Here is a 56,189-nt window from a genome sequence, read left to right on the forward strand (position 1 = left end):
CGGTAGTTGATGCGGTTGACGTAGGCACGCTTGCCCGGGTCGACCACGAACATGATGTCAACGGTGTGGTCCTGGTCGTTCGGCTGCGGCACGCCGTTGACGTTGGCGAAGGTGTAGCCCTCGTTACCCAGACGACGGGTGATCAGCTCGGACGTGGTGGTCATCACCTTGCGCGAGAATACCTGGCCCGGCTGCACCAGCAGCAGCGACTTGACCTGGTCTTCCGGCACCTTGAGATCACCGGAGAGCTTCACGTCGCGGACGGTGTATTTCTCGCCTTCGTTGACGTTGACGGTGATGTAGACATGCTTCTTGTCCGGGGTGATCGACACCTGGGTAGAGGCGATGTCCATGTTGATGTAGCCGCGGTCCAGGTAGTAGGAACGCAGGCGCTCCAGGTCACCGGAGAGTTTCTCGCGGGCGTACTTGTCGTCGTTCTTGAAGAATGACAGCCAGTTGGTGGTCTTCAGTTCGAACAGCTGCGACAGCTCTTCATCGTCGAACACGGTGTTGCCGACGATGTTGATGTGCTGGATGGCCGCGACCGTGCCTTCGTTGATCTTGATCTTCAGCGCGACGCGGTTGCGCGGCTGCGGCACCACTTCGGCGTCGACTTCGGCCGAGTAGCGGCCCTGGGCCACGTACTGGCGCTGCAGCTCGTTACGCACGCCTTCAAGGGTGGCACGCTGGAAGATTTCGCCTTCGGCCAGGCCCGATTGCTTCAGGCCCTTCATCAGGTCTTCGGTGCTGATCGCCTTGTTGCCTTCGATCTCGATGCTCGACACCGACGGGCGCTCGACCACGTTGATGATCAGGACATTGCCGTCGCGGTTCAGCTGGATGTCCTGGAAGAAGCCGGTCTTGAACAGCGAGCGGGTCGATTCCACCAGGCGGCGGTCATCGGCCTGGTCGCCGACGTTGAGCGGCAAGGCACCGAAGACGCTGCCGGCGGATACCCGCTGCAGGCCGTTGACACGAATATCGGAGATGGTGAAGGACTCGGCGTGAACTTCAGCGATCATCAGTGCGGAGAGGACCGCAGTTAGCAGCAGACGTTTCATGAAGTCCTTTTATTCCAACTGGCAATAAACAACCTGCCGCGAAGTGGCGGCAGGTTCGCAATGCGAAGCTTTTATAGTCGACCCAGATCGTTGATCAGGGCGAGCAACATCACCCCTACGACCAAACTGATACCGATCTGGACCCCCCAACCTTGCACCCGATCGGACAGCGGACGACCGCGCGCCCACTCGACCAGGTAAAACAGCAAATGCCCCCCATCCAGTACGGGAATGGGCAGCAGGTTAAGAACCCCCAGGCTTATGCTCAGGTAGGCCAGGAAATTCAGGAAATCCCCCACGCCGGACTGGGCTGAAGCGCCCGCCACTTTAGCAATGGTTATCGGTCCGCTCAAGTTTTTTACCGAGAGCTCCCCGAACAGCATTTTCTTCAGCGATTCGAGGGTCAGCACACTCATGTTCCAGGTGCGCGACAGGCCCTCGCCCACGGCCTCCAGCGGGCCGTAGCTGACTTCGCGGAGCATGCTGGCTGGCCATTCGCCGCCTTTCACGCCCGCACCCAGGTAGCCGCCCGAGGCCTTGCCCTCACCCTTGCGGGCCAGGGTTACCGGCACTTCCAGGGCCGCACCGTCACGCTCGACGCGCAGCATGACCTTGACTTCGGGGCGAGCGCGCACGCTGTCGACCAGCTGCTGCCAGTCCTTGAGCGCCACACCATCGAGGGCCAGCAGGCGGTCGCCGGTTTTCAGGCCAGCCGCCGCGGCCGGGCCCTTGCCATCGATCTCGGCCAGCACCGGCTCAAGCGCCGGGCGCCAAGGGCGCAGCCCAAGGGACTGGATCGGGTCCGGCTCGTCGGCGCCCTTGAGCCAGCTGTCGAGCTTGATCTGCAGCTGGCGCTCGGCGCTGGCACCTTCATCACGCACGCCAACCTGCAGCGTGCCGCTCTCGCCCAGGCGCCGAACCAGTTGCAGGTTGACCGCCGACCAACCGCTGGTCGGTTTGCCATCGACCGAGACAATTTCCTGGCCCGCCATCAGCCCGGCGGAAGCCGCCAGGCTGTCCGGCTCGACAGCCCCGATCACCGGGCGAATCTGCTGGGTGCCCAGCATCGCCAGGATCCAGAAGAACACGATGGCTAGGAGGAAGTTGGCAATGGGGCCGGCTGCCACGATGGCGATTCGCTGGCGCACCGATTTGCGATTGAACGACTGCTCCACCAGCGCCGGCGGCACTTCGCCTTCGCGCTCGTCGAGCATCTTCACGTAGCCGCCCAATGGGATCGCCGCCACCACGAACTCGGTGCCCTGGCGGTCATGCCAGCGCAGCAGTGGCGTGCCAAAACCCACTGAAAAACGCAGTACCTTCACGCCACAGCGGCGAGCGACCCAGAAGTGGCCGAATTCGTGGAACGTGACCAGTACACCCAGGGCCACCAGGGTGCCGATAATCATGTAGAGCGCAGTCATGTCTATCTCCGAATGACGTTCAGCCAAACCCTGGGCAGGGTGTCAGCGGCCGTGGCGGCGAAGCCACTCGCGGGCCAGTTCGCGGGCGCGCTGGTCGGCGGCGAACACCGCATCCAGCGAGGGCAGCGGCACCACAGGTTCCTGGTCGAGCACCTGTTCGATCATACCCGCGATCTCCGGGAAGCGGATACGCCGCTCGAGAAATGCCTCGACCGCCACCTCGTTGGCAGCGTTGAGCACCGCCGGGGCACTGTTGCCCGCCTCGGCGGCCTGGCGTGCCAGGCGCAGGCACGGGAAGCGCTGCTCGTCGGGCGCCTGGAAGTCCAGGCGGGCGATGGCGAACAGATCGAGCGGGGCGACCCCCGAATCGATCCGTTCGGGCCAGGCCAGGGCGTTGGCGATGGGGGTGCGCATGTCCGGGTTGCCCAACTGGGCCAGCACCGAACCGTCGACGTAATCGACCAGCGAATGGATCACGCTCTGCGGGTGCACCACCACTTCGACCTTGGCCGGCGCCGCATCGAACAGCCAGCAGGCCTCGATCAGCTCCAGGCCCTTGTTCATCATGCTTGCCGAGTCCACCGAGATCTTGCGGCCCATGGACCAGTTCGGGTGTGCACAGGCCTGCTCGGGCGTGACATCGGCCAGTGCCGCCTGCGGCGTTTCACGGAACGGCCCGCCCGAGGCGGTCAGCAGGATGCGGCGCACCCCCACCTGGCTCAGGCCACGACCGTAATCGCCCGGCAGGCACTGGAAGATCGCGTTGTGCTCGCTGTCGATCGGCAGCAGCACCGCGCCGCTCTGGCGCACGGCGTCCATGAACAGCGCGCCGGACATCACCAGCGCTTCCTTGTTGGCCAGCAGCACCTTCTTGCCGGCCTGCACGGCCGCCAGGGTCGGGCGCAAGCCCGCGGCGCCGACGATGGCGGCCATCACGGCATCCACCTCGGGCGCCGCGGCGACTTCACAGAGGCCCGCCTCCCCTTCCAGCACTTGGGTGGCGCAAGCGGCCGCCGCAAGGCCTTCACGCAGGCGCAAAGCCGCCTCGGCGCTGGGCACCACGGCAAAGGCAGGACGATGCCGCAGGCACAGGGCCAGCAGCTCGTCGACACGCGAATAACCGCTCAGGGCGAACACCTGGTAGCGTTCGGGGTGACGCGCAATGACATCCAGGGTGCTCAGGCCGATCGAACCGGTCGCCCCGAGTACGGTAATGCGCTGCAGTGCACTCACATCACACCCCATTCGGCCGCCCACAACAGCACCGCGAACAGCGGGATGGCCGCCGTCAGGCTGTCGATGCGGTCGAGCACGCCGCCGTGGCCCGGCAGCAGGTTGCTGCTGTCCTTGATCCCGGAGCGGCGCTTGAACATGCTCTCGGTCAGGTCACCGACCACCGACGCCATGACCACCAGCGCAGCGCCCAGCAGCCCCAGCAGGATCTGCCCGACACCCCAGTCACGGCTGATGCCGACCACCAGGGTAATCACCAGGCTGACCGCAAGGCCGCCATACACGCCTTCCCAGCTCTTGCCCGGGCTGACCAGCGGCGCCAGCTTGCGCTTGCCGAAGGCCCGGCCGGAGAAATAGGCACCGATATCGGCGGCCCATACCAGCACCATGACCGACAGGATCAACCAGTTGCCCAGCTGCCAGTGCTTGAGCAGGATCAGCCCTTGCCAGGCCGGCAGCAGGATCAGCAAGCCGATCAGCAGGCGGCAGGCGGCGCTGGCCCAGAGTTCGCTGCTGCGCGGGTAGGTGAGTACCAGCCAGGTCGCCAGCCCCCACCAGATCACCGACGCACCGAGCACCCAGGGCGCCAGGTCAGGCATCAGATAGAGCAGCATCAGCGCCCCGGCGACCACGGCGGCGTAGGCGATGCGCAGCGGCTGGGCCATCAAGCCGGCCAAACGCGCCCACTCCCAGGCACCGAGGGTCACCACGAAGCCGATGAACAGGGCGAAATCCCCACCTTCGAGCAGGAAAAATCCACCCAGCGCGATCGGCAGCAGGATCAGCGCGGTAATGATGCGTTGTTTAAGCATTAAGCACGAGCTCCAGCCTCGACCTGCTCGCTGGTCTTACCAAAGCGGCGCTGGCGCGAAGCGAAATCGGCCAGGGCAGTGCGCATGGCCTCGTGTTTGAAGTCCGGCCAATACAGGTCGGAGAAGTACAGTTCGGCGTACGCCAGCTGCCACAGCAGGAAGTTGCTGATGCGGTGCTCGCCACCGGTGCGGATGCACAGGTCGGGCAGCGGCAGCTCACCCGTGGCAAGGCAGGTCTGCAGCAGGCCCGGGGTGATGTCGTCCGGGCGCAGATGGCCGGCCTGGACCTCACGCGCCAGACGCTGGGCAGCCTGGGCAATGTCCCACTGGCCACCATAATTGGCGGCGATCTGCAGGATGAAGCGATTATTGCCCGCGGTCAGCGCTTCGGCTTCGCGCATGGCGGCCTGCAGCTCTGGGTGGAAGCGCGAACGGTCACCGATGATGCGCAGGCTGATGTTGTTCTCGTTGAGGCGCTTGGCCTCACGGCGCAGCGCCTTGAAGAACAGGTCCATAAGGGCACTGACTTCGTCCGCCGGTCGCTGCCAGTTCTCACTGGAGAACGCAAAAAGCGTGAGCACCTCGACTTTTGCGTCGGCGCACACTTCGATCACGGCGCGCACCGCATCGACACCCGCTTTATGCCCGGCAACGCCGGGCATAAAGCGCTTCTTCGCCCAGCGATTATTCCCATCCATGATGATTGCCACGTGACGCGGCACCACGGAGGGCACAGTCTGCTTGGTCTTTTCCATGAAGGCGTCCTGACCCTTAGATGGCCATCAGGTCCTTTTCTTTTTCTTCGGTGGCCTTGGCGATCTTCGCCTCGAAATCCTTGATCAGCTTGTCGATGTCGGCACTGGCACGACGCTCTTCGTCTTCACTGATTTCCTTGTCCTTGGACAGCTTCTTCAGGTCACCCAGGGCGTCACGACGAATGTTGCGCACGGCAACGCGCGCATCTTCGGCCGCGGCGCGAGCCTGCTTGGTGAAGCCCTTGCGGGTTTCTTCGGTCAGCGGGGGCATATTGACCAGCAGCAACTCACCCAGGTTGGTCGGATTGAGATTCAAGCCGGCGCTGCCGATGGCCTTGTCGATGGCGCCCAGCATGTTGCGCTCGAAAGGCACGACTTGCAGGGTCTGGTTATCCTTGACGGTCACGTTGGCGACGCTGGTCAGCGGGGTGTCGGAGCCATAATAAGGCACCAGCACGCTGCCCAGGACGCTCGGATGCGCCTTGCCGGTGCGGATTTGGCCAAATGCGTGGATCAGCGAGTCCAGCGACTTTTGCATGCGGGCCTGGGCGTCTTTCTTGATTTCGTTGATCATTTTTGAACTTCCTCGATCAGAGTTCCTTCCGCGCCGCCATGCACGATGTTCAGCAGGGCGCCGGGTTTGTTCATGTTGAAGACGCGCAGCGGCATCTTGTGGTCGCGGCACAGACAGATTGCCGTCAGGTCCATCACGCCCAGCTTGCGATCCAGCACTTCATCGTAGGTAAGATGATCGAACTTCTCGGCATGCGGGTCCTTGAATGGATCTGCAGTGTATACACCATCGACCTTGGTTGCCTTCAATACCACGTCGGCATCGATTTCGATGGCGCGCAGGCAAGCGGCGGAGTCGGTGGTGAAGAACGGGTTGCCGGTACCGGCAGCGAAGATAACGACTTCCTTGGCGTTCAGGTGACGCATGGCTTTGCGGCGATCGTAGTGATCGGTCACGCCCACCATGGAAATGGCCGACATGACGATGGCGGTAATGTTTGCCCGCTCCAGCGCGTCGCGCATGGCCAGGCCATTCATTACGGTTGCCAGCATGCCCATGTGGTCGCCGGTGACGCGGTCCATGCCGGCTGCACTGAGCGCCGCGCCACGGAACAGGTTACCACCACCAATGACCAAGCCTACCTGGACGCCGATGCCGACCAGCTGGCCGACTTCCAGCGCCATGCGATCCAGGACCTTGGGGTCGATCCCGAACTCTTCCGAGCCCATCAGGGCCTCGCCGCTAAGTTTGAGTAGAATGCGTTTATAGCGAGCCTGATGACCACTGCCCTGCTGAGCCATTGCGAATCTCTCCTGCGGCGTTTGTAAAAAATTCTGGCGGGCTGCTTGAGCCTGCATGTAACTCTAACGTGACGCAGCAACTGCGTCAGCGAGCGACGGTCTCGTAAACCGCTCCCGCTTTGACAAAGAGGCTGCGCGCGTGAGCGGGCAGCCTCTTTGGGGCGACAGACGGGGCTGTCTTACTGCTTGGCAGCAGCTACCTGAGCGGCAACTTCAGCAGCGAAGTCGTCGACTGGCTTCTCGATGCCTTCGCCAACCTTGAAGTAGGTGAAGGAAACGATTTCAGCACCGGCTTTCTTGGCCAGTTCGCCAACTTTGACTTCCGGGTTCATCACGAAAGCTTGCTCTTTCAGCGACGCTTCGGCTTTGAACTTGGTGATACGACCGTTGATCATGTTCTCAACGATGTTTTCCGGCTTGCCGGCGATCTTGTCGGCGTTCAGCTGCAGGAAGACGTTCTTCTCGCGCTCGATGGCCTCGGCGGAGATTTCCGACGCGTCCAGGAACTCTGGGTTCGAAGCTGCAACGTGCATGGCGATGTTCTTGGCCAGGTCGACGTCGCCGCCTTTCAGAACCACGACAGCACCGATCTTGTTGCCGTGCAGGTAGGCGCCGACAACGTCGCCTTCAACGCGCGCCAGGCGACGGATGTTGACGTTTTCGCCGCACTTGGCAACCAGGGCTTCACGAGCCGCTTCACGCGAAGCGATCAGCGGAGCTGCGTCGGTCAGCTTCTGGGCGAAGGCTTCTTCGAGGCTTTCGGCGACGAAGTTCTTGAAGTCGTCTTGCAGGGCCAGGAAGTCGGTCTGCGAGTTCACTTCCAGCAGGACGGCGGATTTACCGTCGGCCTTGACCGCGATAGCGCCTTCAGCAGCGACGTTGCCAGCCTTTTTGGCGGCCTTGATGGCGCCCGAGGCACGCATGTCGTCAATGGCTTTCTCGATGTCGCCGCCGGCCTTTTCCAGGGCCTTCTTGCAATCCATCATGCCTTCGCCGGTACGCTCGCGCAGTTCTTTCACCAGCGCTGCAGTAATTGCTGCCATTTCAAAATCCTCTTGGAAAGTTTTTCAACCATTCCACCCGCTCGTCACGGGCGTTCAATTCTGCAAATCCGCTGTTTCTGATTCAGCCGGCCCATGATGCGGGGCGCATGCTGACAGCAGGATTTCAAGGTGGCAAAAAGGGGGCAAAGCCCCCTTTTCGCGTGCCAAGTAGACGCTAGCGCCTATTACTCAGCAGCTGGTGCAGCCGCTTCTTCAGCGTAGACTTCGGTGCCGCCGGCAACATTGTTGCGGCCGCGGATGACGGCGTCAGCCATCGAAGTCATGTACAGCTCGATAGCGCGAATGGCGTCATCGTTACCTGGGATAACGAAGTCAACGCCTTCTGGGCTGCTGTTGGTATCGACAACGCCGATGACCGGGATGCCCAGCTTGTTGGCTTCGGTGATGGCAATGCGCTCGTGGTCAACGTCGATCACGAACAGGGCATCAGGCAGGCCGCCCATGTCCTTGATACCACCCAGGCTGCGGTCCAGTTTTTCCAGATCGCGGGAACGCATCAGGGCTTCTTTCTTGGTCAGCTTGGCGAAGGTGCCATCGTCGGCCTGGGTTTCCAGGTCGCGCAGACGCTTGATCGAAGCACGGATGGTCTTGTAGTTGGTCAGCATGCCGCCCAACCAACGGTGGTCAACGTATGGCGAACCGCAACGAGCAGCTTGCTCGGCGACGATCTTGCCGGCGGAACGCTTGGTGCCGACGAACAGGATCTTGTTCTTGCCCTGGGCCAGGCGCTCAACGAACGACAGAGCGTCGTTGAACATCGGCAGGGTTTTTTCCAGGTTGATGATGTGGATCTTGTTACGCGCGCCGAAAATGAACTTGCCCATTTTCGGGTTCCAGTAACGGGTCTGGTGGCCGAAGTGCACACCGGCCTTCAGCATATCGCGCATATTGACTTGGGACATGATAGTTCCTTGATAAGTCGGGTTGGGCCTCCACGTATCCCAATGACCAACCCATGCAGCCGAACCGCAGTTCGAAGTTGCCGGGCACCCAGGTCATCGTGTCGACACGTGTGTGGGTTTAAGGCTGACGGGGTCGTCCCCGAAAGCGGCGCATTTTATACCACAGACCGCGGGCGAACGGAACCCGGATAAAGGCACGTCCGTCAGCGGTTTTTGCAGCACCCCGCCAAACAGGCCAGAATGCCCTCTATAGACAGCAGCATGGCCGCCTTTATCCCGACAGAATGCCGCCCTGCTCTGTTAGAATCCGGCCTTTCCCGTTTGTTCGCGCCGTGCACGGCGCCGTAGAGAGCCTGTAATGACCGTCACCATCAAGACCGCAGAAGACATCGAGAAGATGCGCATCGCCGGCCGCCTGGCCGCCGAAGTGCTGGAGATGATCGAAGAACACGTCAAGCCCGGTGTCACCACCGAGGAGCTCGACCGCATCTGCCACGACTACATCGTCAACGTCCAGCAGGCGATCCCGGCCCCGCTCAACTACAAGGGCTACCCCAAGTCGATCTGCACCTCGATCAACCATGTGGTCTGCCACGGCATCCCCAATGACAAGCCGCTCAAGGATGGCGACACGCTCAACATCGACATCACCGTGATCAAGGACGGCTACCACGGCGACACCAGCCGCATGTTCCACGTTGGCAGCGTGCCGGTATGGGCCGAGCGCCTGTCCAAGGTCACCCAGGAGTGCATGTACAAGGCCATCGAGCTGGTCAAGCCGGGCTGCCGCCTGGGCGACATCGGCGAAGTGATCCAGAAGCATGCCGAAAAGAACGGCTTCTCGGTGGTGCGCGAGTTCTGCGGCCACGGCATCGGCAAGGTGTTCCATGAAGAGCCGCAGATCCTCCACTACGGCAAGGCCGGCACCGGCATGGAGCTCAAGGAAGGCATGACCTTCACCATCGAGCCGATGATCAACCAGGGCAAGGCCGACACCAAGGTGCTGGGCGACGGCTGGACCGCCATCACCAAGGACCGCAAGCTCTCCGCCCAGTGGGAACACACCCTGGTGGTGACCGCGACCGGCTACGAGATCTTCACCCTGCGCAAGGACGACACCATCCCGCGCACCTCGGCCTGATTGCGCCAAGGGCTACCCCTACGACAGGAACGCGACGCGATGCCCCAGGTGGATCCCGAGCTGTTCGACCGCGGCCAGTTCCAGGCGGAACTGGCCCTCAAGGCGAGCCCCATCGCCGCCTTCAAGAAAGCCATCCGCCAGGCCGGCGAGGTGCTCGACAAGCGTTTTCGCGAAGGCCGCGAAATCCGCCGCCTGATCGAGGACCGCGCGTGGCTCGTCGACAACATCCTGCAACAGGCCTGGAAGCAGTTCGACTGGGGCGACCCTAGCGGTATCGCCCTGATCGCCGTGGGCGGCTACGGGCGCGGCGAACTGCACCCGCACTCGGACATCGACCTGCTGATCCTGCTGGGGGCCGCCGAGCATGAACAGTACCGCGATGCCATCGAGCGCTTTCTCACCCTGCTGTGGGACATCGGCCTGGAAGTCGGCCAGAGCGTGCGCACCGTCGATGAATGCGCCGAACAGGCGCGCGCCGACCTGACGGTCATCACCAACCTGATGGAAAGCCGCACCATCGCCGGCCCCGAGGCGTTGCGCCAGCGCATGCTGGACGTCACCAGCACCGCGCACATGTGGCCGAGCAAGGAATTCTTCCTGGCCAAGCGTGCCGAGCTCAAGGCCCGCCATCACAAGTACAACGACACCGAATACAACCTCGAACCCAACGTCAAGGGCTCGCCCGGCGGCCTGCGCGACATCCAGACGGTGCTTTGGGTGGCCCGCCGCCAGTACGGCACGCTGAACCTGCATGCACTGGCCGGCGAAGGGTTTCTGCTGGAAAGCGAAAACGAGCTGCTGGCCTCCTCCCAGGACTTCTTGTGGAAGGTGCGCTACGCCCTGCACATGCTGGCCGGGCGCGCCGAAGACCGCCTTTTGTTCGACCACCAGCGCAGCATCGCCGCGCTGCTCGGCTACAGCGACGAGAACCCCAAGCGCGCCATCGAGCAGTTCATGCAGCAGTACTACCGGGTGGTGATGAGCATCAGCCAGCTGTGCGACCTGATCATCCAGCACTTCGAGGAAGTCATCCTCGCCGATGACGACAGCGGCACCACCCAGCCGCTCAATGCCCGCTTCCGCCTGCACGACGGCTACATCGAAGCGGTCAGGCCCAACGTGTTCAAGCGCACCCCGTTCGCCATGCTGGAGATCTTCGTGCTGATGGCCCAGCACCCGGAGATCAAGGGCGTGCGCGCCGACACCGTGCGCCTGCTGCGCGAGCACCGGCACCTGATCGACGACACCTTCCGCAACGACATTCGCAACACCAGCCTGTTCATCGAGCTGTTCAAGTGCGAAATCGGCATCCACCGCAACCTGCGGCGGATGAACCGCTACGGCATCCTCGGGCGCTACCTGCCGGAGTTCGGCCTGATCGTCGGGCAGATGCAGCATGACCTGTTCCACATCTATACGGTCGATGCGCACACCCTCAACCTCATCAAGCACCTGCGCAAGCTGCAGTACACGCCGGTGTCCGAGAAATTCCCGCTGGCCAGCAAGCTCATGGGCCGCCTGCCCAAGCCCGAGCTGATCTACCTGGCCGGGCTGTACCACGACATCGGCAAGGGCCGCCAGGGCGACCACTCCGAGCTTGGCGCAGTGGATGCGCAGAAGTTCTGCGAACGCCACCAGTTGCCAGCCTGGGACAGCCGGCTGATCGTCTGGCTGGTGCAGAACCACCTGGTGATGTCGACCACCGCCCAGCGCAAGGACCTGTCCGACCCGCAGGTGATCAACGATTTCGCCCTGCACGTGGGCGACGAAACGCGCCTGGACTACCTGTATGTGCTGACCGTGGCCGACATCAACGCCACCAACCCCAGCCTGTGGAATTCCTGGCGCGCCAGCCTGCTGCGCCAGCTCTACACCGAGACCAAGCGTGCCCTGCGCCGCGGCCTGGAAAACCCGCTCGACCGTGAAGAGCAGATTCGCCAGACCCAGAGCGCGGCGCTGGACATCCTGATCCGCGAAGGCACCGACCCGGACGACGTCGAGCAGCTCTGGTCGCAACTGGGCGACGACTACTTCCTCAAGCACACCGCCGCCGACGTGGCCTGGCACAGTGACGCGATCCTCCAGCAGCCTGCCGATGGCGGCCCGCTGGTGCTGATCAAGGAAACCACCTCCCGCGAGTTCGAGGGCGGCACGCAGATCTTCATCTACGCCCCCGACCAGCACGACTTCTTCGCCGTGACCGTGGCGGCCATGTCGCAGCTCAACCTGAACATCCATGACGCGCGCATCATCACCTCGAGCAGCCAGTTCACCCTCGATACCTACATCGTGCTGGACAACGACGGCGGCTCGATCGGCGACAACCCGCAGCGGGTCAAGCAGATCCGCGACGGGCTCACCGAAGCGCTGCGCAACCCCGAGGACTACCCGACCATCATCCAGCGCCGGGTGCCGCGCCAGCTCAAGCACTTCAACTTCCCGCCGCAGGTGACCATCCTCAACGATGCCCAGCGGCCGGTGACCATCCTCGAAATCACCGCGCCGGACCGCCCCGGCCTGCTGGCGCGGCTCGGGCGCATCTTCCTGGAGTTCGACCTGTCGCTGCAGAACGCCAAGATCGCCACCCTCGGCGAGCGCGTCGAGGACGTGTTCTTCATCACCGACGCCGACAACCAGCCGCTGTCCGACCCGCAGCTGTGCAGCCGCCTGCAGGAAGCCATCGTGCAGCAGCTGCAGGCCGGCCAGGCCAGCGAGCCCAGCCCGACCCGCATGAACATTTAACGATTCAACGATAAGACGATTGACGAGACCTTGCGCCGATGAACCACGCCTTGACCCAGCTTCAGCCCTACCCGTTCGAGAAACTTCGCGCCCTGCTGGGCAGCGTGAAACCCGCGGCGGACAAGCGCGCCATTGCGCTTTCGATCGGTGAGCCCAAGCACGAATCGCCGGCCTTCGTCGCCAAGGCCATGGCCGACAACCTCGACAAGCTCGCGGTCTACCCCAGCACCCTGGGCCTGCCGGCCTTGCGCCAGGCCATCGGCCAGTGGTGCGAGCGGCGTTTCGGTGTACCGGCCGGCTGGCTGGATGCCGACCGCCATATCCTGCCGGTCAACGGTACCCGCGAAGCGCTGTTCGCCTTCACCCAGGCCGTGGTCAACCGCGCCGATGATGGCCTGGTGGTCAGCCCCAACCCGTTCTACCAGATCTACGAAGGCGCAGCGCTGCTCGCCGGCGCCACCCCGCATTACCTGCCATGCCTGGAAAGCAACGGCTTCAACCCCGACTTCGATGCCGTGCCGGCCGAAGTCTGGCAGCGCTGCCAGGTCCTCTTCCTGTGCTCGCCAGGCAACCCCACCGGCGCACTGGTGCCGATGGATACCCTGAAAAAACTGATTGCCCTGGCCGACGAGCATGACTTCGTGATTGCCGCCGACGAGTGCTACAGCGAGCTGTACTTCGACGAAGACGCGCCACCGCCGGGCCTGCTCAGCGCCTGCGCGCAGCTTGGCCGCAGCGACTTCAAGCGTTGCGTGGTGTTCCACAGCCTGTCCAAGCGCTCCAACCTGCCAGGCCTGCGCTCGGGCTTCGTCGCCGGTGACGCCGAGATCATCAAGCCGTTCCTGCTGTACCGCACCTACCATGGCTGCGCGATGCCAGTGCAGACCCAGCTGGCCAGCGTCGCCGCCTGGCAGGACGAAGCCCATGTGCGCGCCAACCGCGACCAGTACCGGGCCAAGTACGATGCCGTGCTGGATATCCTGCAGCCGGTCATGGACGTGCAGCGCCCCGATGGCAGCTTCTACCTGTGGGCCAAGGTGCCGGGCTGCGATGCCGACTTCACCCGCGACCTGTTCGAGGCGCAGCATGTGACCGTGGTGCCGGGCTCGTACCTGTCGCGTGAGGTGGATGGCGTGAACCCAGGGGCCGGGCGCGTGCGCATGGCACTGGTTGCGCCACTGGCCGAGTGCATCGAGGCGGCAGAGCGGATTCGCGCGTTTCTGCAAAATCGCTGATTGAGTGGGGGCCGCTCTGCGGCCCAATCGCCGGCAAGCCGGCTCCTACAGGGGCTGCGCCGGGCTCAAACTTGTGGGAGCCGGCTTGCCGGCGATTGGGCTGCAAGGCAGCCCCAGGGTGCTACTTGACCGCCCCCAGGTTCGCCTCGCTCATATCCAGCTCCCCCAACACCTGCCGCACCACCTCATCACCCACCAGGTGCTGGCGATGCAGGTTGTACAGCTCCAGCCGCTGCGCGCGCAGCGCACGCAAACGCAAACGCCGCTCCAGCAAGTCCATCTGCTCGGCCAGCGCCCGCGCCTCGGCCGTGTCGTTGTAGCTGTTCAGCTCATCGCGATACTCGGCCATCAACCTGGCCTTGAGCTCGGTGGCCATGGTCGCCTGCGCCGCATCCTGCGGTGCGCTGGCGTCAATCACCTCTTCCGCCTCCAGGGCATGGATCGCCGCCTCGACCGTGCGCCGCCAGGCGTCCAGCACTTCCTGGTGCAACCGCTCGTCGGGCGTTCGGGTCACCCCGCGCAGCAGGAACGGCAGGGCAATGCAGGCACTGATCAGCGACAGCAGGATGACCCCGGCGGCGATGAAGATCAGCAAGTCCCGTTCGGGGAACGCCACGCCTGCACTGATCAGCAGCGGCACCGACATCACGCCGGCCAGGGTCACCGCCCCGCGCACGCCGCCCAAGGTCAGCAACCAGCACGAGCGCGCCGTCGGCATCAGCACCAGGGCCGGCTTGCCCCGCCACCGGCGCACCACGCCAATCGCGCGCCAGATGCTCTGCACCCAGATGAAGCGCAGCAGCACCAGCGCCGCGAAGATCGCCAGCACATCCAGGCAACGCCAGGCCAGGGTCGGCCATACGGTGGTTTCGTGGCTGACCACGGCCTTGATGATGTCCGGCAGTTGCAGGCCCAGCAGCAGGAAGATCAAGCCGTTGAACGCGAACTCCAACAGCGACCACACACTGCGGTTGAGCAGGCGGGTGCTGGTCTGCCGGGGCAGCAGGTCGAGCCAGCTCTGCATCATGCCGGCCGCCACCGCCGAAAGGATGCCGGAAACGCCCAGGCGCTCGGCCAGCACATAGGCGGCAAAGGGCAGCAGCAACATGAACACCACGTGGGTGGCCGGGTCATCCCAGCCACGGGCGATCATCCAGGCCCGCAGGCGGCCGATCAACCAGCTCAGGGCCACGCCGACCGCCAGGCCACCCAGGGCCACCAGGACGAAACTGAAGCTGGCATCGGCCAGCGAGAAGGCCCCGGTGATCGCTGCGGCCAGGGCGAACTTGAAGGTCACCAGGCCCGAGGCGTCGTTCATCAGCGCCTCGCCCTGGAGCATGTGCATCAGCGGGGTCGGCAGGCGGTCCTGAGCAATGGCCGAAACCGCCACGGCGTCGGTCGGCGATAGCACCGCGGCCAGGGCGAAGGCCACCGGCAACGGGATGGTCGGCAGCAACCAGTGGATGAAATAGCCGGCCCCCACCACGGTGAACAGCACCAGCCCCACGGCCAACGCCACCACCGGGCCACGGATGCGCCACAGCTCGCGCTTGGGCATGCGCCAGCCGTCGGCGAACAGCAGCGGCGGCAGGAACAGGAAGAGGAACAGCTCGGGGTCCAGGGCAACATGCAGGCCGAGGGTTGGCCACGCCAGCAAGGCACCGGCGCCAATCTGCACCAGCGGCAGCGGCAGCGGAATCACCCGCCCGACCAGTTTCGACACGCTTACCAGCGTCAGCAGGATGAGGACGGTATAGGCGGACTGCATCCGTGAAAGCTTCCTTTGTGAACCAAAAACTACAACAGGGCGAAACATCGCCATTGAAACAATATGTTAGCGGGGCCGGGCAATCTTGGGCCGCTGCACGATAGTCGCAGGTGGCAAATGAATATGTAACACGATGATACGTGTCTTGGGTTGCACACCCGTGGCGCCGCGAGGATCGTTCCCGCATAATCCCGCGACTGACTATCAGAAAGGGAGAAATTGGGGAAACCTTTGACCCCAATGTACACAATGACCTACACGCTCTACGGCATCAAAGCCTGTGACACCATGAAAAAGGCACGCACCTGGCTCGAAGACCAGGCCATCGCCTACGAATTCCACGATTACAAGACCCAAGGCATCGACCGCGACAGCCTGAACCGCTGGTGCGACGAACACGGCTGGGAAGTCATCCTCAACCGTGCCGGCACCACCTTCCGCAAGCTCGACGACGCCAGCAAGGCCGATCTCGACCAGGCCAAGGCCGTCGAACTGATGCTGGCCCAGCCGTCGATGATTAAGCGCCCGGTGCTCGACCTTGGCGCGCGCACCCTGGTGGGCTTCAAGCCCGACCTGTACGCCGCCGCCCTGGCCTGACCCGGTCACCGCTTCATACCCTATTTCGCACGAGGTAATCACATGTCCAATTCCCTGTTCAGCCTGGCCTTCGGCGTCGGCTCCCAGAACCGCCAGGGCACCTGGCTGGAAGTCTTCTACGCACAACCACTGCTCAACCCGAGCGCCGAACTGGTGGCCGCCGTGGCACCGATTCTCGGCTATGAAGGTGGCAACCAGGCCATTGCCTTCAGCAACGCCCAGGCCTCCCAGCTGGCCGAAGCCGTCAAAGGCGTCGACGCCGCCCAGGCCGCCCTGCTGACCCGCCTGGCCGAGAGCCACAAGCCGCTGGTCGCCACCCTGCTGGCCGAAGACGCGGCCCTGGCCTCCACCCCAGAGGCCTACCTTAAGCTGCACCTGCTGTCGCACCGCCTGGTCAAGCCGCACGGCCTGAGCCTGGCCGGCATCTTCCCACTGCTGCCGAACGTGGCCTGGACCAACCAGGGCGCCGTCGACCTGGGCGAGCTGGCCGAACTGCAACTCGAAGCACGCCTGAAGGGCGAGCTGCTGGAAGTGTTCTCGGTCGACAAGTTCCCGAAGATGACCGACTACGTGGTCCCGGCCGGCGTGCGTATCGCCGACACCGCCCGTGTGCGCCTGGGCGCCTACATCGGCGAAGGCACCACCATCATGCACGAAGGCTTCGTCAACTTTAACGCCGGCACCGAAGGCCCGGGCATGATCGAAGGCCGCGTCTCGGCGGGCGTGTTCGTCGGCAAGGGTTCGGACCTGGGCGGCGGCTGCTCGACCATGGGCACCCTGTCCGGCGGCGGCAACATCGTCATCAAGGTCGGCGAAGGCTGCCTGATCGGCGCCAACGCCGGCATCGGCATCCCGCTGGGCGATCGCAACACCGTCGAAGCTGGCCTGTACATCACTGCCGGCACCAAGGTGAACCTGCTCGACGAGAACAACCAGCTGGTCAAAGTGGTCAAGGCCCGCGACCTGGCCGGCCAGACCGACCTGCTGTTCCGCCGCAACTCGCTCAACGGCGCGGTGGAGTGCAAGACGCACAAGTCGGCGATCGAGCTGAACGAGGCGCTGCACGCCCACAACTGAGAACTCCCCACGGGTTCGAAGTGTTAAGATCGGGTCTGGCGCACTCACGCCAGACCCGATTTTCATTCCAGGCCCCGTGATCATGTTCCAGCCCTCCCCCTGGCGTGCCGATTTCCCCGCCATCGCCGCCCTGCAACGGCAGCACCAGACCTACCTGGACAGCGCCGCCACCACCCAGAAGCCCCAGGCCCTGCTCGATGCCCTGAACCATTACTACGGGCATGGCGCGGCCAACGTGCACCGTGCCCAGCACCTGCCCGGCGCCCTCGCCACCCAGGCCTTCGAAGCCAGCCGGGACAAGGTGGCCGCCTGGCTCAATGCCGAGCAGTCGCAGCAGATCGTCTTCACCCACGGCGCCACCTCGGCCCTTAACCTGCTGGCCTACGGCCTGGAACACCGCTTCGAGGCGGGCGACGAGATCGTCATCAGCGCCCTGGAACACCACGCCAACCTGCTGCCCTGGCAACAACTGGCTCGGCGCCGCAACCTGCACCTTGTGGTACTGCCGCTGGACGCCCACGGCCGCATCGACCTGGAGCAGGCGCTGCAACTGATCGGCCCGCGCACGCGGCTGCTTGCCCTTGGCCAGCTGTCCAACGTGCTCGGCACCTGGCAGCCCTTGCCGGCGCTGCTGGCCCATGCCCGCACCCAAGGGGCACTGACCGTGGTCGATGGCGCCCAGGGCGTGGTCCACGGCCGCCATGACGTGCAGCAACTGGGCTGCGACTTCTACGTGTTTTCCAGCCACAAGCTGTACGGGCCTGATGGCGTTGGCGTGCTGTACGGGCGCCGCGATGCGCTGGCGCTGCTGCGCCACTGGCAGTTCGGCGGCGAGATGGTGCAGCTGGCCGACTACCAGAGCGCCAGCTTCCGCCCCGCGCCACTGGGTTTCGAGGCAGGCACCCCGCCGATCGCCGGCGTTGTCGGCCTGGGCGCGACCCTGGATTACCTGGCCAGCCTCGACGCCCAGGCGGTCGAGGCCCATGAGGCGCACCTGCATCAAGGGCTGCTGCGCGGCCTTGCCGATCGCGAAGGCGTGCGCGTGCTCGGCACGCCGCAGGCGGCCTTGGCCAGTTTTGTCGTCGAAGGCGTGCACAACGCCGACATCGCCCATCTTTTGACTGAACAGGGGATTGCCGTGCGCGCCGGGCATCACTGCGCCATGCCGTTGCTCAAGGGCCTGGGGCTGGAGGGCGCGATTCGCGTGTCGTTGGCGCTGTACAACGACAGCGATGACCTGCAGCGCTTCTTCGATGCGCTCGACCAGGGCCTGGAGCTGTTGCGATGAGCTTGCCGGTAGAAGCCCACGAGGCCTTGCAGCGTTTCGAGCAGGCGCGCGGCTGGGAGCAGCGTGCGCGGTTGCTGATGCAGATGGGCGACACCCTGGCGCCGCTTGAGGAGGCCGAGAAATCCGAAGGCAACCGGGTGCATGGCTGTGAAAGCCTGGTGTGGCTGGTGGCCGAGCAGCGCGAGGGGCATTGGCGGTTCAAGGCCAGCAGCGATGCGCGGCTGTTGCGCGGGTTGCTGGCGTTGTTGCTGGTGCGCGTGCAGGGGTTGTCCAGCGCTGAACTGGCGGGGCTGGACCTGCAGGGCTGGTTCACCCAGCTGGGCCTTGAGCGTCAGCTGTCGCCGTCGCGCAGCAATGGGCTGCATGCGGTGCTGCAGCGGATGGCCGAACTGGCCCGAAATCCGCGCTGATGCATTCGCGGGGCGAGCCCGCTCCCACAAGTACCCCCACAGTTTTTTGTGGGCGGGGGCAAAACAGTTATTGCGCCTTGACCCGCTCCGAAGGCCGCCGCGCACCTGCCACCAACTTCTCCACCGCCTTGCTCGCCGCCACCATGCCAAAGGTCGCGGTCACCATCATCACCGCGCCAAAGCCGCCCGCGCAGTCCAGGCGCACACCTTCACCGACGAAGCTCTTCTGCAGGCAAACGCTGCCATCGCCCTTGGGATAACGCAGCTGCTCGCTGGAAAACACACAAGGCACGCCGTAGTTGCGGCTGACATTGCGCGAGAAGTTGTAGTCGCGGCGCAAGGTCGAGCGCACCCGTGAGGCCAGCGGGTCGTTGAAGGTCTTGTTGAGGTCGCCGATCTGGATCTGCGTCGGGTCGATCTGCCCGCCCGCACCGCCGGTGGTGACGATGGCGATCTTGCGCCGCCGGCACCAGGCGATCAGCGCGGCCTTGGCCATCACGCTGTCGATGCAGTCGATGACCGCATCGAGGTTTTCGCTGATGTATTCGGCCATGGTCTCGCGGGTGACGAAATCGGCCACCGCATGCACCGTGCACGCCGGGTTGATCGCCCGCAGGCGTTCGGCCATCACCTCGACCTTGGGCCGCCCGACCTGGCCCTCCAAGGCATGGGCCTGGCGGTTGGTGTTGCTGACACAGACGTCATCGAGGTCGAACAGGGTGATTTCGCCCACGCCACTGCGCGCCAGCGCTTCGGCCGCCCACGAGCCGACCCCGCCGATACCGACGACCGCCACGTGGGCCTGGCGCAGGCGCTGCAGGCCTTCGTCGCCGTAAAGCCGGGCGACGCCGGCGAAGCGTGGATCTTCTGTGCTCATGTTGCTACCCCGAAGCTCAATGCCGCAAAAATCGGCGCGCATTATAGGCCAGTGGCCGCCTTCAGCTCCATCGTTAGGAAAGAGCCTGCCAATGCTGCTTTAATGTCCTATCACCTGGACAGATTTGGATCACAATGTCTTCACGCAAATTCGGCCTCAACCTGGTCGTGGTGCTGGCCATCGCCGCACTGTTCACCGGGTTCTGGGCCCTGGTCAACCGCCCGGTTTCGGCACCGGCCTGGCCGGAGCAGATCTCCGGTTTCTCGTATTCTCCGTTCCGCCTCGGCGAAAGCCCGCAAAAGGGCCAGTACCCCAGCGACGACGAGATGCGCCAGGACCTGGAGCAGATGAACAAGCTGACCGACAGCATTCGTATCTATACGGTCGAAGGCACCCAGGCGGAAATTCCGCGCCTGGCCGAGGAATTCGGCTTGCGCGTGACCCTGGGCATCTGGATCAGCACCGACCTTGAGCGCAACGAGCGCGAAATCGCCAAGGGCATCGAGCTGGCCAATACCTCGCGCAGCGTCGTGCGCGTGGTGGTGGGCAACGAAGCGCTGTTCCGCGAAGAGGTCACCCCCGAGGCGCTGATCCAGTACCTGGACCGGGTGCGTGCCGCGGTCAAGGTGCCAGTCACCACCAGTGAACAATGGCACATCTGGAAAGAACACCCTGAACTTGCCAAGCACGTCGACCTGATCGCGGCGCACATCCTGCCCTACTGGGAGTTCGTGCCGATGAAGGACTCGGTGCAGTTCGTGCTCGACCGGGCCCGCGAGCTCAAGCACGAGTTCCCGCGCAAGCCCCTGCTGCTGTCGGAAGTCGGCTGGCCGAGCAACGGCCGCATGCGCGGCGGCGCCGATGCCACCCAGGCCGACCAGGCCATCTACCTGCGCACCCTGGTCAACACCCTCAACCGCCGCGGCTACAACTACTTCGTCATCGAAGCCTATGACCAGCCGTGGAAGGCCAGTGACGAAGGCTCGGTCGGTGCGTATTGGGGCGTGTTCAACGCCGAGCGCCAGCAGAAATTCAACTTCGAAGGGCCGGTGGTGGCGATCCCGCAATGGCGCGCCCTGGCGGTGGCCTCGGTGGTGCTGGCGATGATCGCCCTGACCGTGCTGCTGATCGACGGCTCGGCCCTGCGCCAGCGCGGGCGCACCTTCCTCACCTTCATCACCTTCCTCTGTGGGTCGGTGCTGGTGTGGATCGGCTACGACTATAGCCAGCAGTACAGCACCTGGTTCAGCCTCACCGTCGGCGTGCTGCTGGCATTGGGCGCGCTGGGCGTGTTCATCGTGCTGCTGACCGAGGCCCACGAGCTGGCCGAGGCGGTGTGGATCCACAAGCGCCGCCGGGAATTTCTGCCGGTGCAGGGCGACAGCGCCTACCGGCCGAAAGTCTCGGTGCACGTGCCGTGCTACAACGAGCCGCCGGAGATGGTCAAACAGACCTTGGATGCCCTTGCCGCCCTGGACTACCCGGACTACGAAGTGCTGGTGATCGACAACAACACCAAGGACCCGGCCGTGTGGGAGCCGCTCAAGGCCCACTGCGAGAAGCTCGGCGAGCGCTTCAAGTTCTTCCATGTGGCGCCATTGGCCGGCTTCAAGGGCGGCGCCCTGAACTACCTGATCCCGCACACCGCCAAGGATGCCGAGGTGATCGCGGTGATCGACTCGGACTACTGCGTCGACCGCAACTGGCTCAAGCACATGGTGCCGCACTTCGCCGACCCGAAGATTGCCGTGGTGCAATCGCCGCAGGATTACCGCGACCAGCACGAAAGTGCCTTCAAGAAGCTGTGCTACAGCGAATACAAAGGCTTCTTCCACATCGGCATGGTCACCCGCAACGACCGTGACGCGATCATCCAGCACGGCACCATGACCATGACCCGGCGCACCGTGCTCGAAGAGCTGGGCTGGGCCGAATGGTGCATCTGCGAGGACGCCGAGTTGGGCTTGCGGGTGTTCGAGAAAGGCCTGTCGGCCGCCTATGCCCACAACAGCTATGGCAAGGGCCTGATGCCCGACACCTTCATCGACTTCAAGAAGCAGCGCTTCCGCTGGGCCTACGGCGCGATCCAGATCATCAAGCACCACGCCTCGGCCTTGCTGCGCGGCAAGGGCAGCGAGCTGACCCGTGGCCAGCGCTACCACTTCCTGGCCGGCTGGCTGCCGTGGATCGCCGATGGCATGAACATCTTCTTCACCGTCGGCGCCCTGCTGTGGTCGGCGGCGATGATCATCGTGCCGCACCGGGTCGACCCACCGCTGATGATCTTCGCCATCCCGCCGCTGGCGCTGTTCTTCTTCAAGGTGGGCAAGATCATCTTCCTGTACCGCCGCGCGGTGGGGGTGAACCTCAAGGATGCCTTCGCCGCGGCGCTGGCCGGCCTTGCGCTTTCGCATACCATCGCCAAGGCGGTGCTGTATGGGTTCTTCACCAGCAGCATGCCGTTCTTCCGCACGCCGAAGAATGCCGACAGCCATGGTGTGCTGGTGGCGATTTCCGAAGCGCGCGAAGAGCTTTTCATCATGTTGCTGCTGTGGGGAGCTGCGGCGGGCATCTACCTGGTGCAGGGGCTGCCGAGTTCGGACATGCGCTTCTGGGTGGCGATGTTGCTGGTGCAGTCGCTGCCGTATCTGGCGGCGTTGGTGATGGCGTTGTTGTCGTCGTTGCCAAAGCCTGCGGACAAGCTGGCAGAAACGCAGCAGGCTTGAGATTGTCAGGGGCTGCCTTGCAGCCCCATTGGCCCGTGCCGACGCCCCACGTTTGATATAAGATAACGCCCCTCGTTTTTCCGCCTTGCCTTGCCCCGGAGTCCCCCATGACGGCCCCAGCCGAGCTCTCGCCCACCCTTCAACTGGCCTGCGACCTGATCCGTCGCCCCTCGGTCACCCCCGTCGATGCCGACTGCCAGGCGCAGATGATGCATCGCCTGGGCGCAGTGGGCTTCGCGCTCGAGCCGATGCGCATCGAAGATGTCGACAACTTCTGGGCCATCCACGGCAACCAGGACGGCCCGGTGCTGTGCTTCGCCGGCCACACCGACGTAGTGCCCACCGGCCCCGTGCAGCAGTGGCAGCACGAGCCGTTCGAGGCACTGATCGATGCCGACGGCATGCTCTGCGGCCGTGGCGCCGCCGACATGAAAGGCAGCCTGGCAAGCATGGTGGTGGCCAGCGAGCGCTTCGTGCAGGACTACCCGAACCACCGCGGCAAGGTCGCCTTCCTGATCACCAGCGACGAAGAAGGCCCGGCCCATCACGGCACCAAGGCCGTGGTCGAGCGCCTGGTCGCGCGCAACGAGCGCCTGGACTGGTGCATCGTCGGCGAGCCGTCGAGCACCCACCTGCTCGGCGACGTGGTCAAGAACGGCCGCCGTGGCTCGCTCGGCGCCAAGCTGACCGTGCGCGGCAAGCAGGGCCACGTGGCCTACCCGCACCTGGCGCGCAACCCGATCCACCTGGCCGCGCCCGCCCTGGCGGAGCTGGCTGCCGAGCACTGGGACGAAGGCAATGCGTTCTTCCCGCCCACCAGCTTCCAGATCTCCAACCTCAACTCCGGCACCGGCGCCACCAACGTGGTCCCGGGTGACCTGACCGCACTGTTCAACTTCCGCTTCTCCACCGAGTCGACCGTCGAAGGCCTGCAGGCGCGGGTCTCGGCGATCCTCGACAAGCACCAGCTGGACTGGTCGATCGACTGGGCCCTGTCGGGCCTGCCGTTCCTCACCGAACCCGGCGAGCTGCTCGACGCGGTTTCGGCCAGCATCAAGGGCGTCACCGGCCGCGACACCCAGCCGTCCACCAGCGGCGGCACCTCCGATGGCCGTTTCATCGCCACCATGGGTACCCAGGTGGTCGAGCTCGGCCCGGTCAACGCCACCATCCACCAGGTCGACGAGCGGATCCTGGCCAGCGACCTCGACTTGCTGACCGAAATCTACTACCAGACCCTGGTCCGGTTGCTCGCCTGATGCTCGCCTGTCCGATCTGCCAGGCCGCCCTCAGCCGCCTCGACAACGGCGTGGTGTGCCCGGCCGGCCACCGCTTCGACCGCGCCCGCCAGGGTTACCTGAACCTGCTGCCGGTGCAGCACAAGAACAGCCGCGACCCTGGCGACAACCAGGCCATGGTCCAGGCGCGCCGCGACTTCCTCGACGCTGGCCACTACGCCCCGGTGGCCCGCCGCCTGGCGCAGCTGGCCGCCGAGCGCCAGCCCGGCGCCTGGCTCGACATCGGCTGCGGCGAAGGCTACTACACCGCGCAGCTCGCCCAGGCCCTGCCAGAGGCCGACGGCTATGCCCTGGACATCTCCCGCGAAGCCGTCAAGCGCGCCTGCCGGCGCGACCCGGCGGTAACCTGGATGGTCGCCAGCATGGCCCGCGTGCCGCTGGCCGATGCCAGCTGCCAGTTCATCGCCAGCGTGTTCAGCCCGCTGGACTGGGACGAGGCCAAGCGCCTGCTCAGCCCGGGCGGCGGCCTGATGCGGGTCGGCCCGACCAGCGGCCACCTGATGGAACTGCGCGAAGTGCTCTACGATGAAGTGCGCCCCTACGCCGACGACAAGCACCTGGCCCTGGTGCCACCAGGCATGGCCCACGCCCACAGCGAAACCCTCGAGTTCCGCCTGAGCCTGGCGGCGCCCAAGGCCCGCGCCGACCTGCTGGCGATGACCCCGCACGGCTGGCGCGCCAGCGCCGAAAAGCGGGCCTTGGTGATCGACCAGCCCGAGCCTTTCGAGGTCACGGTTTCCATGCGTTATGACTATTTCGTGCGCCAAGACTGAGCACACCCGGAGCCCTTATGCGCCAACCTGATATCGAGATCTACCTGAAGGACGCCGACGTCGACCACAAGCAAATTGCCGCGTGGCTGGCCGAGGCGGTCGGCCCGTGCAGCGAATGGCAACAGAAGGGCCAGACCTTCAAATGCCGAGCCGGTAACATTCCGGTCACCTGGTTACCCAAGGCTGTAGGGAAATGGAACAGCCTGTACCTGGAAAGCGACCAGACCCCATGGGCCGATGACATCGCCTGCGCCCGCGCCGCATTCGCCGCACTGGGCGTGGAAGTGCGCTGCGCACCGGGTGGCTGGGTCGAGGAAGATGGGGAAGAAGATGCCGACCGCTGGGTCCGCATCAGCGCCGACGGTGAAGAGGAAATCACCTGGCGCACCTCCTGAGTCACACGCGTTAGGCGCCGAGCGTCAAGAGGCTTCGCATCAAGCTGCAAGTTACACGGTCAACTTGCAGCTCGAGGCTTGTAGCTAGAGGCTCAGAGCCCGACTACGTCTTCGGCTTGCAGGCCTTTCTGGCCCTGCACGCAGGCGTATTCCACCCGCTGCCCTTCGACCAGGGTACGATGCCCCTCACCGCGGATCGCCCGATAGTGGACGAATACATCCGCACCACCTTCGCGCTGAATGAAGCCATAGCCCTTGGCATCGTTGAACCACTTAACATTCCCAGTCTCACGAGACGACATCTGAACTACTCCGGATTTTTATTGTGAAGATCGCCTTGCAGGCACCGGGTCTCCACCCTGTGCCGACACCGCTTGCTGAAATATCCTGCAAGTGGCAGGCCGAGTATATGACACAGAACAAATAAATTTCATGACTGCGGCGGCGCTTGCAGGTTTTTGCTGAACTTGCGCAGATACGGCAGACTAATTAGCTGCAACCGCTGCAAAATCACCACCTGAATACACTCCCAGGGCACACACCCCATGACCCGTTCCCCCCTGCGCCGCCTGATCTTCGGCGCCCTGCGTCGCCTGTTGTACCTGTGGGTGCGCTCCGAGACCATCAACCAGTCGTCGATGAGCCTCAACCTCGATCGCAGCCGGCCGGTGTTCTACGCCCTGCCCTCGCCGTCGCTCAGCGACCTGGCGGTGCTCGATCACGAATGCACCAAGGCAGGGCTGCCGCGCCCGGTGCTGCCGGTGGCCGTCGGCTCGCTGCAGGAGCCTGCGGGCTTCTTCTACCTGACCCCCGAGCCGGACTGGCTGGGCCGCCAGGACAAACGCGGCGCGCCGCCCACCCTGGAGCGCGTGGTCGCCGCAGTGAGCCAGCACGCCGAGGAAGATGCGCAAATCATCCCGGTCAGCGTGTTCTGGGGGCAGACCCCAGCCAGCGAGTCCAGCCCCTGGAAGCTGCTGTTCGCCGACAGCTGGGCGGTCACCGGGCGCCTGCGCCGCCTGCTGACCATCCTCATCCTCGGGCGCAAGACCCGGGTGCAGTTCTCCGCCCCCATCCATGTGCGCGAGCTGGTGCAGCACAACAAGGGCCACGAACGCACCGTGCGCATGGCCCAGCGCCTGATGCGCGTGCATTTTCGCAACCTCAAGACCGCAGTCATCGGCCCGGACATCTCGCACCGGCGCAACCTGGTCAAGGGCCTGGTGCACGCGCCCCAGGTACGCCAGGCCATCGCCGAGCAGGCCCAGCGCGACAACATGCCCCAGGCCAAGGCCGAAGCCCTGGCGCTGCGCTACGGCAACGAAATCGCCTCGGACTACACCTACACCGCCATCCGTTTCCTCGAAGTGGTGCTGAGCTGGTTCTGGAACAAGATCTACGACGGCATCAAGGTCAACCACATCGAGCAGGTGCAGGGCATCGCCCCGGGCCACGAAGTGATCTACGTGCCCTGCCATCGCAGCCACATCGACTACCTGCTGCTGTCCTACCTGTTGTTCCGCAATGGCCTGACGCCCCCGCACATCGCCGCCGGCATCAACCTCAACATGCCGCTGATCGGCGGCCTGCTGCGCCGCGGCGGCGCCTTCTTCATGCGCCGCACGTTCAAGGGCAACCCGCTGTACACGGCGGTGTTCAACGAGTACCTGCACACCCTCTTCACCAAAGGCTTCCCGGTGGAGTACTTCGTCGAGGGCGGGCGCTCGCGCACCGGGCGCATGCTGCAGCCGCGCACCGGGATGCTGGCGATCACCCTGCGCAGCTTCCTGCGCTCCTCGCGCACGCCGATCGTCTTCGTGCCCGTGTACATCGGCTACGAGCGAGTACTCGAAGGCCGCACCTACCTGGGCGAGCTGCGCGGGGCGAGCAAGAAGAAGGAATCGATCTTCGACATCTTCAAGGTGATCGGCGCATTGAAGCAGCGCTTTGGCCAGGTCTACGTCAACTTCGGCGAACCGATCCGCCTGGCCGGTTTCCTCGACCAGCAGCAACCCGGCTGGCGCGAACAGGACCACGGCCCGCAGTTCCGCCCGGCCTGGCTCAACGAAACCACCAGCCGCCTGGGCGACGCGGTGGCCCGCCACCTGAACGAGGCGGCGGCGGTCAACCCGGTCAACCTGGTGGCCCTGGCGCTGCTGTCCACCAGCCGCCTGGCCCTGGACGAACAGGCCCTGACCCGGGTGCTCGACCTGTACCTGGCGCTGCTGCGCAAGGTGCCCTACTCCACCCACACCACCTTGCCCGAAGGTGACGGCAAGGCCCTGATCGAGCATGTCAGGGGCATGGACCTGCTGGCCGAGCAGAACGACGCCCTGGGCCGCATCCTCTACCTGGATGAAGCCAACGCGGTGCTGATGACCTATTACCGCAACAACGTGCTGCACATCTTTGCCCTGCCGGCACTGCTGGCGAGCTTCTTCCACAGCAGCTCTCGGATGAGCCGCGAACTGCTCGGCCAGTACGTGCACGCGCTGTACCCGTACCTGCAGGCCGAGCTGTTCCTGCGCTGGCAGCCCGAGCAACTGGACGAGGTGATCGACCAGTGGCTGGCCGCGCTGGTCGAACAGGGCCTGCTGCGCCAGGAGGGCGACATGTTCGTTCGCCCGGCACCGAGTTCGCGCCAGTTCGTCCTGCTGACCCTGCTCGCCCGCACCATCACCCAGACCTTGCAGCGCTTCTACATGGCCACTTCGCTGCTGCTCAACAGCGGCCAGCACAGCCTCAGTGCCGAAGCGCTGGAAGACCTCTGCGTGATGATGGCCCAGCGCCTGTCGATCCTGCATGGCCTGAACGCCCCGGAGTTCTTCGACAAGGCGCTGTTCCGCCACTTCATCCAGACCTTGATCGAGCAAGGCGTGCTGCGCCCAGGCACGGACGGCAAGCTCGGCTATCACGAGAAGCTAGGCGAACTGGCCGAGGGCGTGGCCAAGCGCGTGCTGTCGGCCGAACTGCGCCTGTCGATCCGGCAAGTGGCCCTGCACCGCGAGGATGCGTTGGAAACTTCCATCCTCTGATGGCTTCATCCGTGGGAAAAATCCGCTAAAGTCCCTGGGGTTGGCCAAAAGCCAACCCCAAAGGACCACGGAGATTCCATGAAAAAGCTCTTTATGCTGTGTTGCGCATCCTTGCTCGCAGCCTGTTCCAGCCATACCCCATCGACCCAGGCCAGCCTGGACGGTGAAGTCTTCTACCTGCAGCGCATCGCCCTGCCGCCAGCCGCGACCTTGAGCGTGAGCCTGCAGGACGTGTCGCTGATGGACGCTCCTGCCGTGACCCTGGCCAGCCAGGCCGGCCCGGTCAAAGGCAACGTACCGCTGCCCTTCCACCTCAGCTATGACCCGGCCCAGATCAAGCCCGGCCACCGCTATGCGGTCAGCGCCCGCATCGAACTGGACGGCAAGTTGCTGTTCATCAATACCGAACACCACGGCGTCAAGCTCGACGGCAGCGACTCGCAGCCTGTGCGGATCAAGGTCGATCCGGTGCGCTGACGCGCTTTTTGTTTTCGTTTAGAAGGAACGCTTCATGATTCGCACTTCCCTGCGCTTCTCCGCGCTGTGCGCCGGCCTGCTGCTGTCGGCCAGCGCCCTGGCCCTGTCGCTTGGCGACCTGAGCCAGAAAGACGCCACCGGCGGCCTGAAGGACGCCCTCACCCAAGGCGCCCAGCTGGCCGTCAAGCAACTGAGCACCCCCGGTGGTTTCAACGACAACCCGCAGGTGCGCATCGAGCTGCCGGGCAACCTTGGCAAGGCTGCCAAGGCCATGAAGATGTTCGGCAAGGGTGACCAGGTCGACGCCCTGGAAACCAGCATGAACAAGGCCGCCGAAGCCGCGGTGCCGCAAGCCCAGGCAATTTTGATGGATGCGGTGAAGAACATGAGCGTCAGCGACGCCAAGGGCATTCTCAGCGGCGGCGACGAGTCGGCCACCCAGTACCTGAACAAGAGCAGCCGCGAGCAGATTCGCGCCAAGTTCCTGCCCATCGTCAAGCAGGCCACCGACAAGGTCGGCCTGGCCCAGCAGTACAACAGCTTTGCCGGCCAGGCCAAGGGCCTTGGGCTGATCAAGAATGACGCCAACATCGAGAACTACGTGACCGAAAAGGCCCTGGACGGGCTGTTCGAGATGATTGGCAAGCAGGAGCAGAGCATTCGCCAGAACCCGGCTCAGGCGGCTACCAGCCTTGCCAAGAAGGTGTTTGGCGCGCTTTGAAGAACTGCTGGGGGCGCTCTGCGCCCCTTTCGCGACACAAGGCCGCTCCTACAGGGGTATGCGATCTCCTGTAGGAGCGGCCTTGTGTCGCGAAAGGAGGGCAAAGCCCTCCCCTGCGATCCTCAACCCTTCCTAACCCTGAACCAAGCCGCATACAGCGCCGGCAAGAACAGCAAGGTCAACGCCGTGGCCACGATCAACCCGCCCATGATCGCCACCGCCATCGGCCCATAGAACACACTCCTGGACAACGGAATCATCGCCAGCACCGCCGCCAGCGCGGTCAGCACGATCGGCCGGAAGCGCCGCACCGTGGCCTCGATGATCGCCTGCCAGCGGTCCATCCCTGACCCAATATCCTGCTCGATCTGGTCCACCAGGATCACCGAGTTGCGCATGATCATCCCCGCCAAGGCGATGGTCCCGAGCATGGCGACGAACCCGAATGGCTGGCGGAACACCAGCAAGAACAAGGTCACGCCAATCAGCCCCAGGGGCGCGGTGAGGAACACCATCACCGTGCGCGAGAAGCTGCGCAGCTGGATCATCAGCAAGCTGAGCACCACCACGATGAACAGCGGCATGCCGGCATTCACCGAGCGCTGCCCGCGCTCGGAGTCCTCGACCGTGCCGCCCACCTCCAGCAGGTAGCCATCGGGCAGCTTGTCCTTGATCGCCTGCAAGGTCGGGGCAATCTGCTTGACCACGCTCGCAGGCTGCTCCTTGTCGTAGATATCGGCGCGCACGGTCACCGTCGGCAGGCGGTTGCGGTGCCAGATGATGCCTTCCTCGAAGCCGTATTCCAGGGTCGCCACCTGCGACAGCGCCACGCTCTGGCCGTTGTCGGTGGGCAACGCCAGGCTGCCGAGGTTGCCCAGCTCGTTGCGCTCACGCGGGGTACCGCGCAAAAGGATCTCGATCAGCTCGTTGTCCTCGCGGTACTGGCTGACGGTGGTGCCGGTCAGCGAGCTCTGCAGGAAGCTCGCCAGCCTGGAGGTACTCACGCCCAGGGCGCGCGCGCGGTCCTGGTCGATTTCCAGGAACACCGCCTTGCTCGGCTCCTCCCAGTCCAGGTGCACGTTCACCACATGCGGGTTCTCGCGCACCTTGTCGGCCACCTCGCGGGCCAGCGCGCGGGCCTTCTCGATATGCTCGCCGGTGACCCGGAACTGCACCGGGTAACCCACCGGCGGGCCGTTTTCCAGGCGCGTGACGCGGGCACGCAGGTCGGGGAACTGCTGGTCGACGGTGTCGATCAGCCAGCTGCGCAGGCGTTCGCGGTCGTCCATCGACTTGGCCAGCACCACGAACTGGGCAAAGCTTGCGGCCGGCAGTTGCTGGTCCAGCGGCAGGTAGAAGCGCGGCGAGCCGGTGCCCACGTAGGCCACATAGTTGTCGATGCCATCCTGCTGCTTGAGCAGCGCCTCCAGTTGCTTGACCCGCTCGGTGGTGTTGGCCAGCGACGCGCCTTCGGCCAGCTTCAGGTCGACCATCAGCTCAGGGCGCCCGGAGGCCGGGAAGAACTGCTGGGGCACGAAACGGAACAGCAGGATGCTGCCGATGAAGGCGGCGATGGTCAGCAGGATGACCGTCTTGCGCCGCCGCACGCACCACTCCACCACGCGCCGCACGCGCTGGTAGAACGGCGTGCCATAAGGGTCTGGCGCGCCGCTGCCGTGGCGCGCCGCATGCAGCTTGGCCAGGTCCGGCAGCAGCCGTTCGCCCAGGTACGGCACGAACACCACGGCCGCGACCCACGAGGTCAGCAGCGCGATGGTCACCACCTGGAAGATCGAGCGGGTGTATTCACCGGTACTGGATGCGGCGGTGGCGATGGGCAGGAAGCCGGCGGCCGTGATCAGCGTGCCGGTCAGCATCGGGAATGCCGTGCTGGTCCAGGCGTAGCTGGCCGCCTTGAAGCGGTCGAAGCCCTGCTCCATCTTGATCGCCATCATCTCCACGGCGATGATCGCGTCGTCCACCAGCAAGCCCAGGGCCAGCACCAGCGCCCCGAGCGAGATCTTGTGCAGGCCGATGCCGAAGTAATGCATGGCGGCAAAGGTCATGGCCAGCACCAGGGGGATGGCCAAGGCCACCACCAGGCCGGTGCGCAGGCCCAGCGAGAAGAAGCTCACCAGCAGCACGATCACCAGCGCCTCGACCAGCACCTGGACGAACTCGCCCACCCCAGCCTTGACCGCGGCGGGCTGGTCGGAGACCTTGCGCAGCTCCATGCCGGCCGGCAGGTTGCGCGCCAGGCGTTCGAACTCGCCCTCCAGGGCCTTGCCCAGCACCAGGATGTCGCCGCCATCTTTCATCGACACCGCCAGGCCGATGGCGTCCTCGCCCATGAAGCGCATGCGCGGCGCGGGTGGGTCGTTGAAGCCGCGGTGCACGTCGGCCACATCACCGATGCGGAACGTGCGGTCACCCACGCGAATGGGGAACTGGCGAATCTGCTCGACACTGTCGAAGCGCCCGCTGACCCGCAACTGCAGGCGCTCGCTCGGGGTCTCGAAGAAGCCCGCGGTGCTTACCGCGTTCTGCTCGCGCAGCGCTTGCTGCACGGCCTCCAGCGGCACGCCGAGGGTCGCCAGCTTGAGGTTGGAGAGCTCGATCCAGATCTTCTCGTCCTGCAGCCCGAGCAGCTCGACCTTGCCCACGTCCTTGACCCGCTGCAGCTGGATCTGGATGCGGTCGGCATAGTCCTTGAGCACCGCATAGTCGAAGCCGGCGCCGGTCAGGGCGTAGATATTGCCGAAGGTGGTGCCGAACTCGTCGTTGAAGAACGGCCCCTGGATCTCTGGCGGCAAGGTGTGGCGAATGTCCGCGACTTTCTTGCGGATCTGGTACCACAACTCGGGAATGTCCTTGGAGTGCAGCGAATCGCGGGCCATGAAGGTGACCTGGGACTCGCCCGGCCGGGAGAACGAGACGATCTTCTCGTACTCGCCGGTTTCCATCAGCTTCTTCTCGATGCGCTCGGTGACCTGGCGCGACACTTCCTCGGCCGTGGCGCCGGGCCACAGGGTGCGGATGACCATGGCCTTGAAGGTGAACGGCGGGTCTTCGCTCTGGCCCAGCTTGGTGTAGGACATGGCGCCAATGGCAGCCAGCAGGATCATCAGGAACAGTACGATCTGGCGATTGCGCAGCGCCCAGGCGGAAAGGTTGAAACCCATCGGGACTTACTCCTTGGCCGTCAGGTTCACCACACGGTTGGTGCGATCCACAGGTCGCACCTCCTGCCCTTCGCGCAGCACATGGCCGCCGGCGGCGACCACCCAGTCGCCGGGTTTGAGGCCCTCGAGCACCGGCACACTGTCTGTGCCGTAGGGCCCCAGGCGCACCATGGCGCGCTCCAGGCGGCTGTCCTGGTTGACCCGCCAGACATAGGCCTGGCCGCTTTCTGCCGTCACTGCCGACAACGGCACCGCCAGCGGGATCACCCCGTCATGGGCGATGAACACCCGCGCGCTCTGGCCAAGCTCGGCCGGCGCCTTGGCCGAGGTGAAGGCGATGCGCGCGGCGAAGGTGCGCGAGCGCGGGTCGGCAGCAGGCGACAACTCGCGGATACGCCCGTCGAAACGCTGGTTGGGGTGCGACCACAGCTCCACGCTGACCGGCTGGCCCACGGCAAAGCGGGCGAACTGCTGCTCCGGCAGGCCGATGGCGACCTCGCGCTCGCCGTCGGCGGCCAGGGTGAACACCGTTTGCCCGGCCGCCACCACCTGGCCGACCTCGACCTGGCGCTTGGCGATGACCCCGGCCTGCGGTGCACGCAACACGGCGTACTCGGCCTGGTTACCGGCCACGTCGAATTCGGCCTTGGCCTGCTTCAGGCGGGCCAGGCCGGCGCGGTAGAGGTTTTCGGCATTGTCGTACTGGGAGTGGCTGACCATCTGCCGCTCCAGCAGCTTCTGGTAGCGGTCACGCTCGGCACGCACCAGCGCCAGGTTGGCTTCGGCGGCGGCCATCTGGGCGCGGTTGGCTTCCAGCTGCAGGCGCACGTCCTGGGGGTCGAGCTCGGCCAGCGGCTGCTCGACCTTGACCCGCTGCCCCTCCTCCACCAGCCGTTTGCTTACCTTGCCGCCAATGCGAAAGGCCAGCTCCGGCTCGAAGCGCGCGCGCACTTCACCGGGGTAGCTGTCGGCGGCGGCTTCGGCGGGCTGTGGCTGGACCACCAGGGCCGGGCGCGGCGCGGCGGGCGCGGCAGCCTCCTGGCCACAGGCCGCGAGCAGCAAGGCGGCGGCAGCGGGCAACGCAAGGGACAAGGCTTGACGCAACATGATGAATCCTTTCGCGACGGGCGCATCGAATATTTATACTGGCGAGTATATTAAGTCAGGGAACCGAGGCCGGGAAGCCAGCGTCGGAAAGAAAATCAACATTAACGATTGGTCGCCCACCTACAGCCGCCAGCGCGCTTAGCCGGTAAGATGTGCGCCCCTTCAACCAGATGCGGACTCCAATGCCCAACGACGCACCCATCGGCCCAGGCCGGCCCAAGGACCTCGCCAAACGCGAGGCGATCCTCGAAGCCGCCAAGACCCTGTTCCTCAGCCTTGGCTATGCCAACACCAGCATGGATGCGGTCGCGGCGGCGGCAGGTGTTTCGAAGCTCACCGTCTACAGCCACTTCACCGACAAGCAGACCCTGTTCGGCTCGGCGGTCATGGCCACTTGCCAGAACCAGCTGCCCGACCTGATCTTCGAGTACCCCGAGGGTGCGCCGGTTGAAGAGGTGCTGCTGCACATCGCGCGCAGCTTCCAGGCGTTGATCAGCAGTGACGAGGCCGTCAAGTTGTGCCGCTTGATCATGGCCTTGGGCAGCCAGGATCCGGGCTTTGGCGAGTTCTTCTACGAGGCGGGGCCCAAGCGGGTGCTGGCCGGCATGGAGGCATTGCTGCGCGAGATCGACGAGCGTGGGCTGCTGCGTATCGACAACCCTTTGCGGGCGGCCGAGCACTTTTTCTGCCTGGTCAAGGGGGCGCCGGACTACCGGTTGCTGCTGGGGTGCGCGGGGCCGCTGGAAGGTGAAGAGATCGAGGCCCATGTGCGTGAGGTGGTGGGGGTGTTCGTTCGGGCGTTCAAGCCCTGAGGCAGTACACCATCGGAGTAGGAGCGGCCTTGTGTCGCGAAAGGGTCGCGAAGCGGCCCCAGGCTTAGTGGTGCGGTATAAATTGCTGGGGCCGCTTCGCGACCCTTTCGCGACACAAGGCCGCTCCTACGGACAGCCGAGCATTCAGGCCTTCAAGGCCTTCTTCGGATAGATGTCATACCGGCTCGACTTGCCTTCCAGGCTATGGCTGGGCTTGGGTCCATCAATGATCGGCGCCTTGCGCGGGCGCTTAACCACTACGCGGTGGCTGGCCAGCGCCAGCGCCGCCTCAAGCAGCGCCGGCGCATCCAGGTCATCACCGACCAAGGGCCGGAACACGCGCATTTCCTTCTTCACCAACGCGCTCTTGTCGCGGTGCGGGAACATCGGGTCGAGATAGATCACCTGCGGCGCCTCCCCTTCCCAGCTGCGCATGCGCTCGATCGCATTGCCGGTCAGCAGGCGCATGCGGCCCACGATAGGGCCAACTTCATCATCCGAGCGGGCGCGCGCCAGGCCATCTTCGAGCAAGGCGGCAATCAGCGGCTGGCGTTCGATCAACGTCATCTGGCAACCCAGGCTGGCCAGCACGAAGGCATCCTTGCCCAGCCCTGCCGTGGCATCGAGCACCTGCGGTCGCACGCCCTGGGAAATGCCCACGGCCTTGGCGATCATCTGCCCGTTGCCACCGCCGAACTGGCGCCGATGCGCGGCCTGGCCTTCGACGAAGTCCACCCGCACCGGCCCCGGCGCCTGCGGGCCGAGTTGCTGGATCTGCAAGCCTTCGGCGCCCACCTGCACGGCGAAGCCGGCAGCCTCGTCCTGCAGCGGCAAGCCCAGGCGCTCGGCCCACGCCGCAGCCTGTTGCGCATACTCGGCCGACATCGCCTCGACCCTGATACCCGTGCCTTGCTCTTCCATCGTTCACACCCAAAAAAACCAACCAAGCCCTTAATGAATCGGCCACCTCGGCCGATACAGGCAATATCCCGCTATTCTGCCAGAGCACAACGCGCGCGACTGCCATGACAGATACTCTTCCCATCGGCTTGACCTACTTGTCGCCTGTCGGCAACTACGGTCGGCAGAATACCCAGGCACTCGGGGGCGTCAGCCACCTGTGGCAGGATTTCTTCGCCCGCGCCATGGCCGAGCAGCAAGCGGAACAACCCGACACCTTCAGCCAGGCGCTGGTGCAGTACGACCAGGACAGTGGCGAACCGATCGGTGGGGCCAAGGCCCTGGCCCTGATCGATGCCCAGCGCGCCTGCCCCGTGCAGGACACCATCATTGCCCCGCCCGAGCCGCTGTTCTTGCCCAAGGCCGAACTCGAAGCCAACCTGCTGGAGCCGGCCCCCGAGCCGTTCAGCGCTGCCGAGATGATCCAGCAACAGCGCCAGCTCGACCTCAGCAACAGCTGGCTGCGCCCTGTGGTGATGAGCCAGGGCCACCCTCTCGGGCAACCTGGCCCGGCACCGTCGCCACGCCCGCTGCACCTGCCGATCGCCGAATTCGAGATGCACCTGCTGGACCCGGCGCCCGAGCCCTATGCGCCGGCCACCTTGGCCCAGCAGCAGAACGACCTGGAATTCGATACCCACTGGGCACGCCCGGTAGTGCTGAACAACGTTCGCGTCCACGCCTGAGATCAGCGGCAGACCTGCCAGCGCCCCATGTCCAGGTGAAAGTGGTTGTGGTGGGCGGCGTTGTAGTCCGGGCCCAGTACCGTGCTGAAGCTTTCGCACGCCGCCTGTTGCACTTCGCGCAGGAACTGCGCCTTCTGCCCACCCGCCTGCCAGTCCCGCGCCAGCAGGATGCGCTCGCCGCTCTGCAGGCGAAAACCGCTGATGTCCAAGGCATTGGCCGTGGCGTGCTGGCTCAAGCGCCCCTGCTTGCGGTGATAGACGTTGCGACAGGCAAAACTGCCCAGGTGCTCGACCTGCGCCACGGGCTGGCCGAACACCCGCTGCGCCGCCGGTTGCAGGCCATGCACTTCGAACAGTGCATACGCCACCGCCAGCGGGCAGCTGGCAAGAAAGCTGCTGCTCAGCCGCGCCTGCCCCTGCTCGATACGCCACACATTGCGCAATGGGCAGCTGGCGGTGGCCGGGCTATCGGCCTGTGCCTTGTAGCGCAGCTCGCTGGTTTGCAGGGCCTGGCGGCACAAGGCCGGGTCGTCGCGCAGGCGCGAGAGCTTGAAGGGCGTGAGCAGGTTCGGCGGCTGGCGCACGTCCAGCGCTGCCCACGGGTTCCAGGCGTCCGGCAGGCGCCAGCCGTATTGCCAGGCCAGGCCCGCCGCGATCAGCAGCAGGCCGCATAACCAGGCCAGTGCGCGCACGCCACCTCAGCGGCGGAACAGGTCGTTGAGCTCGGCGAAGGGCAGCGCCTGCTCGCCATAGCTGAACGTGCCCTGATCACGAATCTCCAGCGCCGCACGCTGCAGCGCCCCAAGCGCCGCGCGGGCCAGCGACGAACCTACGCTGATGCGGCGCACGCCCAGGTCCTGCAGCTGGTTGACGCTCAGCGGCACCCCGGCCAGGCCCATCAGCACGTTCACAGGCTTTGGCGCCACGGCCTGCACCACCGCACGAATCTCATCCACGCTGCGTAGCCCTGGGGCATACAGCACATCGGCGCCCGCCTCGGCGTAGGCCTGCAAGCGCAGGATGGTGTCGTCCAGGTCCATGCGCCCGTGCAGCAAATTTTCTGCGCGGGCACACACGGTAAACGGGAACGGCAAGCCGCGCGCGGCCTGCACGGCGGCGCGCACGCGCTCCACGGCCAGGCCGAAGTCATAGATCGGCGCATCGCTGCGGCCGCTGGCGTCTTCGATCGAGCCGCCCACCAGGCCAGCTTCGGCGGCCCGCAGGATGGTCTGGGCGCATTCTTCAGGGAGGTCGCCAAAGCCGTTTTCCAGGTCGGCGGCCACCGGCAGGGCCGTGGCGTCGACGATATGCCCGGCATTGTCGAGCGTCTCATCGAGGCTCAAGGCCCCCTCGGCATCCGGCCGCCCGAGGCCGAAGGCAAGGCCGGCACTGGTCGTGGCCAGCGCTTCGAAGCCCAGGCTTGCCAGGAGCTTGGCGGAGCCGGCATCCCAAGGGTTGGGGATGACGAAGGCGCCATCACGCTCGTGCAGCGCCTTGAAGGCTTCGGCACGCAGGGTTTGTACATCCATGGTCACAACCTCCGGGTGGTCGGGGAAAAGTCAGAGTAGTCCCAGTTGTTCGACCTCGGGAGCGCGCGGCAATTCCGGCAATGCTGCCAGGCCTGGCAGGCGCGCCATCAGCCGCTGGTGGAAGCGCTGGGCCAGCGCGGCGGCCAGGCGGTTGTCGGAGGTGTGCAGGAAGATGTAGGGGCTGCGGCCTTCTTCTATCCAGCCCGCGATCTTTTCCACCCAGGGCGTGAGAAAAGGCTCGTTGGCTTCGAGCTCGGGATGGCCGATGAAGCGCACCTGCGGGTGCTGGCTGAACGCCGCAGGGCGCGGCGGCACCTTGGGTTTCTTGGCTTGCGCGTCGAGCACGGCGGCCTCGCGCGAGGTGCAACTGAACAGGGCGCGTGGGTCGAGGCAGATGCGCTCCACGCCGCGCTCGCGCAGCAGGCGGTTGAGCAACCGCTCTTCCTCCCCCTTGGCGAAGAACGCCGGGTGGCGTACCTCGACCGCCACCGGCACGCCGACTTCATCGAGAAACTGGCTCAGTTCGGCCAGGCGCGGCGGGCCGAACTGGGCGGGCAACTGCAACCAGTAGGGTGAAACACGCGGGCCCAGCGGCGCCAACAGCCGGGTGAACTCGCACGCCGCTTCCAGGCGCTCGCGCAGGTCGCCTTCATGGCTGACATCACGGGGAAACTTGGCAGTGAAGCGAAAGTGCGCGGGCATCGCCTGCGCCCAGCGCGCAACGGTGCCAGGTGCAGGGCGGGCGTAGAAGGTGGTGTTGCCCTCGACCGCATTGAACACCTGGCTGTACAGGCCAAGGTATTGCGAGGTGCGGGCGTCAGCGGGATACAGGTACTCGCGCCAGGCGTTTTCACTCCATGACGGGCAACCGAGAAAGTAAGGCAGGTGGGATGGACTCATCCCTCAAATGTACAGGTCGAGCCCCATGACTTCCATGTCCCAGTCGGTAAAGCCGGCCGTGCTCAGGTAGCTGGCCAGCGCCGTGGCAGTGCGACGATCGCGGGCGCGGGGGAAGACCATGTCTTGCGGGCGGGCCGGCAGGCCACCGGGGCGGCGGCGTGGTGCCGCCTCTTGAACGACTTCGCCCTCTTCGACCAGCTCGGCATCGTCGATGGCTTCATCGCGCACTGCCGCTTTGCGCGGGGCGCGCTTGACCGGGTAGGACTGCGATGAGAAACCGTCGATACGCATGAAGTGAGCACTCAGGACCAATGATGGCAATTTAGCAGCATCAGAGTTCCGTCGCTAATGCTCGAGTGATAACTGGACCACAGTTCGCGCCAAAGGTTTTATCGACAACCGCTATAACCGACGAACAGCACCTAACGGGCTTTGGGCGTAGCTACATTATCGCGCAAGTACACAGGTTGCGCCTGCTCGGCGACGATTGCCTCGCCGCGTGCCCAGGCAAAACGCGCCAGGCTGAGGATGTCCAGCGCGTTGGGCAGCGCCGCCGGGTTGCTGGCGCTGGCCTGCACGGCCAGGCGCTCGGCATAGCCCCAACCGGTACCGGCGCCATACCAGTCGCCGCTGCTCCCTTCAGGCAAGGCCACGCGCTCGGGCGGCAGCACGGCTTCCTGGCCTTGCAGGCGCATTTCGCCGTCCACCGCCTGGTAGCAACCCCAGTAGACCTCGTCCATGCGCGCATCGATGGCGGCTGACACCTGCTGCACGCCATGCTCGCGCAGCGCGCCCTGGGCCAGCGCCGCCAGGTTGGACACCGGCAGCACCGGGCGCTCGAGGGCGAAGGCCAGGCCCTGGACCACACCGATGGCGATGCGCACGCCGGTGAAGGCACCGGGGCCACGGCCGAAAGCGATGGCGTCGAGGGCGTTCAGCGCCACGCCGGCATCGCCCAGCAGCTGCTTGATCATCGGCAGCAGCTTTTGCGCATGCATGCGCGGGATCACCTCGTAGTGGCTGGTTACCTTGCCGTCATGCAGCAGCGCGACGGAACAGGCTTCGGTGGCGGTATCCAGGGCCAGCAGGGTGGTCATCGAACGGGTATCCAGGTGCGAGTGAAAAAGAGCGGCAGTATAAACGACAACGGCCCGCAAGCGGGCCGTTGTGACGCACGGTGCTGGATCAGCTCAGGGCTGCCAGAACCTTGGCAGTGATCGCTTCGACCGAACCCACGCCTTCGATGTGGCTGTACTTCGGCTTGCCGGCATTGGCAGCCGACAGCTTCTGGTAGAAGTCCACCAGCGGCTTGGTCTGGCTGTGGTAGACCGACAGGCGATGGCGAACGGTTTCTTCCTTGTCGTCGTCGCGCTGGATCAGGTCTTCGCCGGTGACGTCGTCCTTGCCTTCCACTTTCGGCGGGTTGTACTGGATGTGGTAAGTGCGGCCCGAGGCCAGGTGCACGCGGCGGCCAGCCATGCGGCCGACGATTTCTTCATCGTCGACGGCGATTTCGACCACGGCGTCGATGTCGACACCGGCCGCGACCATGGCTTCGGCCTGCGGGATGGTGCGTGGGAAGCCGTCGAACAGGCAGCCATTGGCGCAGTCAGGCTGGGCGATGCGCTCCTTGACCAGGCTGATGATCAGCTCGTCGGAGACCAGCTGGCCAGCATCCATGACTTTCTTCAGCTCCAGGCCCAGTGGGGTGCCGGCCTTGACGGCGGCACGCAGCATGTCACCGGTGGAGATCTGTGGAATACCGAACTTCTCGGTGATGAACTTTGCCTGAGTACCTTTACCGGCCCCGGGAGCTCCCAGCAGAATTACGCGCATCTCGTGCTCCTCAAATTTTTTTATGAAATTCAATGGATTCGGCGACCAGGGCCAAGTCCGGAAAATCGGGTATGACCATAAATCGGTCAGAAGGCTGCTCAAGATACACAGCGCTCGGCAGCCAGACAAGCGTCCCAAAGTTGCAGGAATGCGCCATCGGTAGCCCCGGCAAAGGGTGGTTGCGCCCGGCGCAACCATCCTTGCTGCCCTGCCTCAGCCCAGGCTGCGCCCCCAGGCTCGGGCAGCCCGGCAGCGCCTCAGCCGGTGTTGCGCAGGCCCGCCGCGATACCGGCCACGGTCACCAGCAAGGCCTGCTCCAACGGGCTGTCCAGAGCGGCTTCACGGCTGCGCGAACGCGCCAGCAACTCGGCCTGCAGGCGGTGCAGCGGGTCCAGGTAGGTGTTGCGCAGGCTGATGAATTCCCGCGTTTCGGGGCTGTGCGCCAGTAGCACCGGCTGCCCGGTCAGGCCCAGCACCACCTGGCAGGACTGCGACAATAGGTCGCGCAGGTGCACACCTAAAGGAAGCAAGCCCGGTTGCACCAGACGTTGGTCGTAGGCCTCGGCAATCTGTGCATCGGCCTTGGCCAGGACCATTTCCAGCATGTCGATGCGGGTGCGGAAGAACGGCCATTGCTCACGCATCTGCGCCAGCAGCTCGCCCTGGCCACGCGCCAGGGCGTTGCTCAGCGCCGTCTCCCAGCCCAGCCAGGCGGGCAGCATCAGGCGGGTCTGGGTCCAGCCGAAGATCCACGGGATCGCCCGCAGGCTCTCGATACCGCCGGCGCGGCGCTTGGCCGGGCGGCTGCCCAGCGGCAGGCGCCCCAGCTCCTGCTCGGGCGTGGACTGGCGGAAGTACTCGACGAAATCCGGGTTGTCGCGCACCACGCCGCGGTAGGCCTTGACGCCGTCTGCGGCCAGTTGGTCCATCAGCTCGCGCCAGGCAGGCTGCGGCGGGGGTGGTGGCAACAAGGTGGCTTCGAGCACCGCGGCCAGGTACAGGTTGAGGTTTTGCTCGGCGATGCCCGGCAAGCCGAACTTGAAGCGGATCATCTCGCCCTGTTCGGTCGTACGGAAACGCCCCGCCACCGAGCCCGGTGGCTGCGACAGGATTGCCGCGTGGGCCGGGCCGCCGCCACGGCCGACGGTGCCGCCGCGGCCATGGAACAGCAGCAGCTCGACCTGATGCTCGCGGCAGATGCGCACCAGGCTTTCCTGGGCGCGGTACTGGGCCCAGGCGGCGGCGGTGGTGCCGGCATCCTTGGCCGAGTCGGAATAGCCAATCATCACTTCCTGCGGCCCGCGCAGGCCGGCCCGGTAGCCCTGCAGCCCGAGCAGGCGCTGCATCACCGGCCCGGCGTTGTCCAGGTCGGCCAGGGTCTCGAACAGCGGCACCACGCGCATGGGCCGGGTCAGCCCGGCTTCCTTGAGCAGCAGTTGCACGGCCAGCACATCGGAGGCGGCGCCGGCCATGGAGATGACATAGGAACCCAGCGAAGCGCCCGGCGCGGCGGCGATTTCACGGCAGGTGGCGAGTACTTCGGCGGTGTCTGCCTGGGGCTGGAAGTGCGCGGGCAGCAATGGCCGGCGGTTCTTCAGCTCGGCCTGGAGGAAGGCGATGCGCTGTTCTTCATCCCATTGGCCATAGTTGCCCAGGCCCAGGTAGTCAGTGATTTCCGACAGCGCGTCACGGTGCCGGGCGGCATCCTGGCGCACGTCGAGGCGGCCGAGGAACAGGCCGAAGGTGACCGCGCGGCGCAGGGTGTCGAGCAGTGGGCCGTCGGCGATCACGCCCATGCCGCATTCGTGCAGCGAGTGGTAGCACAGCTCAAGCGGGGCGATCAGGTCGCGGTTGTCCACCAGCACATCGGCGCTGGCCGGCTGCGAGCTGGCCAGAGAGGAATGGGCCCAGGCGCGGGTTGCCCGCAGGCGGTCGCGCAAGTGCTTGAGCACTGCCCGGTAGGGCTCGGCGCTGTCACCAACCTGCTCGCGCAGCGCGCTGCTGGCCTGCTGCATGGACAGCTCGGCGGCCAGCGCATCGATATCGCGCAGGAACAGGTCGGCCGCCATCCAGCGGGCCAGCAACAGCACTTCGCGGGTCACCGCGGCGGTGACGTTGGGGTTGCCATCACGGTCGCCGCCCATCCACGAGGCGAAGCGAATCGGCGCAGCCTCCAGCGGCAGGCGCAGGCCGGTGGCGTCGAACAGCGCCTTGTCGACCTTGCGCAGGTGGCTGGGAATCGCGTGCCACAGGGAATGCTCGATGACCGCAAAGCCCCACTTGGCTTCATCTACCGGGGTGGGCCGGGTGCGGCGGATTTCCTCGGTGTGCCAGGCCTCGGCGATCAGCCGGCGCAGGCGCTCGCGCACCTGCTGGCGCTCGCTGGGGGTGAGGTCGCGGTGGTCCTGCGCCGCCAGCTGGCCGGCGATGGCGTCGTACTTCTGGATCAGCGTGCGCCGGGCCACTTCGGTGGGGTGTGCGGTCAGCACCAGCTGGATGTCCAGCTTGGCCAGTTGCCGGGCCAGCGCATCATCCTTGTGCCCGGCCTGCTTCAGGCGCGCCAGCAGCTCGGGCAGCACCCGCGCCTCGAAGGGCTCTTGCTGTTCGCCATCGCGGCGGCGAATCAGCTGGTACTGCTCGGCCATGTTGGCCAGGTTGAGGAACTGGTTGAACGCCCGCGCCACCGGCAGCAGGTCGTCCTCGGCTAGGTCGCCGAGGGTCGAGCTCAATTGCTCGCCGGGACCGCGGCGGTCGGCCTTGGCACTGTGGCGAATGTCCTCGATCTTCTGCAGGAACGCTTCACCATGCTGCTGGCGAATGGTTTCGCCGAGCAACTCCCCCAACAGATGGACATCTTCACGCAAGCGCACATCGATATCGGTCATTGGCCCTCTCTTCGGCGCGGCTGGCCCGCGCCCTGCCCAGGAAACAGCACGTCCCCAAGAGTGCCCACAGGCGAGGCGCCATGGCAAGCCGAGATCGGCCAAAGCAAACTAAAGTGAGAGCTGAGCAGTCCGATGCAATGCAGCCTATCCAGGCGTCGACAGAGGTCATCATGAAAATCCGCGAACTCGCCCAGCACTGGGAGCAGAATGCCGCAGGTACCCTGAGCCCCACCGGCCATAGCTTGCACCTGGACCTGGAGTCCGAGGCACGCCTGGCAGCGCTCATCGACATGTACCCCAAGCGCACCGCCGAGGAACTGCTTGGCGAACTGGTAGCCGCCGCCCTGGAAGAGCTGGAAGCCAGCTTCCCGTATGTGCAGGGCCAAACCGTCATTTCCACCGACGAAGAAGGCGACCCGCTGTACGAGGACATTGGTTCCACACCGCGCTTTCTGGCCCTCTCCCGGCGCCACTTGCGCGAGCTCAGCAACACCGGTGAAGACTCCGGCAACTGACCCGTCCCACAGCATTCCGGGCGCGTTCGCAGCCCGGAATACCTTCGCTTTCCCTTGAAAGTTCCCCGCCGCAGCAACTGACTAATCAGTCAGAAATAACTTGAAAATTTTGTGAACCATTCAAAAAAGCCCCCGGTCACAGCCAATAGCCATCACGCTAAAACCCTGCACACCTGTTGTCGTGCACCGTGCAGCGAACGTGCTGACAAAGGTCAGGGATTGAGCGATGGACTGCTACGGACATTGTCGTTATCAGGAGTGATCCAATGGAGCTGACCACCATGAAGACCCGCACCGCGAAACCCTCATCCCCCCATGTGCGCGGACTCAAGCTGGCCGCGCTGGCCCTGGGCAGTAGCCTGGTCCTGGCCGGCTGTGCCGGCAACCCGCCGACCGAGCAGTACGCCGTGACCCAGTCCGCCGTGAACTCCGCGGTCAGCGCTGGCGGCACCGAGTTTGCCGCCGTGGAAATGAAAGCCGCGCAGGACAAGTTCAAAGAAGCCGAAATCGCCATGCACGACAAGAAGTACGACGACGCCAAGCGCCTGGCCGAGCAGGCCGAGTGGGACGCTCGCCTCGCCGAACGCAAGGCCCAGGCGGCCAAGGCCGAGAAGGCCGTACAGGAAGCCCGCCAGGGCGTCCAGGACGTGCGTCAGGAAGGCATGCGCAGCGCTCAGTGAGCGCGGCACCCCTAACCTGAGCCTTCGCAATCGATCAAAGGATGAACACTATGCGCAATTACGTCATGATTCCCGCCCTGCTGGCCCTGAGCGTCGGTCTCGCTGCCTGCTCCCACGACCCGAACCCGAACCTGGAATCGGCCCGCACCAACTTCTCGGCGCTGCAGAGCGACCCACAGGCAAGCAAGGTCGCGGCCCTCGAAACCAAGGACGCCCAGGACTGGCTGAACAAGGCCGACAAGGCCTTCATGGAGCGTGAGAACAACGAGAAGGTCGACCAGCTGGCCTACCTGACCAACCAGCGCGTCGAGGTGGCCAAGCAGACCATTGCCCTGCGCACCGCCGAAAACGAGCTGAAAAACGCTTCCGCCGAACGCGCCAAGGCCAAGCTCGATGCCCGCGACGCGCAGATCGCCAAGCTGCAGGACAGCCTCAACGCCAAGCAGACCGACCGCGGCACCCTGGTGACCTTCGGCGATGTGCTGTTCGACTTCAACAAGGCCCAGCTCAAGAGCAGCGCCTTGCCCAACGTCACCAAGCTGGCTCAGTTCCTTCAGGAGAACCCTGAGCGCAAGGTGATCGTCGAGGGCTACACCGACAGCGTGGGTTCGGCCAACTACAACCAGACCCTCTCCGAGCGCCGCGCCGGCGCCGTGCGCATGGCGCTGGTACGTGCCGGCGTCGACCCTGCGCGCATCGTCGCCCAGGGTTATGGCAAGGAGTACCCGGTAGCGGACAACGCCAGCAACTCCGGCCGTGCGCAGAACCGTCGGGTGGAGGTGACCATCTCCAACGACAACCAGCCGGTGGCACCGCGTTCGGTGAGCCAGCGCTAAGCGCAAGCTGGCTTGGCTGAAATGAAAAGCCCCGCGCGATGCGGGGCTTTTTCTTGACTGTACCGGCCCTATCGCCGGCAAGCCGGCTCCCACAGGTGGAAGCCAATGGCATCACTGCACCTGCTGTGGGGTCTCCTCCCCCATGCAGCGCACCGCGCGCTTGCGGTTGTCCACCAGCACCCCGGTCAAGCCCTTCTGCTGCGTATCGAACAGCACCAGCACGCCATCCATGCACTGCGCCACCTGCGCCGCAGGCTCCAGCGAGACCTTGTAGTCTTCGCCCGGCACGGTCTTGAGCATGGTGAAATCCTGCAACAGCAGCGCATCCTCGGGCTTGGCGAAATGCAGGTAGCCGTAATACCAGAGGGCCCCCACCGTCACGATGATGCTGCCGACACCGGTCAGGATCAGGGGGATGGCGTTGCGTTCTTCACTCATTGCGGGTTCTTCTTCTGGTCAGGGTAGTTGGGCACTTCGGCAAGGCGCCGCAGGCCGTTGAAATGGCTGGGGTCATCCAGGAAGCGGAGCATCACCTGGCGCCACACCGGGTCAGCGAAGGTCTGCACATGGCCGCCACGGGTCAGCTGCAATACCCGCGGTGGCGGTGCGTGCTGGTACAGGCGGATGCCGTTGTCCATCGGCACCAGGGTGTCGTCGATGCTGTGGAAGAACAGCTTGGGCGGGCTGGCAAGCTGCTCGACCGAGCGGATTGCGCTGTCGCCGTCCGGCACCAGGTAGGACAACGGCACCTGCAGCGGCCAGGTCAGCCATGAAGTGCTCAGGGCATAACGGCCGACCGCGCGGTAGCTGGCCGGCACACCATCGAATACCAGTGCACTGAAGCGTTGACGCTGCTCGGGATGCTGCGCCAGGTAATGGATCGCCATCGCCCCGCCGAGGCTCTGGCCCAGCAGCACCAAAGGCTTGCCCTTGACCTGCGGCGCCTGGTCGAGCCAGGCCATGGCGGCCGCGATGTCCTCATACACCTCCGGCAAGCTGGGCTTGCCCTGGGACAGGCCATAGCCGCGGTAATCGATCATCAGCACCTGGTAGCCCTGCTCCGGCAACCAGTAGCTGGCGCCCAGGTGGCCGGGCAGGTTGCCGCCGTTGCCATGCAGGTGCAGCACCGTGCCCTTGACCTCGACGCCGGCCTTGGCCGGCAGCCACCAGCCATGCAGGCGCACGCCATCGGAGGTGGTGAGCGTGACATCGCGGTACTGCAGCTGGGCCCGCGCGGGGGTGAACGCTTCGCCCGGTTCGGGGTAGAACAGCAGGCTGCTGCAACCGCCCAGCCCCAGCAGGAGCATGCCCAGGGCCAGCAGGCGGCAGCGCTCAGAGAATGTTCGCGTAATCGGCTTCAATGCGATCCAGGCTCAGGTGGTTGAGGAAGTTGGAGAAGCACATCCACGCCGACAGGGCGTTGAGGTCGCGGAACTGTTCGGGCAGGTACTTGGGTGGCTCGACCAGGCCCTCTTCGACCAGTTGGCGCAGGGTGCGCATGTCTTCCAGGGTGGTCTTGCCGCAGAACAGCAGCGGAATCTGCTCGAGCTTGCCCTTCTTCACGGCCAACTGAATGTAGTTGTAAACCATGATGAAGCCCTTGAGGTAGGACAAGTCCTTGGTGAATGGCAGGCCATTGGGCACCGAACCGCGGAACACCCGGCTGGCGTTGCTGTAGCTTTGCGCCATTTCGAAACCCTGGGCGCGGAAGAACTCGAACACCTGCAGGAAGTCCGCGCCCTCCTCGACCATGTGGATGGCCCGGGTGCGGTTGGTGAGCTTGCGCAGGCGGCTGGGGTAGGAGGCGAACGCGATCACCTCCATGAGGATCGCCAGGCCCTCCTGGGTCACCGTCGAGGAGGGCGGGCCCTTGGCCAGGAAGGTGCAGATCGGCTGGTTCAGGCCATTGAGCGTGGTGCCCACGTGCACCAGCCCTTCATGCACTTCCAGCGCGCGCACGTCGCGGCTGTTGAACATGGCGTCGGCGCGAATCTTGATGTAGTCGGCACCGGCTGCGGCGTCGGCGACGATGCCGTCGGACTCGAACACGCGGATGGTTTCCTCGGCCTCGCCGAACACCTTGTTCAGGCGCTGCTGGAGGATGTCCACGGCCTCCTTGGCGGTGAGGTTCTTCGGCTCGTCCTTGAGGTCGCCGCGGCCATCGATGTTGTTGAGGTAGTCCGAGAGCATCAGGCCCAGGTCGGCCAGGGTCGGGTCACCGGCGTGGAAGGCATCGGAGGCGGCGCCATACAGCTCCTGGGAGATCAGGCCGAAATCCTCGGTGCCGCGCGCTTCGAGCATGCGCACCACCATGCGGTACTCCTTGCACATGCGCCGCATGATCTGCCCGACCGGGTTGAACTGGCCCAGCTGGCGGGTGATGTCGCGCTCGATGCTCTGGAATTCGGCCTTCACCGCGCTGGAGTCGAACGACAGCGGGCGCGACTGGTAATAGGCACGGTCCACCGCCGGTGGCTCCTTGCCCCTGGCCTTGAGGAAACCCTGGCGAATATTGTCGTCCCACTTCACCGCATCGAGCACGCGGATCGGGGTCTGCGCCGTGACGATGCGATCGGACAGGGCGCGGATGGTCTGCTGGTATTCGTCCACCGGGGACTCCTTGAAAATCAGATCCTGGCTATTTGCCGCTGCGCTGGAAGCGTGCCACCTCGACGAACAGGTCGGAGTTGGCCGGGTCGTCCAGGTAGGCCAGCACCCGCGCCGACGGGCTGTCGATCAGCACCCCGGCGCCGTTGTCTTCCGGCACCTGGGTGCTGCGCCCGGTCAGTTCCTTCTTCTCCACCGCCTGCTCGATCTGCTCGACGTCGAGGTTGTAGAGCACCAGTTGCTTGCCCTCGACGATGTCGAACCCGCCGATCAGGAAGTTGCCGCCCAGGCGCTTGGGCACCCCGGCCGAGAGGTACCAGCGGTTGCCATGGCGCGACACGCTAAAGACATATTCCTCAGGCTTCTTGCCCTTGGCCGTGGCCACGGCCTTGTAGGCGCCAGCGCCACTGCGGCTGATCACCAACTGCAGCGGCTCGCCCCAGGCATCCTTGCTGTGCCACTTGCCCAGCAGCGCCTTGGGCGCCGCCTGGTTGCTCGGCAGCGGTTCGTGGAAGGTCACCAGACAACCGCCCAGCAGCAGGAATGACAACGTCAACAGCACCACACGCCAGGCTTTCATCAGGTTCTCCTTGAAAGGTCGTTCTCGGCTCAGGCCGATGCCAGCACCAGGTGCAGGTAACGGGTAAGCATAGCGAGCATCTGCCCATCGGCTTGCGCATCGGCATCCTTGAGCAGGCCCTGATATTCCATCTGCTCGATAATCGCCGTCAACATCTGGGCGTCCTGTTCGGGTTGGCGCGAGCCCACCACCTGCAGCATCTGCCGCGTGCCATGCAGCAGGATCTGCTGGTGGGCGCGCACCAGCTCGGCCAGGCGCGGGCACAGCAGCGCCTCCTGGCGGAAGGCCTGCTCGGCCATGAGGAAGTCACGGCGGTTGAGCAACTGGCGCGACACATAGTCGGCGGTCATGCGTGCCACTTCGTCGGCCAGCCGCGCGCGCGATTGCGCACTGCCGTCGCCCTGGGCGAGCAGCTGACGCAGCACCACTTCGGTGTTGGCCCACAGCTTGGCCATGTAGGCGGCGCTGCGTTCGACGTACTGGGCGAAGGTGTCGGTGAGCAGGTCTTCGATATCTTTGAAGTAGTAGGTGGTGGCGGACAGCGGCACGCCCGCTTCCGCGGCCACGGCGCGGTGGCGCACGCCGCGCACGCCATCACGCACGACGATGCGCATGGCGGCGTCGAGGATCAGCTGGCGGCGCTGTTCGCTGCCTTGACGGGCGGTCTTGCGGCCTTGGTATTGCACGCTTTCGGCGACGGCGCTGGCGATGCCGGCGGCGCCTTGCTGGGCCATTGCGGGGGTCACTCTGGGTACCTCATTGTTCGAGTCAGCGGCGGCCCCTATCGCCGGCAAGCCGGCTCCCACAGGAACTCCACAACGCTTCCTGTGGGAGCCGGCTTGCCGGCGATAGGGCTGCTACAGACAGTCTTCAGGCATGAAAAAGCCGCCTCGAAAGGCGGCTTGTTCAGTTCGCTCAGGCCTGTGGGCGCATGTGCGGGAACAGGATCACATCGCGAATCGATGGCGAGTTGGTCAGCAGCATGACCAGGCGGTCGATACCGATGCCTTCGCCTGCGGTCGGCGGCATGCCGTACTCCAGCGCACGCACGAAGTCGGCGTCGTAGTGCATGGCTTCGTCGTCACCGGCGTCCTTCTCGGCCACCTGGGCCAGGAAGCGTTCGGCCTGGTCTTCGGCATCGTTGAGCTCGGAGTAGGCGTTGGCGATCTCGCGGCCACCGATGAACAGCTCGAAACGGTCGGTCACGGCCGGGTTGTCGTCGTTGCGACGGGCCAGCGGCGAGACTTCGAACGGGTACTCGGTGATGAAGTGCGGCTGCTCCAGCTTGTGCTCGACCAGCTCTTCGAAAATCATCACCTGCAGCTTGCCCAGGCCCTCGTGGCCCAGCACCTTGGCGCCGGCCTTCTTGGCGATATCACGGGCACGGTCGACGTCCTGCAGGTCGGCGGCGGTGAGCTCGGGGTTGTACTTGAGGATCGAGTCGAACACCGACAGGCGCGCGAACGGCTCGCCGAAGTGGAACACCTTGTCGCCATACGGCACGTCGGTGCTGCCCAGTACCAGCAGCGCCAGCTCGCGGAACAGTTCCTCGGTGAGGTCCATGTTGTCGCGGTAGTCGGCGTAGGCCTGGTAGAACTCGAGCATGGTGAATTCAGGGTTGTGACGAGTCGATACGCCTTCGTTACGGAAGTTGCGGTTGATCTCGAACACTTTTTCAAAGCCACCGACCACCAGGCGCTTGAGGTACAGCTCCGGCGCGATGCGCAGGAACATGGCCATGTCCAGGGCATTGTGGTGGGTTTCGAACGGCTTGGCCGCGGCGCCGCCAGGGATGGTCTGCAGCATCGGCGTCTCGACTTCGAGGAAGTCGCGCTCGATGAGGAACTTGCGGATGTGCGAGATCACCTGCGAACGCACACGGAAGGTGTGGCGGGTTTCTTCGTTGACCATCAGGTCGACGTAGCGCTGGCGGTAGCGCTGCTCGGTGTCGGTCAGGCCGTGGTGCTTGTCGGGCAGCGGGCGCAGCGACTTGGTCAGCAGGCGCACGTTGGTCATCTCGACGTACAGGTCGCCCTTGCCGGAACGGGCCAGGGTGCCTTCGGCGCTGATGATGTCGCCCAAATCCCAGGTCTTGACCGCGGCCAGGGTCTCTTCGGGCAGGGTCTTGCGGTTGACGTAGACCTGGATGCGGCCGGTCATGTCCTGGATCACCATGAACGAGCCACGGTTGAGCATGATGCGACCGGCAACCTTGACCGGGATCGCGGCTGCTTCCAGCTCTTCCTTGGTCTTGTCCGCGTACTGCTTCTGCAGGTCGTTGCAGTAGCTGTCGCGACGGAAGTCGTTGGGGAAGGCATTGCCCTTGGCACGCTCGGCGGCAAGTTTTTCCTTGCGCAGGGCGATCAGGGCGTTTTCTTCCTGTTGCAGGTCTTGCGATTCGGTCTTGAGGTCGCTCATGTCGTCATTCTTTCCATCAGGTATTCGTTGCCCTATTCGGGCAGGGCACGCGACACCGGCGGGCAGCCAGGCATCGCGGCAGTGGTGTGCGGCTTACAGCCCCTGCTTGAGGCTCGCTTCCAGGTACTGGTCGATGTCGCCGTCCAGAACCTTGTTGCAGTCGCTACGCTCGACGCCGGTGCGAAGGTCCTTGATGCGCGAGTCATCCAGCACATAGGAGCGGATCTGGTGGCCCCAGCCGATGTCCGACTTGCTGTCTTCCAGCGCCTGGGAAGCGGCGTTGCGCTTTTGCATTTCCAGTTCGTACAACTTGGCCCGCAGCATTTTCATGGCGGTGTCCTTGTTGGCGTGCTGGGAGCGTTCGTTCTGGCAGGCCACCACGGTGTTGGTCGGCACGTGGGTGATACGAACCGCCGAGTCGGTGGTGTTCACGTGCTGGCCACCGGCACCGGAGGAGCGGTAGGTGTCGATGCGCAGGTCGGACGGGTTGATCTCGATCTCGACCTTGTCGTCGATCTCGGGCGACACGAACACCGCCGAGAACGAGGTGTGGCGACGGGCACCGGAGTCGAACGGGCTCTTGCGTACCAGGCGGTGCACGCCGATCTCGGTGCGCAGCCAGCCGAAGGCGTACTCGCCCTTGATGTGCACGGTAGCGCCCTTGATGCCGGCGACTTCACCTTCGGAGAGCTCGATGATGGTGGCGTCGAAACCGCGCTTGTCGGCCCAGCGCAGGTACATGCGCAGCAGGATGTTGGCCCAGTCTTGCGCTTCGGTACCGCCGGAGCCGGCCTGGATGTCCAGGTAGGCGTTGTTCATGTCCATCTCGCCGCTGAACATGCGACGGAACTCGAGCTGGGCCAGGGATTCTTCCAGGGCCTGCAGTTCGGTCTCGACATCGCTGACAGCGCTTTCATCACCTTCCTCGACGGCCATGTCGAGCAGGTCCTTGCAGTCGGCCAGGCCATTGGCCATCTTGTCCAGGGTCTCGACGACCTGCGCCAGCATGGCACGCTCGCGGCCCAGGGCCTGGGCGTACTCGGGCTTGTTCCAGACGGCCGCGTCTTCCAGCTCGCGGTTGACTTCGATCAGGCGGTCATGCTTGTGATCGTAGTCAAAGATACCCCCGAATGGACTGGGAACGCTCGGTAAGGTCCTTGATGGTGTTCAGGATCGGTTGGATTTCCATGGGCAGGCTACTCGCGCGAATTCGGTGAAAAGCCGGGGAGTATAACCGAGTCTTGGGCTTGGCGGCAGACCCGCCGGGCAGTCGAGACAGCCTCATCGCCGGCCAGCCGGCGATGAGGCGCTTCAGGCGATCCCGACCTGGTTGCGGCCGCTGTCCTTGGCCAGGTACAGGCCCTTGTCCGCCGCCGAGATCAGCTGCCGGCAATGGCTGCCGATCGCTGGCGTCTGGGTGGCCAGGCCAATGCTCACGGTCAGCCGCGAGTCGGCCTCGGGGGCGATGTGCGGGATGTTCAGGCCATGCACGGTCTGGCGCAGTTTTTCCGCCACCAGCCGCGCCCCGCCCGGCGAGGTGTTGGGCAGCACCAGGGCAAATTCCTCGCCACCGTAGCGTGCCGGCAGGTCGGTGGGCCGCGAGCACGAGCCACGGATGGCTTCGGCGACCTGGCGCAGCGCCTCGTCGCCGGCCAGATGGCCGAAGCTGTCGTTGAACACCTTGAAGAAATCCACATCGATCATCAGCAGCGACAACTGCTGCTGTTCACGCATGGCCCGGCGCCATTCCAGCTCCAGGTACTCGTCGAAGTGGCGGCGGTTGGACAACCCGGTGAGGCCGTCGGAGTTCATCAGCCGCTGCAGCATCAGGTTGGTGTCGAGCAGCTGCTGCTGGCTGACGCGCAAGGCGCGGTAGGCCTCGTCCCGCTGCAACAGCGTCAGGTACGAGCGCGAGTGGTAGCGAATGCGCGCCACCAGCTCGATGGTGTCGGGCAGCTTGACCAGGTAGTCGTTGGCGCCGGCGGCGAACGCTGCGCTCTTGACCAGCGGGTCTTCCTTGGTCGACAGGACGATGATCGGAATGTCCTGGGTGGCCGGGTTGTTGCGGTATTCGCGCACCAGGGTCAGGCCGTCCAGGCCGGGCATGATCAGGTCCTGGAGAATCACCGTGGGCTTGATGCGCATGGCCTGGGCCACCGCCTGGTGCGGGTCGGCGCAGAAGTGGAAGTCGATGTTCTCTTCATGGGCCAGGCCACGACGCACGGCTTCGCCGATCATCGCCTGATCGTCGACCAGCAGCACCATCGCCGAGTTTTCGTTGGTAGTCGCGAAACCGTCGATCGGTAAATCAGTCATCCATTTTCACCTGATCACTGCAGCCGGGGCGGCGTGATTCAATACATATCGTCATTTTGCAAAGATTTCCATCAAGCGCCCGGCAATTCGCTCCAGCGGACGGATTTCCACCGCCGCATCGATTGCCGCGGCGGCCTTGGGCATGCCGTAGACTGCGCTGCTGGACTGGTCCTGGGCAATGGTCAGGAAGCCCTGCTGGCGCATCAGTTTGAGGCCCTGGGCGCCATCGCGGCCCATGCCGGTGAGCAGCACGCCCACCGCATCGCCGCGCCAGTAGCGCGCCACGCTCTCGAAGAACACATCGATCGAGGGCCGGTAGATTTCGTTGACCGGTTCAGCAGTGTAGGCCAACTGGCCATTGTGCAGCAGGCGGATATGGTGGTTGGTGCCGGCCAGCAGCACCTGCCCCGGCTGCGGCGGCTCGCCCTCGCGGGCCAGGCGCACCGGCAGCCCGCAGGCGCTGCTGAGCCATTCGGCCATGCCGGCGGCGAACACCTGATCGACATGCTGCACCAGCACGATGGACGCCGGAAACGCCTTGGGCAGGCCCTTGAGCAGCACCTCGAGGGCCGCCGGCCCACCGGCCGAGGAGCCTATCGCCACCAGGCCCCGGCGCTGGGCGGCATCGCGTATGGGCGCGGCCACCGGTTTGGTCGCACTGGGGCGCTGCTGGCCGATCAGCCAGCTGATGTTGAGGATCTTGCGCAGCAGCGGCGCCGCCGCCTCGCGCGCATCGCCCGCGCCAAGCGCCGGGGTGTCGACCACATCCAGGGCGCCATGGCCCATGGCTTCGAACACCCGGTGCACGTTCTGCTTGCGGTCGACGGTGACGATGACGATGGCGCACGGCGTCTCGGCCATGATCCGCCGGGTCGCCTCGACGCCGTCCATCACCGGCATGATCAGGTCCATGAGGATCAGGTCGGGGGTGGCCTCGGCGCACTTGCCCACGGCCTCGGCGCCATTGCCGGCGACCCAGATCACTTCGTGCGCAGGCTCGAAGGCCAAGGCCCGGCGCAACGCCTCCACGGCCATGGGCATGTCGTTGACGATGGCGATCTTCATCCTTGAGCACCTCCGATCAGTTCGACCACCGCATCCAGCAACGCATCGTCGTGGAAGCTGGCCTTGGCCAAATAATAGTCGGCGCCGGCATCCAGACCACGCCGGCGATCTTCCTCGCGGTCCTTGTACGACACCACCATCACCGGCAACGACTGCAGCCGCTGGTCGCGGCGCACCAGGGTGACCAGCTCGATGCCGTCCATGCGCGGCATGTCGATGTCGGTGATCAGCAGGTCGAAGTCCTCGCCCCGCAGGGCGTTCCAGCCGTCCATGCCATCCACCGCCACGGCCACTTCGTAGCCCCGGTTGCTCAACAGCTTGCGCTGCAGTTCGCGCACGGTCAGCGAATCGTCGACCACCAGGATGCGCTTGCGCGCAGCGCCGCGCCCGGCCTGGGCGCCACGTTCGATACGTTCCAGGCGGCCGGTGCTCAGCAGCTTCTCCACCGAGCGCAGCAGGTCTTCGACGTCGACGATCAACACCACCGAGCCGTCGTCCAGCAGGGCGCCGGCGGAGATGTCCTGGACCTTGCCCAGGCGCGGGTCGAGCGGCATCACCACCAGCACCCGCTCGCCGACCAGGCGCTCCACGGCCACGCCGTAGAGCTGTTCCCGTTCGCGGATCACCACCACGCGCAAGCTGCTTTGCTCGCCGTGGCCGTTGGGCCGGTTGAGCAGCTGGCTGGCCGCCACCAGGCCGATGTGCTGGCCCTCGTGCCAGAAGTGCTGGCGCCCTTCGATCTGCACGATCTGCTCGGCGCTGACCTCCAGGGTGCGTTCGATGTGCGCCAGCGGGAAGGCGTAGGCCTCGCCGCCCACCTCCACCACCAGGCTGCGCACCACCGACAGGGTCAGCGGCACTTCCAGGTGGAAGCGACAGCCCTGGCCGGCCACCTGGGTCAGCTCGATCGAGCCACGCAGTTCGCGGACCATGTGCTGCACCGCGTCCAGGCCGACGCCGCGGCCAGACACTTCGGTCACCTTGTCGCGCATGCTGAAGCCAGGCAGGAACAGGAAGGTCAGCAGCTCCGCCTCGCTCATCTGCGCCACCGTGGCCGCCGGCGACAGGCCACGCTCGACGATGCTGCGGCGCAACCGCTCAAGGTCGATGCCGGCGCCGTCATCGCTCAGTTCGAGAATCAGCAGGCCGGCCTGGTGGGAGGCGCGCAGGCGTATCGCGCCCTCCTCCGGCTTGCCGGCCAGCAAGCGCTGCTCGCGCTGTTCGATGCCATGGTCGACGGCATTGCGCAGCAGGTGGGTCAGCGGCGCGTCGAGCTTTTCCAGCACGTCGCGGTCGACCTGGGTCTTCTCGCCGTCGATTTGCAGGCGCACCTGTTTCCCCAGCGAGCGCCCCAGGTCACGGACCATGCGGCTCTGGCCGGTGAGCACATCGGCGAACGGGCGCATCCGGCAGGCCAGTGCGGTGTCGTAGAGCAACTGTGCGCGCTGGCTGGCTTGCCAGCCGAATTCGTCGAGGTCGGCGGCCTGCTGTTGCAGGATCTGCTGGGTCTCTTGCAGCAAGCGCTGGGTCTGGGCCAGGGCGTCGAGCACTTCCGGGCTCTGGCCGCTGTCCTCCAGTTGCGCCTTGAGGCCGTCGAGGGCGCGCATGCCCTGGCCGTGCATGCGTTTGAGGCGCTGCAAGGTGGCCAGGTAGGGCTTCAGGCGCTGGGTCTCGACCAGCGACTTGCTCGACAGGTCGAGCAAGCTGTTGAGGCGGTCGGCCGTGACCCGCAGAACCCGCTCGCCGCCTTCCCCACTGCGCTTGCCAGCCTTGCGCAGGGCGGGCGCATCGCTGTCCGCCTCGGCTTCGAGCACGGGCGGCTCGGCCGGCGCTGGCGCAGGTGGCGGCACCGGCACATCGACCCGCGGCGCCTGGGCCACTGGCGCAGGCGCGGCCGACGGATCGATCAGGCCTGCCATCTGCACCAGAAACGCCGGCACCGCGGCCTCACCCTGCGGGTCATCGGGGGTGGCGATATGCAGCAGCAGGTCGGTACCGCGCAGCAGCGCATCGATATGCTCGGCACGCAGCAACAGCCGGCCTTCCTGGGCGGCCACCAGGCAGTCTTCCATCACATGGGCCACGCTGACCCCGGCATCAAGGCCGACGATCCGCGCCGCGCCCTTGAGCGAGTGGGCCGCGCGCATGCAGGC

Annotated in this window: 51 protein-coding genes (2 of these 51 only partly in view); 19 read left to right on the plus strand and 32 right to left on the minus strand. The window is 65.1% G+C overall.

Going from position 1 to position 56,189, the window contains the following annotated elements:
• The 9 genes from bamA to rpsB form a co-directional block, all read right to left on the minus strand.
• Positions 1 to 1,061 carry the start of an outer membrane protein assembly factor BamA gene (gene bamA / locus ACIPG5_RS07245; RefSeq protein WP_176513520.1) on the minus strand. 1,288 nt of this gene lie to the left of the window's left edge, so the window shows 1,061 of its 2,349 coding nt (coding positions 1–1,061); it begins with the start codon at positions 1,059 to 1,061; the stop codon falls past the left edge of the window.
• A gap of 71 nt (positions 1,062 to 1,132) precedes the next feature.
• A complete protein-coding gene (rseP, locus tag ACIPG5_RS07250) occupies positions 1,133 to 2,485 on the minus strand; it encodes an RIP metalloprotease RseP (protein WP_401373996.1) in 1,353 nt (450 codons plus the stop codon).
• 42 nt (positions 2,486 to 2,527) lie between these two features.
• On the minus strand, positions 2,528 to 3,718 hold the full coding sequence (gene ispC, locus ACIPG5_RS07255; RefSeq protein ID WP_176513525.1) for a 1-deoxy-D-xylulose-5-phosphate reductoisomerase: 1,191 nt from the start codon (positions 3,716 to 3,718) through the stop codon (positions 2,528 to 2,530).
• Positions 3,715 to 4,530: a phosphatidate cytidylyltransferase gene (locus ACIPG5_RS07260; RefSeq protein WP_176513527.1), complete on the minus strand. Its 816-nt coding sequence runs from the start codon at positions 4,528 to 4,530 to the stop codon at positions 3,715 to 3,717. The genes ispC and ACIPG5_RS07260 overlap by 4 nt, the downstream gene beginning before the upstream one ends.
• Positions 4,530 to 5,285: a polyprenyl diphosphate synthase gene (gene uppS, locus ACIPG5_RS07265; protein WP_401373999.1), complete on the minus strand. Its 756-nt coding sequence runs from the start codon at positions 5,283 to 5,285 to the stop codon at positions 4,530 to 4,532. Before uppS ends, ACIPG5_RS07260 begins: the two co-directional genes overlap by 1 nt.
• A 16-nt stretch (positions 5,286 to 5,301) precedes the next feature.
• Positions 5,302 to 5,859 (minus strand): ribosome recycling factor, encoded by a 558-nt coding sequence (gene frr, locus ACIPG5_RS07270; RefSeq protein WP_401374001.1) that lies wholly within the window; start codon positions 5,857 to 5,859, stop codon positions 5,302 to 5,304.
• On the minus strand, positions 5,856 to 6,599 hold the full coding sequence (gene pyrH / locus ACIPG5_RS07275; RefSeq protein WP_027920035.1) for a UMP kinase: 744 nt from the start codon (positions 6,597 to 6,599) through the stop codon (positions 5,856 to 5,858). The genes frr and pyrH overlap by 4 nt, the downstream gene beginning before the upstream one ends.
• A 179-nt stretch (positions 6,600 to 6,778) precedes the next feature.
• Entirely contained in the window at positions 6,779 to 7,642 is an 864-nt protein-coding gene (tsf, locus tag ACIPG5_RS07280; RefSeq protein WP_134825640.1) for a translation elongation factor Ts, read from the minus strand.
• Positions 7,643 to 7,827: 185 nt separating this feature from the next.
• Positions 7,828 to 8,565, minus strand: coding sequence for a 30S ribosomal protein S2 (rpsB, locus tag ACIPG5_RS07285; RefSeq protein WP_176513532.1), 738 nt, complete (start codon positions 8,563 to 8,565; stop codon positions 7,828 to 7,830).
• A 358-nt stretch (positions 8,566 to 8,923) separates the two neighbouring features.
• On the opposite strand from rpsB, the gene map reads away from it, so the two are divergent.
• The 3 genes from map to dapC are packed head-to-tail and all read left to right on the plus strand — an operon-like array spanning position 8,924 to position 13,683.
• Positions 8,924 to 9,706 (plus strand): type I methionyl aminopeptidase, encoded by a 783-nt coding sequence (gene map / locus ACIPG5_RS07290; RefSeq protein WP_176513535.1) that lies wholly within the window; start codon positions 8,924 to 8,926, stop codon positions 9,704 to 9,706.
• A 39-nt stretch (positions 9,707 to 9,745) separates the two neighbouring features.
• The gene (locus tag ACIPG5_RS07295; RefSeq protein WP_176513537.1) at positions 9,746 to 12,448 is read left to right on the plus strand and encodes a [protein-PII] uridylyltransferase; all 2,703 of its coding nucleotides are present in this window, start codon (positions 9,746 to 9,748) and stop codon (positions 12,446 to 12,448) included.
• Between the two features lie 38 nt (positions 12,449 to 12,486).
• Positions 12,487 to 13,683, plus strand: coding sequence for a succinyldiaminopimelate transaminase (dapC, locus tag ACIPG5_RS07300; RefSeq protein WP_176513539.1), 1,197 nt, complete (start codon positions 12,487 to 12,489; stop codon positions 13,681 to 13,683).
• Positions 13,684 to 13,804: 121 nt separating this feature from the next.
• On the opposite strand, the gene ACIPG5_RS07305 is transcribed toward dapC, so the two are convergent.
• Complete coding sequence (locus ACIPG5_RS07305) at positions 13,805 to 15,451, minus strand: Na+/H+ antiporter (RefSeq protein ID WP_176513541.1); 1,647 nt, start codon at positions 15,449 to 15,451, stop codon at positions 13,805 to 13,807.
• A gap of 249 nt (positions 15,452 to 15,700) precedes the next feature.
• Here ACIPG5_RS07305 and ACIPG5_RS07310 point away from each other — a divergent pair, with 249 nt between their 5' ends.
• The 4 genes from ACIPG5_RS07310 to ACIPG5_RS07325 all read left to right on the plus strand — a co-directional run bounded on the left by ACIPG5_RS07310 (position 15,701) and on the right by ACIPG5_RS07325 (position 18,823).
• Positions 15,701 to 16,048 carry an ArsC family reductase gene (locus ACIPG5_RS07310; protein WP_075043977.1) on the plus strand — a complete coding sequence of 116 codons (348 nt, stop codon included), beginning with the start codon at positions 15,701 to 15,703 and terminating at the stop codon, positions 16,046 to 16,048.
• A 42-nt stretch (positions 16,049 to 16,090) separates the two neighbouring features.
• Positions 16,091 to 17,125 (plus strand): 2,3,4,5-tetrahydropyridine-2,6-dicarboxylate N-succinyltransferase, encoded by a 1,035-nt coding sequence (gene dapD, locus ACIPG5_RS07315; RefSeq protein WP_401374005.1) that lies wholly within the window; start codon positions 16,091 to 16,093, stop codon positions 17,123 to 17,125.
• A gap of 82 nt (positions 17,126 to 17,207) precedes the next feature.
• Positions 17,208 to 18,413: a cysteine desulfurase gene (locus ACIPG5_RS07320; RefSeq protein ID WP_401374007.1), complete on the plus strand. Its 1,206-nt coding sequence runs from the start codon at positions 17,208 to 17,210 to the stop codon at positions 18,411 to 18,413.
• Entirely contained in the window at positions 18,410 to 18,823 is a 414-nt protein-coding gene (locus ACIPG5_RS07325; RefSeq protein WP_401374009.1) for a SufE family protein, read from the plus strand. Before ACIPG5_RS07320 ends, ACIPG5_RS07325 begins: the two co-directional genes overlap by 4 nt.
• Before the next feature lie 67 nt (positions 18,824 to 18,890).
• On the opposite strand, the gene tcdA is transcribed toward ACIPG5_RS07325, so the two are convergent.
• Positions 18,891 to 19,700 carry a tRNA cyclic N6-threonylcarbamoyladenosine(37) synthase TcdA gene (gene tcdA, locus ACIPG5_RS07330; protein ID WP_176513549.1) on the minus strand — a complete coding sequence of 270 codons (810 nt, stop codon included), beginning with the start codon at positions 19,698 to 19,700 and terminating at the stop codon, positions 18,891 to 18,893.
• 134 nt (positions 19,701 to 19,834) lie between these two features.
• On the opposite strand from tcdA, the gene ACIPG5_RS07335 reads away from it, so the two are divergent.
• From ACIPG5_RS07335 to ACIPG5_RS07350, 4 genes are all read left to right on the plus strand, one after another.
• Positions 19,835 to 22,426, plus strand: coding sequence for a glycosyltransferase (locus ACIPG5_RS07335; RefSeq protein ID WP_286913694.1), 2,592 nt, complete (start codon positions 19,835 to 19,837; stop codon positions 22,424 to 22,426).
• Between the two features lie 107 nt (positions 22,427 to 22,533).
• Positions 22,534 to 23,685: a succinyl-diaminopimelate desuccinylase gene (gene dapE, locus ACIPG5_RS07340; RefSeq protein ID WP_401374012.1), complete on the plus strand. Its 1,152-nt coding sequence runs from the start codon at positions 22,534 to 22,536 to the stop codon at positions 23,683 to 23,685.
• Complete coding sequence (locus tag ACIPG5_RS07345) at positions 23,685 to 24,497, plus strand: putative RNA methyltransferase (protein WP_176513555.1); 813 nt, start codon at positions 23,685 to 23,687, stop codon at positions 24,495 to 24,497. The genes dapE and ACIPG5_RS07345 overlap by 1 nt, the downstream gene beginning before the upstream one ends.
• 17 nt (positions 24,498 to 24,514) lie before the next feature.
• Positions 24,515 to 24,892 carry a hypothetical protein gene (locus tag ACIPG5_RS07350; RefSeq protein WP_176513557.1) on the plus strand — a complete coding sequence of 126 codons (378 nt, stop codon included), beginning with the start codon at positions 24,515 to 24,517 and terminating at the stop codon, positions 24,890 to 24,892.
• 92 nt (positions 24,893 to 24,984) lie between these two features.
• Here ACIPG5_RS07350 and ACIPG5_RS07355 read toward each other — a convergent pair whose 3' ends face one another.
• The gene (locus tag ACIPG5_RS07355) at positions 24,985 to 25,194 is read right to left on the minus strand and encodes a cold-shock protein (protein WP_003252255.1); all 210 of its coding nucleotides are present in this window, start codon (positions 25,192 to 25,194) and stop codon (positions 24,985 to 24,987) included.
• A gap of 243 nt (positions 25,195 to 25,437) precedes the next feature.
• Between ACIPG5_RS07355 and plsB the strand changes: the two genes are divergently transcribed.
• The 3 genes from plsB (at position 25,438) to ACIPG5_RS07370 (ending at position 29,122) form a co-directional block, all read left to right on the plus strand.
• Complete coding sequence (gene plsB, locus ACIPG5_RS07360; protein ID WP_401374015.1) at positions 25,438 to 27,924, plus strand: glycerol-3-phosphate 1-O-acyltransferase PlsB; 2,487 nt, start codon at positions 25,438 to 25,440, stop codon at positions 27,922 to 27,924.
• 78 nt (positions 27,925 to 28,002) lie between these two features.
• Positions 28,003 to 28,401, plus strand: coding sequence for a YbaY family lipoprotein (locus tag ACIPG5_RS07365; RefSeq protein WP_176513561.1), 399 nt, complete (start codon positions 28,003 to 28,005; stop codon positions 28,399 to 28,401).
• 34 nt (positions 28,402 to 28,435) lie between these two features.
• Positions 28,436 to 29,122, plus strand: coding sequence for a DUF4197 domain-containing protein (locus ACIPG5_RS07370; RefSeq protein ID WP_401374017.1), 687 nt, complete (start codon positions 28,436 to 28,438; stop codon positions 29,120 to 29,122).
• A 122-nt stretch (positions 29,123 to 29,244) separates the two neighbouring features.
• On the opposite strand, the gene ACIPG5_RS07375 is transcribed toward ACIPG5_RS07370, so the two are convergent.
• A complete protein-coding gene (locus ACIPG5_RS07375) occupies positions 29,245 to 32,304 on the minus strand; it encodes an efflux RND transporter permease subunit (RefSeq protein WP_401374019.1) in 3,060 nt (1,019 codons plus the stop codon).
• Positions 32,305 to 32,310: 6 nt separating this feature from the next.
• Complete coding sequence (locus ACIPG5_RS07380) at positions 32,311 to 33,411, minus strand: efflux RND transporter periplasmic adaptor subunit (RefSeq protein ID WP_401374021.1); 1,101 nt, start codon at positions 33,409 to 33,411, stop codon at positions 32,311 to 32,313.
• Positions 33,412 to 33,581: 170 nt separating this feature from the next.
• Between ACIPG5_RS07380 and ACIPG5_RS07385 the strand changes: the two genes are divergently transcribed.
• Complete coding sequence (locus tag ACIPG5_RS07385) at positions 33,582 to 34,223, plus strand: TetR/AcrR family transcriptional regulator (protein WP_401374023.1); 642 nt, start codon at positions 33,582 to 33,584, stop codon at positions 34,221 to 34,223.
• A 144-nt stretch (positions 34,224 to 34,367) separates the two neighbouring features.
• On the opposite strand, the gene ACIPG5_RS07390 is transcribed toward ACIPG5_RS07385, so the two are convergent.
• A complete protein-coding gene (locus tag ACIPG5_RS07390) occupies positions 34,368 to 35,144 on the minus strand; it encodes a class I SAM-dependent methyltransferase (protein WP_286913687.1) in 777 nt (258 codons plus the stop codon).
• Between the two features lie 104 nt (positions 35,145 to 35,248).
• Here ACIPG5_RS07390 and ACIPG5_RS07395 point away from each other — a divergent pair, with 104 nt between their 5' ends.
• Positions 35,249 to 35,869, plus strand: a complete 621-nt coding sequence (locus ACIPG5_RS07395; protein WP_401374025.1) for an energy transducer TonB — start codon at positions 35,249 to 35,251, stop codon at positions 35,867 to 35,869.
• Positions 35,870 to 35,871: 2 nt separating this feature from the next.
• Here the strand turns inward: ACIPG5_RS07395 and ACIPG5_RS07400 are convergent, their stop codons facing one another.
• The 7 genes from ACIPG5_RS07400 to ppc form a co-directional block, all read right to left on the minus strand.
• Positions 35,872 to 36,561, minus strand: a complete 690-nt coding sequence (locus ACIPG5_RS07400; RefSeq protein ID WP_401374027.1) for an extensin family protein — start codon at positions 36,559 to 36,561, stop codon at positions 35,872 to 35,874.
• 6 nt (positions 36,562 to 36,567) lie between these two features.
• Positions 36,568 to 37,398 carry an oxaloacetate decarboxylase gene (locus ACIPG5_RS07405; protein WP_176513577.1) on the minus strand — a complete coding sequence of 277 codons (831 nt, stop codon included), beginning with the start codon at positions 37,396 to 37,398 and terminating at the stop codon, positions 36,568 to 36,570.
• 30 nt (positions 37,399 to 37,428) lie between these two features.
• The gene (locus ACIPG5_RS07410) at positions 37,429 to 38,298 is read right to left on the minus strand and encodes a DUF72 domain-containing protein (protein ID WP_176513579.1); all 870 of its coding nucleotides are present in this window, start codon (positions 38,296 to 38,298) and stop codon (positions 37,429 to 37,431) included.
• 3 nt (positions 38,299 to 38,301) lie between these two features.
• Positions 38,302 to 38,589, minus strand: a complete 288-nt coding sequence (locus tag ACIPG5_RS07415) for a hypothetical protein (RefSeq protein WP_176513581.1) — start codon at positions 38,587 to 38,589, stop codon at positions 38,302 to 38,304.
• 131 nt (positions 38,590 to 38,720) lie between these two features.
• Positions 38,721 to 39,395 (minus strand): tRNA (adenosine(37)-N6)-threonylcarbamoyltransferase complex dimerization subunit type 1 TsaB, encoded by a 675-nt coding sequence (gene tsaB / locus ACIPG5_RS07420; RefSeq protein WP_401374030.1) that lies wholly within the window; start codon positions 39,393 to 39,395, stop codon positions 38,721 to 38,723.
• 88 nt (positions 39,396 to 39,483) lie between these two features.
• Positions 39,484 to 40,134, minus strand: coding sequence for an adenylate kinase (gene adk / locus ACIPG5_RS07425; RefSeq protein ID WP_029885102.1), 651 nt, complete (start codon positions 40,132 to 40,134; stop codon positions 39,484 to 39,486).
• Positions 40,135 to 40,391: 257 nt separating this feature from the next.
• Positions 40,392 to 43,019: a phosphoenolpyruvate carboxylase gene (gene ppc, locus ACIPG5_RS07430; RefSeq protein ID WP_401374032.1), complete on the minus strand. Its 2,628-nt coding sequence runs from the start codon at positions 43,017 to 43,019 to the stop codon at positions 40,392 to 40,394.
• A gap of 170 nt (positions 43,020 to 43,189) precedes the next feature.
• Here ppc and ACIPG5_RS07435 point away from each other — a divergent pair, with 170 nt between their 5' ends.
• The 3 genes from ACIPG5_RS07435 to ACIPG5_RS07445 all read left to right on the plus strand — a co-directional run bounded on the left by ACIPG5_RS07435 (position 43,190) and on the right by ACIPG5_RS07445 (position 45,050).
• On the plus strand, positions 43,190 to 43,534 hold the full coding sequence (locus ACIPG5_RS07435; RefSeq protein WP_176513588.1) for a pilin assembly protein: 345 nt from the start codon (positions 43,190 to 43,192) through the stop codon (positions 43,532 to 43,534).
• A gap of 266 nt (positions 43,535 to 43,800) precedes the next feature.
• A complete protein-coding gene (locus ACIPG5_RS07440; RefSeq protein ID WP_236237313.1) occupies positions 43,801 to 44,214 on the plus strand; it encodes a DUF4398 domain-containing protein in 414 nt (137 codons plus the stop codon).
• Positions 44,215 to 44,264: 50 nt separating this feature from the next.
• Complete coding sequence (locus ACIPG5_RS07445; RefSeq protein WP_176513592.1) at positions 44,265 to 45,050, plus strand: OmpA family protein; 786 nt, start codon at positions 44,265 to 44,267, stop codon at positions 45,048 to 45,050.
• A 111-nt stretch (positions 45,051 to 45,161) separates the two neighbouring features.
• Here the strand turns inward: ACIPG5_RS07445 and ACIPG5_RS07450 are convergent, their stop codons facing one another.
• The 10 genes from ACIPG5_RS07450 to ACIPG5_RS07495 all read right to left on the minus strand — a co-directional run.
• Positions 45,162 to 45,488: a hypothetical protein gene (locus ACIPG5_RS07450; protein WP_176513594.1), complete on the minus strand. Its 327-nt coding sequence runs from the start codon at positions 45,486 to 45,488 to the stop codon at positions 45,162 to 45,164.
• A complete protein-coding gene (locus tag ACIPG5_RS07455) occupies positions 45,485 to 46,411 on the minus strand; it encodes an alpha/beta hydrolase (RefSeq protein WP_401374035.1) in 927 nt (308 codons plus the stop codon). The genes ACIPG5_RS07450 and ACIPG5_RS07455 overlap by 4 nt, the downstream gene beginning before the upstream one ends.
• On the minus strand, positions 46,383 to 47,660 hold the full coding sequence (locus ACIPG5_RS07460; RefSeq protein ID WP_401374037.1) for a flavohemoglobin expression-modulating QEGLA motif protein: 1,278 nt from the start codon (positions 47,658 to 47,660) through the stop codon (positions 46,383 to 46,385). The genes ACIPG5_RS07455 and ACIPG5_RS07460 overlap by 29 nt, the downstream gene beginning before the upstream one ends.
• A 28-nt stretch (positions 47,661 to 47,688) precedes the next feature.
• Positions 47,689 to 48,237 (minus strand): hypothetical protein, encoded by a 549-nt coding sequence (locus ACIPG5_RS07465; RefSeq protein ID WP_176513600.1) that lies wholly within the window; start codon positions 48,235 to 48,237, stop codon positions 47,689 to 47,691.
• Positions 48,238 to 48,266: 29 nt separating this feature from the next.
• Positions 48,267 to 48,971, minus strand: coding sequence for a TetR/AcrR family transcriptional regulator (locus tag ACIPG5_RS07470; RefSeq protein ID WP_401374221.1), 705 nt, complete (start codon positions 48,969 to 48,971; stop codon positions 48,267 to 48,269).
• Between the two features lie 181 nt (positions 48,972 to 49,152).
• A complete protein-coding gene (gene lysS / locus ACIPG5_RS07475; RefSeq protein ID WP_016712972.1) occupies positions 49,153 to 50,655 on the minus strand; it encodes a lysine--tRNA ligase in 1,503 nt (500 codons plus the stop codon).
• A gap of 93 nt (positions 50,656 to 50,748) precedes the next feature.
• Positions 50,749 to 51,844 (minus strand): peptide chain release factor 2 gene (gene prfB / locus ACIPG5_RS07480; RefSeq protein WP_236237318.1). Its coding sequence is split into 2 segments (ribosomal slippage): positions 50,749 to 51,771 and positions 51,773 to 51,844, totalling 1,095 coding nucleotides; the frame shifts between segments, so codons are not numbered across the junction.
• A 122-nt stretch (positions 51,845 to 51,966) separates the two neighbouring features.
• Positions 51,967 to 52,971 (minus strand): Wsp signal transduction system regulator diguanylate cyclase WspR, encoded by a 1,005-nt coding sequence (wspR, locus tag ACIPG5_RS07485; protein ID WP_176513604.1) that lies wholly within the window; start codon positions 52,969 to 52,971, stop codon positions 51,967 to 51,969.
• Positions 52,972 to 53,022: 51 nt separating this feature from the next.
• Positions 53,023 to 54,036 (minus strand): chemotaxis response regulator protein-glutamate methylesterase, encoded by a 1,014-nt coding sequence (locus ACIPG5_RS07490; protein WP_176513606.1) that lies wholly within the window; start codon positions 54,034 to 54,036, stop codon positions 53,023 to 53,025.
• Positions 54,033 to 56,189, minus strand: the 3' portion of a protein-coding gene (locus ACIPG5_RS07495; RefSeq protein ID WP_176513608.1) for a hybrid sensor histidine kinase/response regulator. The gene runs 132 nt beyond the window's last position; the window shows 2,157 of its 2,289 coding nt (coding positions 133–2,289); its start codon lies off the right edge, out of view; it ends in the stop codon at positions 54,033 to 54,035. The genes ACIPG5_RS07490 and ACIPG5_RS07495 overlap by 4 nt, the downstream gene beginning before the upstream one ends.

This window comes from Pseudomonas sp. NPDC087029 (assembly GCF_044745345.1).
In the GTDB taxonomy this organism is placed as follows: domain Bacteria; phylum Pseudomonadota; class Gammaproteobacteria; order Pseudomonadales; family Pseudomonadaceae; genus Aquipseudomonas; species Aquipseudomonas faucium.

Bases quoted from the DNA above. Each gene is read 5' to 3' on its own strand.
- ACIPG5_RS07385 (WP_401374023.1), top strand. From the start codon at position 33,582: ATGCGGACTCCAATGCCCAACGACGCACCCATCGGCCCAGGCCGGCCC.
- pyrH (WP_027920035.1), bottom strand. From the start codon at position 6,599: ATGGCTCAGCAGGGCAGTGGTCATCAGGCTCGCTATAAACGCATTCTA.
- rpsB (WP_176513532.1), bottom strand. From the start codon at position 8,565: ATGTCCCAAGTCAATATGCGCGATATGCTGAAGGCCGGTGTGCACTTC.
- plsB (WP_401374015.1), top strand. From the start codon at position 25,438: ATGACCCGTTCCCCCCTGCGCCGCCTGATCTTCGGCGCCCTGCGTCGC.
- ACIPG5_RS07345 (WP_176513555.1), top strand. From the start codon at position 23,685: ATGCTCGCCTGTCCGATCTGCCAGGCCGCCCTCAGCCGCCTCGACAAC.
- ACIPG5_RS07465 (WP_176513600.1), bottom strand. From the start codon at position 48,237: ATGAAAGCCTGGCGTGTGGTGCTGTTGACGTTGTCATTCCTGCTGCTG.
- tsaB (WP_401374030.1), bottom strand. From the start codon at position 39,395: ATGACCACCCTGCTGGCCCTGGATACCGCCACCGAAGCCTGTTCCGTC.
- ACIPG5_RS07415 (WP_176513581.1), bottom strand. From the start codon at position 38,589: ATGCGTATCGACGGTTTCTCATCGCAGTCCTACCCGGTCAAGCGCGCC.
- dapD (WP_401374005.1), top strand. From the start codon at position 16,091: ATGTCCAATTCCCTGTTCAGCCTGGCCTTCGGCGTCGGCTCCCAGAAC.
- ACIPG5_RS07470 (WP_401374221.1), bottom strand. From the start codon at position 48,971: ATGGCCCAGCAAGGCGCCGCCGGCATCGCCAGCGCCGTCGCCGAAAGC.
- ACIPG5_RS07375 (WP_401374019.1), bottom strand. From the start codon at position 32,304: ATGGGTTTCAACCTTTCCGCCTGGGCGCTGCGCAATCGCCAGATCGTA.
- ACIPG5_RS07295 (WP_176513537.1), top strand. From the start codon at position 9,746: ATGCCCCAGGTGGATCCCGAGCTGTTCGACCGCGGCCAGTTCCAGGCG.
- ACIPG5_RS07350 (WP_176513557.1), top strand. From the start codon at position 24,515: ATGCGCCAACCTGATATCGAGATCTACCTGAAGGACGCCGACGTCGAC.
- ACIPG5_RS07445 (WP_176513592.1), top strand. From the start codon at position 44,265: ATGCGCAATTACGTCATGATTCCCGCCCTGCTGGCCCTGAGCGTCGGT.
- tcdA (WP_176513549.1), bottom strand. From the start codon at position 19,700: ATGAGCACAGAAGATCCACGCTTCGCCGGCGTCGCCCGGCTTTACGGC.
- ACIPG5_RS07450 (WP_176513594.1), bottom strand. From the start codon at position 45,488: ATGAGTGAAGAACGCAACGCCATCCCCCTGATCCTGACCGGTGTCGGC.
- ACIPG5_RS07320 (WP_401374007.1), top strand. From the start codon at position 17,208: ATGTTCCAGCCCTCCCCCTGGCGTGCCGATTTCCCCGCCATCGCCGCC.
- dapE (WP_401374012.1), top strand. From the start codon at position 22,534: ATGACGGCCCCAGCCGAGCTCTCGCCCACCCTTCAACTGGCCTGCGAC.
- ACIPG5_RS07370 (WP_401374017.1), top strand. From the start codon at position 28,436: ATGATTCGCACTTCCCTGCGCTTCTCCGCGCTGTGCGCCGGCCTGCTG.
- frr (WP_401374001.1), bottom strand. From the start codon at position 5,859: ATGATCAACGAAATCAAGAAAGACGCCCAGGCCCGCATGCAAAAGTCG.
- uppS (WP_401373999.1), bottom strand. From the start codon at position 5,285: ATGGAAAAGACCAAGCAGACTGTGCCCTCCGTGGTGCCGCGTCACGTG.
- ACIPG5_RS07355 (WP_003252255.1), bottom strand. From the start codon at position 25,194: ATGTCGTCTCGTGAGACTGGGAATGTTAAGTGGTTCAACGATGCCAAG.
- ppc (WP_401374032.1), bottom strand. From the start codon at position 43,019: ATGACCGATATCGATGTGCGCTTGCGTGAAGATGTCCATCTGTTGGGG.
- lysS (WP_016712972.1), bottom strand. From the start codon at position 50,655: ATGAGCGACCTCAAGACCGAATCGCAAGACCTGCAACAGGAAGAAAAC.
- ACIPG5_RS07435 (WP_176513588.1), top strand. From the start codon at position 43,190: ATGAAAATCCGCGAACTCGCCCAGCACTGGGAGCAGAATGCCGCAGGT.
- ACIPG5_RS07305 (WP_176513541.1), bottom strand. From the start codon at position 15,451: ATGCAGTCCGCCTATACCGTCCTCATCCTGCTGACGCTGGTAAGCGTG.
- wspR (WP_176513604.1), bottom strand. From the start codon at position 52,971: ATGACTGATTTACCGATCGACGGTTTCGCGACTACCAACGAAAACTCG.
- ACIPG5_RS07260 (WP_176513527.1), bottom strand. From the start codon at position 4,530: ATGCTTAAACAACGCATCATTACCGCGCTGATCCTGCTGCCGATCGCG.
- dapC (WP_176513539.1), top strand. From the start codon at position 12,487: ATGAACCACGCCTTGACCCAGCTTCAGCCCTACCCGTTCGAGAAACTT.
- ACIPG5_RS07490 (WP_176513606.1), bottom strand. From the start codon at position 54,036: ATGAAGATCGCCATCGTCAACGACATGCCCATGGCCGTGGAGGCGTTG.
- ACIPG5_RS07410 (WP_176513579.1), bottom strand. From the start codon at position 38,298: ATGAGTCCATCCCACCTGCCTTACTTTCTCGGTTGCCCGTCATGGAGT.
- tsf (WP_134825640.1), bottom strand. From the start codon at position 7,642: ATGGCAGCAATTACTGCAGCGCTGGTGAAAGAACTGCGCGAGCGTACC.
- ACIPG5_RS07365 (WP_176513561.1), top strand. From the start codon at position 28,003: ATGAAAAAGCTCTTTATGCTGTGTTGCGCATCCTTGCTCGCAGCCTGT.
- map (WP_176513535.1), top strand. From the start codon at position 8,924: ATGACCGTCACCATCAAGACCGCAGAAGACATCGAGAAGATGCGCATC.
- adk (WP_029885102.1), bottom strand. From the start codon at position 40,134: ATGCGCGTAATTCTGCTGGGAGCTCCCGGGGCCGGTAAAGGTACTCAG.
- ACIPG5_RS07325 (WP_401374009.1), top strand. From the start codon at position 18,410: ATGAGCTTGCCGGTAGAAGCCCACGAGGCCTTGCAGCGTTTCGAGCAG.
- ACIPG5_RS07335 (WP_286913694.1), top strand. From the start codon at position 19,835: ATGTCTTCACGCAAATTCGGCCTCAACCTGGTCGTGGTGCTGGCCATC.
- ACIPG5_RS07440 (WP_236237313.1), top strand. From the start codon at position 43,801: ATGGAGCTGACCACCATGAAGACCCGCACCGCGAAACCCTCATCCCCC.
- ACIPG5_RS07310 (WP_075043977.1), top strand. From the start codon at position 15,701: ATGACCTACACGCTCTACGGCATCAAAGCCTGTGACACCATGAAAAAG.
- ACIPG5_RS07390 (WP_286913687.1), bottom strand. From the start codon at position 35,144: ATGGAAGAGCAAGGCACGGGTATCAGGGTCGAGGCGATGTCGGCCGAG.
- rseP (WP_401373996.1), bottom strand. From the start codon at position 2,485: ATGACTGCGCTCTACATGATTATCGGCACCCTGGTGGCCCTGGGTGTA.
- ACIPG5_RS07395 (WP_401374025.1), top strand. From the start codon at position 35,249: ATGACAGATACTCTTCCCATCGGCTTGACCTACTTGTCGCCTGTCGGC.
- ACIPG5_RS07405 (WP_176513577.1), bottom strand. From the start codon at position 37,398: ATGGATGTACAAACCCTGCGTGCCGAAGCCTTCAAGGCGCTGCACGAG.
- ACIPG5_RS07380 (WP_401374021.1), bottom strand. From the start codon at position 33,411: ATGTTGCGTCAAGCCTTGTCCCTTGCGTTGCCCGCTGCCGCCGCCTTG.